The organism is Kluyvera ascorbata ATCC 33433 (genome assembly GCF_000735365.1).
Taxonomy (GTDB): Bacteria; Pseudomonadota; Gammaproteobacteria; order Enterobacterales; family Enterobacteriaceae; genus Kluyvera; species Kluyvera ascorbata.
In genome coordinates this window covers 1-54395 of the sequence record NZ_JMPL01000019.1, presented here as the reverse complement: position 1 = coordinate 54395, position 54395 = coordinate 1, and the positions used below count along the sequence as shown (strand labels likewise).

Genomic DNA, 54395 nt, shown 5'->3' with positions numbered 1-54395 from the left:
GAATCTCGGTCACTTCAACTTCGTCACCGCCGATGTCTGGAACGTGTACGTCTTTTGCCGCTGCAGCAGCAGGTGCTGCCGCTGGAGCCGCTTCTTTCTTCTCTTCTGCCTTAGCAGGTGCAGCTGCTGCTGCACCGTCGGCGGAATCGAAAATCATGATCAGTTTGCCGGTCTCAGTTTTGTCGCCAACAGAGACTTTGATCTCTTTAACGATGCCAGCCTGAGGAGACGGAACTTCCATAGAGGCTTTGTCGCCTTCTACGGTGATCAGCGACTGTTCAGCTTCAACTTTGTCGCCTACTTTGACCAGGATCTCGGTGATTTCAACTTCATCAGCCCCGATGTCCGGTACATTGATTTCGATAGCCATTATTCTTTTACCTCTTACGCCAGACGCGGGTTAACTTTTTCTGCATCGATGTTGAATTTGGTAATTGCTTCCGCAACCACTTTCTTATCGATTTCGCCACGTTTAGCCAGTTCGCCCAGTGCCGCTACTACCACGTAAGAAGCATCAACTTCGAAGTGGTGACGCAGGTTTTCACGGCTGTCTGAGCGGCCAAAGCCGTCGGTACCCAGTACGCGGTAATCATCAGCCGGTACATAAGTACGAACCTGCTCAGCAAACAGTTTCATATAGTCGGTGGAGGCTACCGCTGGCGCGTCGTTCATCACCTGAGCGATGTAAGGCACGCGTGGGGTTTCCATTGGGTGCAGCATGTTCCAACGCTCACAGTCCTGACCATCACGCGCCAGTTCAGTGAAGGAAGTTACGCTGTACACATCGGAGCCAACGCCGTAGTCATTCGCCAGGATCTGCGCTGCTTCACGTACGTGACGCAGGATAGAACCGGAGCCCAGCAGCTGAACTTTACCTTTGCTACCTTCGATGGTTTCGAGTTTGTAGATACCTTTACGGATACCTTCCTCGGCACCTGCTGGCATTGCCGGCATGTGGTAGTTTTCGTTCAGCGTGGTGATGTAGTAGTAAACGTTCTCTTGTTTCTCACCGTACATGCGCTCCAGACCATCGTGCATGATGACCGCCACTTCGTACGCGTAAGATGGATCGTAAGAGATACAGTTCGGGATAGTCAGAGACTGAATATGGCTGTGACCATCTTCGTGCTGCAGACCTTCACCGTTCAGCGTCGTACGACCGGAAGTACCACCTACCAGGAAGCCGCGAGCCTGCTGGTCGCCAGCCTGCCAGCACAGGTCACCGATACGCTGGAACCCGAACATGGAGTAGTAGATGTAGAACGGAATCATCGGCAGGTTGTTGGTGCTGTAAGAGGTCGCAGCCGCCAGCCAGGATGCGCCAGCACCCAGTTCGTTGATACCTTCCTGCAGAATCTGGCCTTTCTCGTCTTCTTTGTAGTATGCAACCTGCTCGCGGTCCTGCGGGGTGTACTGCTGACCGTTCGGGCTGTAGATACCAATCTGACGGAACAGACCTTCCATACCAAAGGTACGCGCTTCATCGGCGATGATCGGCACGAGGCGGTCTTTGATGGATTTGTTCTTCAGCATCACGTTCAGAGCACGTACGAACGCGATAGTGGTAGAGATCTCTTTGTTCTGCTCTTCCAGCAGCGGGCCGAAATCTTCCAGGGTCGGCAGCTCCAGCTTCTCATCGAAGTTAGGCTGACGGCTTGGCAGGTAGCCGTGCAGTTTTTCACGCTGGGCGTGCAGATAGGTGTGTTCTTCAGAACCTTCTGGGAAGGTAATGTAAGACAGTTTTTCAACCTGCTCGTCGGTAACAGGAACGTTGAAACGGTCGCGGATATAGCGCACGCCGTCCATGTTCATTTTCTTAACCTGGTGAGCGATGTTTTTACCTTCAGCGGTGTCACCCATGCCGTAACCTTTAATGGTATGGGCGAGGATTACGGTTGCTTTGCCTTTGGTTTCCTGCGCTTTTTTCAGTGCAGCGTAGACTTTCTTCGGATCGTGACCACCACGGTTCAGGGCCCAGATCTGCTCGTCAGTCCAGTCGGCAACCAGCGCTGCGGTTTCTGGATATTTACCGAAGAAGTGCTCACGTACGTAAGCGCCGTCTTTGGATTTGAAGGTCTGGTAGTCGCCGTCAACGGTTTCGTTCATCAGCTGGATCAGTTTACCGCTGGTGTCTTTACGCAGCAGCTCATCCCAACGACCGCCCCAGATAACCTTGATAACGTTCCAGCCAGCACCCGCGAAGATACCTTCCAGTTCGTTAATGATTTTGCCATTACCGGTAACCGGGCCATCAAGGCGCTGCAGGTTACAGTTGATAACGAAGACCAGGTTGTCCAGTTTTTCACGGGTCGCGATGGTGATAGCACCCTTAGATTCTGGCTCATCCATCTCGCCGTCGCCCAGGAAGGCGTAAACGGTTTGTTTGGAGGTGTCTTTCAGACCACGGTGTTCCAGATATTTCAGGAATTTAGCCTGGTAGATAGCACCGATAGGACCCAGACCCATAGATACGGTCGGGAACTGCCAGAAGGTTGGCATCAGTTTCGGGTGCGGGTAAGAAGACAGACCTTTACCGTGAACTTCCTGACGGAAGTTGTTCATCTGCTCTTCGGTCAGACGGCCTTCCAGGAACGCACGTGCGTAGACGCCCGGAGAGATGTGACCCTGGAAGTAAACCAGATCGCCGCCATCCTGCTCGTTGCGCGCACGGAAGAAGTGGTTGAAGCACACTTCGTAGAAGGTCGCAGAAGACTGGAAGGAAGCCATGTGGCCGCCCAGCTCGAGGTCTTTTTTAGACGCACGCAGCACGGTCATGATGGCGTTCCAGCGGATAGCAGAACGAATACGACGCTCCAGCTCCAGATTACCCGGGTATTCCGGTTCATCTTCAACGGCAATAGTGTTGACGTAACCGCTAGCACCTGCACCCGCAGCTACCTGAACGCCACCTTTGCGGGCTTCAGAAAGCAGTTGGTCGATAAGATACTGAGCACGCTCAACACCTTCTTCACGGATGACCGATTCGATCGCCTGTTGCCAGTCGCGAGTTTCGATCGGATCCACGTCATTGAGTAAACGTTCTGACATGGGTTATTCCTTATCTATCTAGTACGTTGATTTGTCTGGAACCTGTCCCATTGTGTTTTCGTAGGAAAGCACAATAAGACAGGTTCTGCGTTTAGTTGCCGCGCGCTAATGGCGCATTTCCACATTTCCCGGTCGAACGACTGCCGGAAAAAATATTAATCCTTTCGCTGCTGGAGACGACGTAACGAGCGCTCACGGCGGCTCTGTTCACGGCTTCTATCCAGCAAAATCTCTTCGATGAAGGCCAGGTGGCGGTGTGATGCTTCACGCGCCTGCTCGGGCTCGCCTGCCATGATCGCTTCAAAGATGCTTGTACGGTGGTCGCTGACCAGTGGGAGCATCTCCCGACGGGCATATAGCAACTCAAAGTTCTGGCGAACGTTTTGCGCCAGCATAGGCTCCATACACCGTAGCAGATGCAGCAGTACTACGTTGTGGGCGGCTTCGGTGACCGCAATTTGATACTGGACGACGGCGTCAGATTCAGCGTCGAGGTCGCCCGACTGCTGAGCCCGTTCGATGGCCTGATGCAGCTCGCGAATGCGTACGCGATCTTCATCAGTGCTGCGCAGTGCCGCGTAATAAGCCGCGATACCTTCAAGCGCGTGACGGGTCTCAAGCAGATCAAATTGGGATTCAGGGTGATCGGACAGAAGCTCAACCAGCGGGTCGCTGAAGCTCTGCCATAGGCTGCTTTGAACAAAAGTCCCGCCGCCCTGGCGACGAAGCAGGAGCCCTTTGGCTTCGAGGCGCTGGATAGCCTCACGCAGCGAAGGGCGAGAAACGTCGAACTGTTTCGCCAGTTCACGTTCAGGTGGAAGTTTTTCGCCGGGGCGTAATGTCCCCTCAAGGATCAAAAACTCCAACTGCTGCTCAATCACATCGGATAGTTTTGGTTGGCGGATTTTGCTGTAGGCCATTGTTCCCTGTCTCTGCCATTAGCCCGGAGTCAATTGGTCTTACCAATTTCAAGTTCGTAGCGCTAAAGTAACAAAGTATTCACCTTATGTCCATACAGGTTTTGATTGAAATCAGTAAACCCGGCACTTTTTAACAACATTACAGAAATGATGTTTCAGAAATGTAACTTTGCACAAAAAATAACTTTACCCATAAAGAAGTACAGTTAACTAAATAAAAACAAAAATACGCAAACTGAACCGTTTCAATAAACCAATAAATGAATATTAATTCATTAAAATACAATAAATACTCATAAAGTAGTCGATGTAATACTTGCAGGCCATCGTGACAGCTGTCGGCTTTTTATCCAACCCGTCATCATCCCTTCATAAAGCAGGTGCATTCCGCCGCGCTTACCACTATTCTGCTGATGACGAAAGAGCCTTACCTCTTTTTAAGAAATGCTTTTCGTAAACATAACAATACAGAAAACGGAATTTCTTAAGTACATACGCAAACAGCGTCACAATAATAACCACACACGAGGTTTCACAATGGAAGGTCAACAGCAAGGCACACAGCTCAAGCGCGGCCTTAAGAACCGCCATATACAGCTGATCGCTCTGGGCGGCGCTATCGGCACAGGCCTGTTTCTCGGCAGCGCCTCCGTTATCCAATCGGCGGGTCCAGGTATTATTCTGGGTTACGCTATCGCGGGCTTTATTGCTTTTATGATCATGCGCCAGCTTGGCGAAATGGTGGTTGAAGAGCCGGTCGCCGGCTCATTCAGCCACTTTGCCTATAAATACTGGGGCAATTTCGCCGGTTTCGCATCGGGCTGGAACTACTGGGTGCTGTACGTACTGGTTGCCATGGCGGAACTGACCGCCGTGGGGAAATACATCCAGTTCTGGTGGCCTGAGATCCCAACCTGGGTATCGGCGGCGGTCTTCTTTATTGCTATCAACCTCATCAACCTGAGCAATGTAAAAGTGTTCGGTGAGATGGAGTTCTGGTTCGCCATTATTAAAGTGGTTGCCGTTATCGCCATGATCCTGTTCGGCGCGTGGCTGCTGTTTAGCGGCACCGCAGGCCCGCAGGCTACCGTACGCAACCTGTGGGAACAGGGCGGCTTCCTGCCTCACGGCTGGATGGGGCTGGTGATGATGATGGCAATCATCATGTTCTCCTTCGGCGGACTTGAGCTGGTCGGCATTACCGCAGCAGAAGCGGATAACCCAGAGCAGAGCATTCCAAAAGCCACCAACCAGGTTATCTACCGTATTCTGATTTTCTATGTGGGCTCACTGGCGGTGCTGCTCTCTCTGATGCCGTGGACCCGCGTCACCGCCGACGTCAGTCCGTTCGTGCTTATCTTCCATGAACTGGGTGACTCGTTCGTGGCGAATGCCCTGAACATCGTGGTGCTGGCCGCAGCGCTGTCCGTGTACAACAGCTGCGTATACTGCAACAGCCGCATGCTGTTCGGCCTGGCGCAGCAGGGTAACGCCCCGAAAGCGCTGCTGAGCGTGGATAAACGTGGCGTACCGGTGAACACCATTCTGGTTTCCGCCGTTGTCACCGCCCTGTGCGTCTTGATCAACTACCTGGCACCAGAGTCCGCGTTCGGCCTGCTGATGGCGCTGGTCGTCTCCGCGCTGGTCATTAACTGGGCGATGATTAGCCTGGCCCACATGAAGTTCCGTAAAGCCAAACAGCAGCAGGGCGTGACCACTCGTTTCCCGGCGCTGTTCTATCCGTTAGGGAACTGGATTTGCCTGATCTTCATGGCCGCCGTTCTGGTCATCATGGTGATGACTCCGGGTATGGCTATCTCGGTATGGCTGATTCCGGTGTGGATCATCATTCTGGGCATCGGCTTTATGTTTAAACAGAAAAGCGCCAAAACCGCAAAAGCCTGATACTCGCGGTAGCCCGGCCGAACGAAGTGACGCCGGGACGACCCCGCAGTCGCGCTATCGCACCTCGTCCGGGCGACTCAATTATGCACAGGCCTCTCCATACGGAGAGGCCTTCTTCCTTGATGTTACCTGCTTCACACTTTCCTCCGCGCAGCAATATTATCCATATCAACAACGTTATCCTGCTACGCATATATCTCTTCCGCAGCCAATAATCTTCTCCATACACCTCAAGAGAGATCTGGCGATGAACTCAAGTAAACTGTCAGTTAAAGAGAAGATTGGTTATGGCATGGGTGACGCGGGATGTAACATCATCTTCGGCGCTATCATGCTGTTCGTTAACTACTTTTATACCGATATTTTTGGTTTGGCCCCGGCATTGGTCGGCGTGTTGTTACTGTCTATTCGCGTGATCGATGCCGTCACCGACCCAATTATGGGCGCAATGGCCGACCGTACGCGCAGTAAATACGGTCGCTTTCGTCCATGGCTGCTGTGGATAGCCTTCCCCTATGCGCTGTTCAGCGTGCTGATGTTCACCACGCCAGAATGGAGCTATAGCAGCAAAGTTATCTATGCCTTTGTCACCTATTTCCTGCTCTCGATCACCTATACCGCCATCAACATCCCTTACTGCTCGCTCGGTAGCGTTATCACCAACGACCCGAAAGAGCGCGTGGCCTGCCAATCCTACCGCTTCGTGCTGGTCGGCATTGCCACCCTGCTGCTGTCGCTGACTCTGCTGCCAATGGCCGACTGGTTCGGTGGCGCGGATAAAGCCAAAGGCTACCAGATGGCGATGACCGTTCTGGCATTCATCGGCATGTGCATGTTCCTGTTCTGCTTTGCCACCGTGCGTGAACGCGTACGCCCGGCGGTACAGACCAACGATGAACTGAAGCAAGATTTAAAAGACGTCTGGAAAAACGACCAGTGGGTTCGCATTCTGCTGCTGACGCTGTGCAACGTCTGCCCGGGCTTCATTCGCATGGCCGCAACTATGTACTACGTTACCTGGGTCATGGGTGAAAGCACCCACTTCGCCACTATCTTCATTAGCCTTGGCGTCGTGGGCATGATGATCGGCAGCATGCTGGCAAAAGTCCTGACCGACCGCTGGTGCAAACTGCAGGTCTTCTTCTGGACTAACATCGCGCTGGCAATTTTCTCCATCGCGTTCTACTTCTTCGACCCACACGCCACCATGTTGATTGTGGTGCTCTACTTCCTGCTGAACGTGCTGCACCAGATCCCCTCCCCGCTGCACTGGTCGCTGATGGCGGACGTGGACGACTACGGCGAGTGGAAAACGGGTAAACGTATTACCGGTATCAGCTTCTCCGGGAACCTGTTCTTCCTGAAAGTGGGCCTGGCCGTCGCGGGCGCAATGGTCGGCTTCCTGCTCTCCTGGTACGGTTATGATGCCGGTGCAAAAGCGCAGAGTGACACCACAATCAACGGAATTATGCTGCTGTTTACCGTTATTCCAGGCGTAGGTTATCTCATCACTGCGGGCGTTGTACGCCTGCTGAAAGTCGACCGTACGCTGATGAAACAGATTCAGGAAGATCTGGAAAAACGCCGCACTAACTATCGCGAACTGAATGAATACCAGCAAGAATTGAAAACGACCGAACACGTAAGGAAAGCCTGATGAAGAATTGGCCGAATCCCTTTATTGAGCAGCGCGCAGACCCTTTTATCCTGCGCCATCAGGGAGAGTATTACTTTATTGCCTCCGTACCGGAATATGACCGACTGGAGATTCGCCGCGCCGATAGTCTGGATGGGCTGCGAACGGCGACGCCTGTCGTTGTCTGGCGCAAACCAGAGACCGGGCCGATGAGCAACCTCATCTGGGCTCCCGAGCTGCACGCTATCAACGGCAAATGGTACATCTACTTCGCCGCAGCGCACACTCAGGCGCTTGATAAGCTGGGAATGTTCCAGCACCGCATGTTCGCGCTGGAATGTAGCGATGCCGATCCGTTAACCGGCACATGGGTAGAGAAAGGACAGGTCAAGACGCCGTTTGATACCTTCTGTCTGGATGCCACCACTTTTCAGCACCAGGGCAAACAGTGGTATCTCTGGGCGCAAAAATCACCGGACATCACCGGTAACTCCAATCTCTACCTGGCCGAACTAGAAAACCCGTGGACCATTAAAGGCGAGCCGGTACTACTTAGTAAGCCGGAGTTTGACTGGGAGTGTCGGGGTTTTCTGGTCAACGAAGGCCCCGCCGTGCTGGTCCACGATGATCGACTCTTTATCAGCTATTCCGCCAGCGCGACCGACGAAAACTACTGCATGGGCCTGCTGTGGATTGATAAAGATGCCGACATAACGAAGCCTACCAACTGGCATAAATCCCCGCAGCCGGTCTTCACCACCAGCTACGAGAATCGCCAGTATGGGCCGGGGCATAACAGCTTTACGCAAACCCCTCTTGGGGAAGATGTGCTGGTCTATCACGCGAGGAATTATACGGAGATTGAAGGCGACCCGCTGTACGACCCGAATCGCCATACGCGCCTGAAGACGGTGCGCTGGAAAGAAGATGGGATGCCTGACTTCGGTATTCCACCGGCAGATACCCAGTAAGTCTTTCTCGCCCGCAGTGACCTGCGGGCATTTTTTGTAGCCCGGACGAGACGTTTACGTCGACTCCGGGAAGGCACTCAACTACACCAACGTCCCATAAATCGTCAGCAGCGCCATCACTACCACCACCGCATACGACGTCTTCTTCGCCATCGACACCGCCGCCTTTGGCGTTGCTACCTTATCCACATGCGGCTCGCGCGCGAGCGAATACTGCGCCAGATGGGTCAGCACCTGATACTGCGAAGAATGGCGGTCGCCGAGCGAGGCAAACCATGCGGGAAGCGCTTTTTCACCGTGACCAACCAGCGCGTAAACCACACCCACCAGACGAACCGGTATCCAGTCCACCACGTGTAGAATGGCATCAATACCCGACTGCAAACGCTGGTGCGGCGTCTGATAACGCGCCAGCCAGGACTGCCAGGAACGTAAGAATGCGTATCCAATCAGCGCCACCGGCCCCCATGAGCCGCCCACCACAAACCAGAAAAGCGGGGCCAGATAGTAGCGGTAGTTAATCCACAGCAGCGCGTTTTGCAGCTCGCGCAAGAACTCACGTTCATCGCAGCCCGCCGGTACGCCGTGGATCATCGTCAACTCACTGGCCATCGCCTCACGTGCATGGGCGTCATCACGGGATGCCGCTTTGAGATACGCGTGGTAATGCATCCGCACGCGACCCGCGCCAATACACAGCAGACCTAGCGCAATCCAGAACAATAATAATGGAACGTTAAACAGCACGCCTTCCAGCGCACGCTGGATAATTCCCACAATCACCATCGCAACGATGGTCATCACCAGCGTTCCTGCCATGGAATAGTGTTTCACGCGCCGGAACAGCGTCTCCAGACGGTGATCGAGCTGCCAGTGCTCGCCAAGCTTAAACAGCCGCTCCGCAAATAAAACCAGAAGCGTGGTAAACAGCGTCATGTCATCTCCTTATTCGACGGGGTGACCAGTGCGCGAAAACGGGCCCAGTCAAACGCCGGGCCGGGGTCAGTTTTACGCACAGGCGCAATATCACAGTGGCCGGTCATATTATCGGCAATCGCGGGATACTCGCGAATCAGCAGCTGGGTTAACGCCGCCAACTGCTGGTACTGTTCATCGGTATAGGCCAACGTATCGGTGCCTTCAAGCTCAATACCGATAGAAAAATCATTGCAGCGCTCGCGGCCATGATAGGAAGAGACTCCAGCATGCCAGGCGCGCTTATCAAAAGGAACGTACTGCACAATTTCGCCATCACGGCGAATCAGACAGTGGGCAGAAACGCGCAAATGGGCGATTTCAGCAAAGAATGGATCGGCATCTGGGTCAATCGTGCCGGTAAACAGCGCGTCTATCCACGGGCCGCCAAACTGGCCAGGTGGCAGACTAATATTATGCACAACCAGCAATGAAGGTGCTTCATCCTCCGGGCGACCATCATGGTGTGGGGATGGCACGTGCCGAACGCCCACCAGCCAGCCCTTATCTAACTGCATTGAGGATCTCCTTATAAATGGCTTATATGTGGTTATGCTAGACGGTTCAGAGTAGCATGTTTCAAACTTTCGCATCGTTACCAATTTGGAGCTTTATTATGCCGCCTCGCCGTTATAACTCAGACCATCGACGTGACGCGCTACTTGAACGTATCAACCTCGATATTCCCAACGCGGTCGCCCAAGCGCTGCGCGAAGATTTAGGAGGAGAAGTTGATGCCCATAATGATATTACCGCACAACTGCTGCCAGAAAACAGCCATTCTCACGCCGTCGTTATCACCCGTGAAGACGGCGTATTTTGCGGCAAACGCTGGGTGGAAGAGGTCTTCATTCAGCTGGCCGGCGATGACGTGACGCTCACCTGGCACGTCGCCGACGGCGACGCGGTGAAAGCCGACCAACCGCTGTTTGAAATCGACGGTCCTTCCCGTGTTCTGCTGACCGGTGAACGCACCGCGCTGAATTTCGTGCAAACGCTCTCCGGCGTAGCCAGTGAAGTCCGCAAATATGTCGAACTGCTGGAAGGTACCCACACCCAACTGCTGGATACCCGTAAAACGCTTCCGGGCCTGCGTACCGCGCTGAAATATGCGGTGCTGTGCGGCGGCGGTGCAAATCACCGACTGGGACTCTCCGATGCTTTCCTGATTAAGGAAAACCATATTATTGCCTCTGGCTCCGTACGTCAGGCGGTGGAAAAAGCCTTCTGGCTGCACCCGGATGTGCCGGTAGAAGTTGAAGTGGAAAGCATTCAGGAACTCACTGAAGCGCTGAAGGCCGGAGCGGATATCATCATGCTTGATAACTTTGACACCGAGCAGATGCGCGAAGCGGTGAAAATGACGCAGGGTCAGGCGCAGCTGGAGGTCTCCGGCAACGTCACCTTTGATACCATCCGCGAATTTGCCGAAACCGGCGTGGACTATATCTCCGTTGGTGCGCTGACCAAGCACGTCCGCGCCCTCGACCTCTCTATGCGTTTTCGCTAAATCCTTTCAAATGCCCTCCTCCGCGAGGGCATTTTTTCGAGTCTGATTCCAGTTCCACGCCATTTCACTGCAACGCCATCAAAAAGCGTGGAATACGCCTTCCTGTCTCTATTTTCATGCCTCGAACGCCCTTCAGGGTTCTGACACAGTAGCCCCAGGATTCAACAAGGGGCATATCATGGAAAAACAAAAGGGCTTCACGCTTATCGAACTGATGGTGGTTATCGGCATTATCGCCATTCTCAGCGCTATTGGCATACCGGCCTATCAGAACTACCTACGCAAAGCCGCACTCACCGACATGCTGCAAACCTTTGTTCCCTATCGCACGGCAGTCGAACTCTGCGCGCTCGACCACGGCGGCGTAGATAACTGCGATGCAGGTAGCAACGGCATCCCTTCCCCCACGACGACTCGCTATGTGTCGGGGATGAACATTGCCAAAGGAACGGTCTCCCTCACCGGGCAGGAAAGTCTTAACGGGCTAAGCGTCACGCTGGTTCCTGGATGGGATAACGCCAACGGCATTACCGGCTGGCAGCGAACCTGCGATATCCAGAATGACAGCGCACTGCAGCAAGCATGTGAAGATGTCTTCCGTTTTGACGTGCAATAGCCGGAGACGCCACGATGAAGCAAGAACAGTTATCAACGCTGTGCCAACGTCATCATGCTGTGCTGTTAAGTAACGACAAGGGGGAACTGAACATCGCCGTCGTCGGAGCGCCAGCGAGCGAGCTTCTGGAAGCGCTACGCTTTGCGACCCAAAAGCGGGTTGATATTGAGTGCTGGGACCAGGAACGAATGGATAAGTATCTGGAACAAAGCGCGCGAAAAGTGACTTACCCCGTACGCGAAGAGAATCACAGCGCGGTTGAACGGCTCGACCAGTTACTTAAACAAGCCCTCTCGCAGCGGGCGTCCGATATCCATTTTGAGCCAACGGAACACTATCTGCGTATTCGCTTACGCGTGGATGGCGTACTGCATGCGCTTCCAACGATACCGCTATCGCTGATGACACCGCTTATTGCACGACTGAAAGTACTTGGTCAGTTAGATATTGCCGAGCGCCGCCTCCCTCAGGATGGACAATTTACGGTAGACATCGCCGGGAAGTCGCTCTCTTTTCGTATCTCAACGCTACCCTGTCGCTACGGTGAAAAAGTGGTCCTGCGTCTGCTGCATAAGGTTGAACAGGCGCTGGATCTACAGCGCCTCGGATTATCGCCCACGGCTCTGAACCAACTGCAAACCGCCCTGAATCAGCCGCAGGGTTTACTCCTGGTGACCGGGCCAACGGGCAGTGGGAAAACCGTCACCCTCTATAGCGCTTTGCAAACCCGCAACCATCCCGAGGTGAATATCTGCAGCGTGGAAGACCCTATCGAAATTCCATTAGAGGGTCTCAACCAGACTCAGGTCAGCGCCAGGAGTGGGTTGACGCTCCAGAGTATTCTGCGCTCTCTCTTACGCCAGGACCCGGATATTGTCATGGTTGGCGAAATCCGCGACGGCGAAACGGCTGAGATTGCTATCAAAGCGGCGCAAACCGGGCATCTTGTGCTCTCAACATTGCATACCAACTCAACGGTAGAAACCGTTGTCCGGCTCGAGCAAATGGGCGTCGCACGCTGGATGGTCTCTTCAGCGCTAATCATGGTTATCGCACAGCGGCTGGTGCGTAAGCTATGTCCTCACTGCCGTCAGAAAACGATGGGCGAGCCAATGTTCCCCGCCTCATTGTGGCCACGTCCATTACCCCACTGGAAGACACCCGGTTGCCCGCGCTGCTACCACGGTTACCAGGGGCGGCTTGCACTGTTTGAAGTTCTGCCTGTCACGACGCCCATTCGTCAGGCCATCGCAAATGGGAGATCCCCATCAGACATCATGCAGCACGCCAGGCTTGCTGGAATGAACACCCTCTTTGAAAGCGGCTGCCTGGCCGTCGAACAGGGATTAACGACCCAGGAAGAGCTCGTCCGCGTACTTGGAATACCGAAAGATGAGTGAGCAACTCTGGTACTGGAACGGCTTAACGGCTGAAGGAGAAACCCTCAGCGGCACGCTTTGGGCCACGCATCGGCCCGCGGCCTTGATAGTCTTAGAGCGCCAGCACCTCACCATCACTACGCTAAAACACCGCACGGTCAATACTGCATTATGGCAGGCGCAGCACAGCTGCGCGGTTATCAGCCAACTGGCCACGTTACTGCAAGCAGGGCTCCCTCTTGCGGAGGGGCTGGCTTTGCTCGCCGAACAGCACCCGGCTGCGCAATGGCGCGCGCTGTTAGGTACGCTTGCCGAGCGACTCGCACAGGGCATTTCGCTATCAGAAGGTCTACAGCAGTGGCCTCAGGCATTTCCCCCACTCTATCTGGCCATGATTCGCACCGGCGAAATCACCGGTAAACTAGAGCACTGCTGCTTTGAGCTCGCCCGCCAGCAGAAAGCTGAGCTTCTGCTAAGAGCAAAAGTAAAAAAGGCCCTACGCTACCCGCTGGTTATTTTGACGTTGGCGATAGTGGTTGTCATGGCGATGGTCGGCTTCGTCCTGCCCGAATTTACCGCTATCTATCGCACTTTTAACACCCCGCTTCCCACCCTGACTCTCGCCGTCATGGCAACGGCTGGGTTTATTGAACAGTGGTTTTTACTGCTGTTAGCATTCTTACTGGTGCCTGTATGCGTGAGCATAGCGCTGCGTCATTACTCTCCCTGGCAATATACGCGTCAGAAGATACTCTTATCGCTGCCGGTACTGGGCACGCTTGTACACCGACAAAGACTCAGCCAAATCTTTACCGTGCTGACGCTCACACAACGCGCCGGTATTGCTTTCCTGCAAGGGCTGGAAACCGTTGAAGAGACGCTAAGCTGCCCGTGGTGGCGAAAAATGGTGGTGAATATTCATCAGGATATCGCGCAAGGTAGCGCTATCTGGCAGGCCATGGCAAACAGCCGCGCCTTTACACCTTTGTGCATACAGCTGGTGAGAACGGGTGAGGCTTCTGGCGCACTGGACAACATGCTGGAGAATCTGGCCCGCCACCATCATGAGCATACGCAGAATTTAGCCGAGAATTTGACCGCGCTGCTGGAGCCTGTGCTGTTGATTGTGACCGGGGTGATTATTGGAACGCTGGTCGTCGCAATGTACCTGCCCATCTTTCATCTAGGCGATGCCATCAGCGGCGGGATGGGATAACGCTGGCGCAGGGTGCGCCAGCGAGAGCGAATTACAGGCTGTTGAACACGCGGTTCTCTTGTTCCTGTACGCGGATAAAGGTCGTGCGTTTGGTCAGTTCTTTTAAGCGCGATGCCCCAACGTAGGTGCAGGCAGAACGCAGGCCGCCAAGGATATCGCGCGCGGTGTTATCAACCGGTCCGCGCAACGGCAGCTTAACGGTTTTGCCTTCGGCCGCACGGTACTGCGCAACGCCGCCAACGTGACGCTTCATCGCGGACTCAGAGCTCATACCGTAGAACAGCATGAATTTTTCGCCGTTTTCTTCTACCACGGTACCGCCGCTCTCATCGTGACCGGCCAGCATACCGCCAAGCATGACGAAGTCTGCACCGCCGCCGAAAGCTTTCGCCACGTCGCCCGGCATGGTGCAGCCGCCGTCGCTGACGATCTGGCCGCCAAGGCCATGGGCCGCATCGGCACATTCGATAACCGCTGAAAGCTGCGGATAGCCCACACCGGTTTTCACGCGAGTAGTACAAACGGAGCCAGGGCCGATACCCACTTTCACGATATCTGCACCTGACAGAATCAGCTCTTCACACATTTCGCCCGTCACTACGTTGCCTGCGCAGATAGTTTTGGTCGGCCAGGCTTCACGCGCTTTTGCCACGAACTGAACGAAGTGCTCGGAGTAACCATTCGCAACATCAATGCAGACGAAGTTGAGTGATGGGTGCAGTTTCAGGATCTGCTGAGTTTTTTCAAAATCGGCATCGGAAGTCCCGGTCGATACCATCACGTGACGGAGCACCTCTTCAGACTCAGCCTGAACAAACGCACTCCACTGTTCAACGCTGTAGTGCTTGTGCACGGCGGTGAGGATATCGAAAGAGGCCAGTGCTTTTGCCATTCCGAAGGTGCCTACGGAGTCCATATTCGCAGCAATGATCGGCACGCCAGACCAGCGTTGTCCTGAATGTTTAAAGGTGAATTCGCGTTCCAGTTCAACATCGGAACGGCTTTTAAGTGTAGAGCGTTTAGGGCGGATAAGAACGTCTTTGAAACCTAACTTCAGATCTTCTTCGATACGCATGTGCGAATTCCTGGGGTTAATGGCAATTAAATTGAGAGCACAACTCCAGTAATGCAATCATACGCACTAATCAGGTCTTCGCAAGACTGCGAATTTCAGTTTTTTTAAGCTACAATCCCATAAATTTACCTGGCGAATAGTACCTTGCAACATTCATGCATGTGTATATGTCCGCTTGTTTTTTAATCATTTGATTTTCATAGTAAAAACTCAGGGTTAAGCGGTATGACTTACACAGTAGCGTTAACGGGCGGCATCGGTAGCGGCAAGAGCACGGTCGCAGATGCATTTTTTCGCCTGGGTATTAACGTTATTGATGCTGATATTCTCGCCCGCCAGGTAGTCGAACCCGGTACGCCGGCGCTGTCTGCCATTGCCGAACATTTCGGCGTATCTATCCTGAACGAGGACGGCACGCTAAACCGCCGCGTACTGCGCGAACATATTTTCGCCCATCCCGCTGAAAAAGCCTGGCTCAACGCCCTATTACATCCCCTCATCCAGCAAGAAACGCAGCGCCAGCTACAGCAGGCTACCTCGCCTTATGTGCTCTGGGTTGTTCCTCTGCTGGTAGAGAATAGGCTCTATGAGCGAGCCAATCGCGTGCTGGTCGTTGATGTATCACGCGAAACCCAGCTTCTTCGAACCATGCAGCGCGACCAGGTGTCACGCGAGCATGCGGAAAATATCCTTGCTGCCCAGGCCACTCGCGAAGCGCGTCTGGCGGTAGCTGATGACGTTATTAATAACAACGGCGCACCAGATGCCATTGCATCGGATGTCGCCCGCCTTCACGCGCTCTATCTGGAGCTCGCGGCGCAGGCTGTATCACAGGAAAAATCGTAATGCACACCCACATCCTTTTTGAGCATCCCCTGAATGAAAAAATGCGTACCTGGCTGCGTATTGAATTTCTGACGGAGCAATTGAATGTCAATTTACCTATCAGGGATCACGCCAGCGCGCTGCACTTTTTTCGCAATGTAGGGGATTTACTGGATGTGTTTGAGCGCGGTGATATTCGCACCGAACTACTCAAAGAGCTGGAACGCCAGCAGAGAAAACTCAATGCCTGGAGCGACGTTGAAGGCGTAGACCAAACCCGCATTGACGCGTTACGCCAGCAGTTAAAAAACAGCAGCAGCATCCTGATGGCCGCACCGCGCGTTGGGCAATTCCTGCGTGAAGACCGCCTGATTGCGCTGGTTCGTCAGCGTCTGAGCATTCCCGGCGGCTGCTGCAGCTTCGATCTGCCTACGCTGCATATCTGGCTGCACTCAAAGCAACATCAGCGCGATGCGCAGGTTGATGCCTGGCTGGAAAGCCTGGCGCCGCTGATCCAGGCGCTGTCGCTGATCCTCGATCTGGTGCGTAATTCCGCACAGTTCCGCAAACAAACCAGCCTCAACGGTTTCTATCAGGATAACGGCGAAGATGCCGATCTGCTGCGTCTGAAGCTTGAACTTACTTCACAGCTGTATCCGCAGATCTCCGGGCACAAGAGTCGCTTTGCCATCCGCTTTATGCCGCTGGATAGCGAGCACGGCCTCGTGCCAGAGCGCCTGGATTTTGAACTGGCCTGCTGCTAAGGAGAGAAGATGTCTGACGTTACAACTGTAAACTGCCCAACCTGCAACAAACCGGTTATCTGGGGCGAACAGAGCCCGTATCGCCCGTTCTGCTCCAAGCGCTGCCAGCTGATTGATCTCGGCGAATGGGCTGCGGAAGAGAAACGCATTCCCAGCAGCGGCGACCTCTCCGAGAGCGACGACTGGAGCGAAGAGCAGCAATAACCCAAAGGTAGCCCGGCCGAGCGCAGCGACGCCGGGAACTTCCACATAGCCACCGCTAACGCCCCTCGTCCGGGCTACAAATCTTACCCTGCAATCAGCTTTTCAATTACCGGTACGTTCGCCGGCGGAAATTCATCTGCCACTAAATCCCGTTGCGCCACCCAGCGTCCCGGCTGCCCTTCTTTACCCCACGGCTCACCTTCCCAGCCGTCTACCATCCAGAACCACAGCGTGATATGACGGTCAGGGAACTGATATTCCAGCTTATCAAACTGATGCAGGGACGTGGCAGCGATACCGACCTCTTCCTGCAGCTCGCGGATCACCGCCTCCTCGGGCGTTTCACCTGCTTCAATTTTACCGCCGGGGAACTCCCATTTATGGGCCATATGCGAGTCGGCAGCGCGCTGGGTAATGTAGATCTCACCGTCAGCATTGCGAATGATGCCAACGGATATTTGCAGTATTTTCATGTTGTCTTATCCATAAAAAAGGCGCAGTAATCTGCGCCTTTTGTCTTCTTATCGTGCCCTTAGCTCAGACGGCCGTGGCACTGTTTGTATTTTTTACCTGAACCACAAGGGCACGGATCGTTACGACCCACTTTACGGTCGCCGGTTTGTGCGGCCAGATCTTCTGCAACCGCTTCGTCATCGCTCTTATGGCTCAGCTGCTGCATCTGCGCCAGACGCTCAGCTTCCTGACGACGCTGCTGCTCCATCTCTTCGACTTCTTCCGGCATACGTACCTGAACCTTGCTCAGGGTGCTGATCACTTCATACTTCAGTGACTCCAGCATTGCAGCAAACATAGCGAAGGATTCGCGCTTGTATTCCTGTTTTGGATCTTTCTGCGCATAGCCACGCAGGTGGATACCCTGACGCAGGTAGTCCATTGCCGCCAGGTGCTCTTTCCACAGGGAATCGAGCGTCTGCAGCATCACGCCTTTCTCAAAGTGGCGCATCATTTCGGTGCCAACCACTTCTTCTTTACGCTGATAAACTTCTACAGCACTTGCCAGGATGCGCTCACGCAGCGTCTCTTCGTGCAGCTCAGGCTCTTTGTCCAGCCACTCGGAGATAGGCAGGTCGAGGTCGAAGTCGTTTTTCAGACGTTCCTGCAGGCCTGGGATATCCCACATTTCTTCCAGAGACTGTGGCGGAATGTGCGCGTCAATCGTCGCTTTGAAGACGTCTTCACGGATGCTGTTGATGGTTTCGCTAACATCAGACACGTCCAGCAGCTCGTTACGCTGGGTGTAGATAGCGCGGCGCTGGTCGTTGGCAACGTCATCATATTCCAGCAGCTGCTTACGAATATCGAAGTTGCGGCTTTCTACTTTGCGCTGTGCGTTGGCAATCGCTTTAGTCACCCACGGGTGTTCGATAGCTTCGCCCGGCTTCATACCCAGCTTACGCATCATGCCGGACACGCGGTCGGAGGCAAAGATACGCATCAGGGCATCTTCCATAGACAGGTAGAAACGGGAAGAACCCGCGTCACCCTGACGACCGGAACGGCCACGCAGCTGGTTATCGATACGACGAGATTCGTGACGTTCGGTACCAATGATGTGCAGACCGCCAGCCGCCAGAACGGCGTCGTGACGAACCTGCCAATCGGCTTTGATCTGAGCAATTTGTTCTGGGGTTGGATCTTCCAGCTGCGCGACCTCTGCCTGCCAGCTACCGCCCAGCATAATATCGGTACCACGACCTGCCATGTTGGTGGCGATGGTCACGGCAGAAGGGTAACCCGCCTGCGCAACGATATCCGCTTCGCTAGCGTGGAACTTAGCGTTCAGCACGTTATGCTTGATACCCGCTTTGGTCAGCTCATGGGAAACCACTTCAGATTTTTCGATAGAGATAGTACCGACCAGCACCGGTTGGCCTGCAGCAGTACGCTCTTTAATATCTTCGATGATCGCCTGAATTTTTTCCGCTTCGGTCATGTAGACCAGATCCGGCATATCTTTACGGATCATCGGACGGTTAGTTGGCACCACCACGGTATCCAGCTTGTAGATGGAGCTGAATTCGAAGGCTTCGGTGTCCGCCGTACCGGTCATACCGGCCAGTTTTTCGTACAGACGGAAGTAGTTCTGGAAGGTGATAGATGCCAGGGTCTGGTTTTCGTTCTGGATCTCAACGCCTTCTTTCGCTTCAACGGCCTGGTGCAGACCATCGGACCAGCGACGCCCCTGCATGGTACGACCGGTATGTTCATCGACGATGATAACTTCGCCATCTTTAACGATGTAGTCAACGTCGCGGGTGAACAGCACGTGGGCGCGCAGGGCAGCCGTCACGTGGTGCATCAGCATAATGTTGCCCGGAGAGTACAGCGACTCGCCCTCATCCATAATGCCTTCATTCACCAGCAGCTCTTCAATCAGTACCAGACCACGTTCGGTCAGGTTCACCTGGCGGGATTTTTCATCAACGGAGAAGTGACCTTCACCCTGGAAGGTGTCGGAATCTTCCTTTTCCTGGCGCACCAGGTGAGGAATGATTTTGTTCACTTTCTTATACATTTCGGAGCTGTCTTCCGCCGGACCGGAGATGATAAGCGGCGTACGCGCTTCATCGATCAGGATGGAGTCAACTTCATCGACCAGCGCATAGTGCAGCTTACGCTGTACACGTTCTTCCGGGCTGAATGCCATGTTGTCGCGCAGGTAGTCAAAACCGTACTCGTTGTTGGTACCGTAGGTGATATCCGCGTTATAGGCTTCACGCTTAGCAGGAGCCGGCAGGCCAGACATGTTGATACCCACGGTCATGCCGAGGAATTCGAACAGCGGGCGGTTGTTTTCGGCGTCACGCTGGGCCAGATAGTCGTTGACGGTAACCACGTGTACGCCTTTACCGGACAGCGCGTTCAGGTAAGCCGGCAGCGTTGCGGTCAGGGTTTTACCTTCACCGGTACGCATTTCCGCGATGCAGCGGTCGTTCAGTACCATACCGCCGAGCAGCTGTACGTCAAAGTGACGCATGCCGAATACGCGCTTACTCGCTTCACGGACAACGGCGAACGCTTCCGGGATCAGGCTTTCAACGGACTCACCTTTTTCAATGCGCGCGCGGAACTCGTTGGTTTTCGCTTTCAGCTCGTCGTCGGAGAGTTTTTCCATCTCCGGTTCCATCGCATTGATGATGCCTACAGCTTTACGCATACGGCGCAGGGTACGGTCGTTACGACTACCAAAAACTTTGGTCAATAATTTGATTAACATAATAAAATCTCAAACGCCCCGACATTTCGGAGTCAGAAAAATAAAGGATATAAAGCGGTTATTTTTAGACGAGGCGCTGCGGCCCGGCGCGGATGCCCTGCACCTGGCTTATCCAGGCTGGGATGCTAAAAGCGTGAGGGGGTAAAGCAGGTAAAATGACAGCCTGGGCGATCACCGCTGGCGGCTGGCTTTCAACGTTCAGTAACGCATTTAGCGTGTCGAGCAGAGCCAGATGCTGTGCGGCCTGAAGCGGCGACGCAGGCTCGGCAACCGGTGACGCGGTAGGCGCCATGGCAAAAGAGAGGTGGCGAATAACCGTGCGAATGGCATGTTGATGCCAGTAGTCCACGCTGAATGAAGGGCGGCGGTTGTTCTCAAGACGCGCCAGCTGCGTGAAATCAATTTTCTGCGACGGATGATGGTTGCTGCTCGTCTCGCGGGCCGGAGAGGCAGGCTCAGTATTACTTGCAAGCGCAGGCAGGCCAAAACCAGCAGCAACCATCCCCAACAGGAGATGCGGCCAGAAGTAGCGTCTACCAAACTGTCGCCAACGCGTCAGCATTCCACTCACGTAATATTCCACCTTCGGTTTAAGTACCGTTATTCTATTTTCGCGCCAAGATATTACCATTAATGCAGCGTTGCAGCAGCAGGAATGACGAAATCATCACCGAAAAACGGGTTAAGAAAGCAGCGGTTGCACAGGAATGCGATCTTTACAAAGACACTGATGGCGGGAAAGTAGAATCTTGAGCGCTAAAAAGAAAAAACGACTGGTTCCCTGACCGGAGAGAGTGCCAGGTTGCCAGTCGAATTTACGCGATGGTCAGGCTTATGCCAGAACCATTGACGGTGCTTTGAACGCCATCGGCAGTTCTGCGTCGTCCTGGAAGGTCACAAATTCCCAAGCTTCCTGTTTTGCCAGGACCGCCTGCAGAAGTTTGTTGTTCAGCGCATGACCGGATTTATACGCGGTAAATGCACCAATAATGTTGTGACCACACATGAACAGGTCGCCGATTGCATCCAGCATTTTGTGACGAACGAATTCATCTTCAAAACGCAGGCCGTCTTCGTTCAGTACGCGATAATCGTCAACAACGATGGCACAATCGAAGCTGCCGCCCAAGGCCAGGCCACGGGACTGCAGATATTCGATATCACGCATGAAGCCGAAAGTACGAGCACGGCTAATCTGTCGCATGAACGCGTCTGCGGAGAAGTTCATGGCATAACGCTGCGTGCTGGCATCAATAGCCGGATGGTTAAAGTCGATGGTAAAGTCCAACGAGAAACCATTGTACGGTTTGAATTCAGCCCACTTATCGCCATCTTCCACGCGAACGGTGTCTTTAATACGGACGAATTTCTTCGCGCAGTTCAGTTCATCGATGCCGGCATCCAGCAACAGATAAACGAATGGCGCAGCACTACCGTCCATGATCGGGATTTCTGGTGCATCGACTTCAACAATGATGTTGTCGATACCCAGGCCCGCCAGCGCGGCGTTGAGGTGCTCTACGGTAGAAATCCGCACGTCATGCTCGTTGACCAGGCAAGTACAGAGCATAGTATCACGCACAGATTTGGCATCAGCCGGGAAATCTACCGGAGGATTCAAGTCAGTGCGACGATAGATGACCCCGGTATTTGCCGGCGCAGGGCGTAACGTCAGTGTGACCTTTTTGCCGGTGTGTAAACCGACGCCAGTCGCCTGAACGATACGTTTAAGAGTCCTTTGTTTGATCATCGTATAATCTCGCCAAATTAACTATCCAACCGAAGTGTATATCACATTCGGTGGGCCAGTTTAGCACAAAGAGCGCAGATTCCCAACTTCCAGCTAATTCTTAGTCAGCTTGCTTACGCAGGAAGGCTGGGATATCCAGGTAATCCGGTTCTTTGGTGGTCTGCGGCGTATTGTCGTTTACCACTTTAGCAGCCGGTTTCTGTTCTTGCGTCAGCGGCGCCATACCATGCTGCTGATAGCGATCCAGCGCAGGTTGCTGCGTCTGCTTGTTGGTCACCAGGGTGATCTCAGGACGCTTATCCATGCCGATACCGGTCGCAACCACGGTAACACGCAGTTCGTCGTTCATATCCGGGTCAAGGGAAGTACCGATAACCACGGTCGCGTTATCCGAAGCAAACGCACGGATAGTATTACCCACGGTTTCGAACTCATCCAGACGCAGGTCGAAGCCCGCGGTGATGTTGACCAGAACGCCACGTGCGCCGGACAGGTCGATATCTTCCAGCAGCGGAGAAGAGATAGCCATTTCAGCCGCTTCTTCCGCACGGTCTTCACCGCTTGCTACGCCGGAGCCCATCATCGCATAGCCCATTTCGGACATCACGGTACGGACGTCCGCGAAGTCGACGTTCATCAGACCAGGACGGGTGATAAGCTCTGCGATACCCTGTACTGCGCCTTTCAGAACATCGTTCGCCGCGCCAAACGCGTCGAGCAGGGAGATACCGCGACCCAGTACTTTCAGCAGCTTGTCGTTCGGAATGGTGATCAGGGAGTCCACGTGCTTGGACAGTTCGGTGATACCCTGCTCCGCAAATGCCATACGCTTCTTGCCTTCAAAGTTGAAAGGCTTAGTCACGACAGCGACGGTCAGGATACCTAAATCTTTAGCCACTTCAGCAACCACTGGCGCTGCACCGGTACCGGTACCGCCGCCCATGCCTGCTGCGATAAATACCATGTCTGCACCGTCTAACGCAGCACGCAGTGCTTCACGGTCTTCATCAGCCGCGTTGCGACCGACTTCCGGGTTTGCCCCAGCGCCCAGACCTTTGGTGATACCGCTACCGATCTGGATAGTCTGGCCAACCGCCGTTTTACGCAGTGCCTGCGCATCGGTGTTAACAGCAAAAAACTCTACACCTTCAATGCGCTCGCGCACCATGTGTTCAACGGCATTACCGCCGCCGCCACCGACGCCGATGACTTTAATCACCGCGTCGTTGGTCAGTTCCATAGGTTCAAACATAGTTTCTCTCCGTTTTGTGCCTGTCGCCCGAGACCGTGAATTGTGCATTGGTCTCTTTAAAAATTAAAACTCTTTGCGTAACCAGCTATTCAGTCGCTTGATCCACGATCCGACCGATGCGGTAACGCGCTTTTCTACCTCTGCTTCACCACTCAAGTGGGACTCTTTCCCGTAGTGCAGCAGGCCCACCGCCGTTGAATAATACGGCTCCTGGGCATAGTCCGTCAGACCAGTAATATTCAGCGGCGCACCGATACGAACCTGCGTATGGAACACCCGCTGCGCGCAAGCCGCTAACCCTTCAATTTGCGCTGCGCCACCGGTCAATACAATCCCCGCCGCGAGGTGGTGTTTGACACCCTGCTGACGAAGCTGTTCCTGTAACTGTAAAATTTCTTCATTGACGAGGTTCAGCAGCTCGGTATAACGCGGCTCAATGACCTCTGCCAATGTCTGGCGCTGCAGGCTACGCGGCGGACGACCGCCCACGCTTGGCACTTCAACGCTCTCATCTTTGCCCACGATGGAGCCCAGCGCGCAGCCATGGCGCACTTTAATCGCTTCGGCGTCGCTTGGCGGCGTACCGAATGCGTAGGCGATATCGCTGGTCACCACGTTCCCGGCATAAGGGATAACTTTAGTGTGACGCAGCGCGCCGCCGGTGTAGACCGCGATATCCATTGTACCGCCGCCGATGTCCACAACGCAGACACCCAGCTCACGTTCATCTTCCGTTAAGACGGAATAGCTTGAAGCCAGACCGGCGAAAATCAGCTGATCAACCTTCAGGCCGCAACGCTCTACCGCTTTGACAATGTTTTTCGCCATGTCGTTGTGGCAGGTAATCAGATGCACCTTCGCCTGCATACGCACACCGGATAAGCCTACCGGGTTTTTGATCCCTTCCTGGTAATCAATCGCGTATTCTTGCGGAATAACGTGTAAAACACGATGTTCATCACGTACGCGTACGGATTTCGCCGTGTGAACGACGTTCTCCACGTCTTCCAGCGTGACCTCTTCTTCTGAGATAGGCACCATACCTATCTCATTTTGACAGCTAATGTGCTTACCGGAAAGCGCCAGATATACCGAAGAGATCTGGCAATCCGCCATCAGCTCCGCCTGGTCGATAGCGCGCTGTACGCATTTCACTACCGACTCAAGGTCGTTAACCCCGCCTTTATCCATACCACGGGACGGACAACTGCCGACCCCAATGATATTAATCACTCCGTCGGGCAGAACTTCCCCTACTAAAGCGGCCACTTTTGCAGTGCCGATCTCCAGTCCAACTACCAGTTTTCTGTCCGTCGCCTTGATCATTGTTGTTCTGCCTGTGCCTGATTCTGTTGTTGATTAGTGTCCGCCGCAGGAGCAGGTTCCCAGCCTACTGCCGCCCCCGAGTCATAACGCAAGTCAACATAACTAATCCGATTACCGTCTGTTTGCGCCTGCTGTTGTAGAACCGGATACAGTTCTAAAAAACGTTCCAGCCGCTTCATCGTATCGCCCCGCCCCAGATTCAACTTGATACCGTTATCAAGCGTCAGCTGCCACGAACGGCGCGCGGTCATCGCCGCAACCTTCAACGTGAACTTCCCTTTCGCGAGCATCGCTCCCATGTCGTGATAACCCTGCAACACTTCGCTTGCGCTTCCTTCAGGGCCATAGAGCATAGGCAAATTCTGCTTGCTGGTTCGATCGGCAGGTACGCTGAAGGCATTACCCTCGGCATCCACCATGTGCTGATCATTCCAACGCGCAATGGGCACATATTCAACCAGATGAATCTTCAATTCGTCCGGCCACTGCTTTCTGACGCTTGCCTGTTTAATCCACGGCAGGCGCTCAATTTGACTCTGAACGATGTTCACGTCCTGAGTCATAAAGGTTCCCGGCGATCCCAGAGCCAGAATGGACTGTCGAATATCATCGTTACGCGTGTAATGACGATCGCCAGTCACCACCAGTTTTGAGATGGGCAAACGTTGCGCATCTTCCATCCAGCCCAGCACGACCCAGCCGCTAACGAACACGGTACACAACACCGCTAGCAGGAAGACAATTCCCACCAGATGCGTTCCATTATTGCGCCGTGAAGCAGCGTACTCTTCTTCTTCACGGTTCCGCGTATTCAGCGCAGCCTGCGACATATCACCCCGCCAGGTCCAGAATTCGTACTACCAGCTGCGAGAAGCTCATTCCCGCCTGACGTGCCGCCATCGGCACCAGACTATGGCTGGTCATCCCCGGAGAGGTGTTCGCCTCCAGCAGATAATATTGACCATCGCTGTCCTGCATGACGTCAATGCGACCCCATCCACGGCAGCCTAAAACTTTCCAGGCTTTCAGTACTAAAGACTGCATTTCCGATTCCTGGGTTGGTTCCTCACAACCAGGGCAGAAATATTTTGTCTCATCAGAGAGATACTTCGCCTCATAATCATAGAAGGTTCCGGCAGGTTGGATGCGAACTGTCGGCAAAATTTCTTCACCGAGTACCGCAACCGTAAATTCTGGCCCACTGAGCCATTTTTCTACCAGAACTTCGTCATCATGTTGAAACGCCTGCGTTAACGCTTCGGCCAGGTCACCACTCTCGGTGACTTTCGACATCCCAACGCTTGAACCTTCACGACTCGGCTTAACGATAAGCGGCAGGCCGAGTGCGGCAATCTGCGCTTGAACCTCGCTGGAAAGCCCGGCATTAAAGGCTTCGCGCTCAACGGCAACCCAAGGGGCAACCGGTAATCCCGCGCCCTGCCACAGCAATTTGCTGCGCAGTTTATCCATCGAAATCGCTGAAGCCATCACGCCGCTGCCGGTATACGGAAGCTTAAGCAGTTCCAGTAATCCCTGCAGCGTGCCATCTTCACCGCCGCGACCATGCAGTGCAATAAACGCTTTCTGAAAACCCATGTTTTTCAGTTGGGTAACATCTGTCTCTTTCGGGTCGACCGCATGCGCATCAATGCCCGCTTCGCGAAGACCGGCCAGCACCGCCGTGCCGGAGTTTAACGACACTTCGCGTTCAGCAGAGGTTCCGCCCAAAAGAACCGCGATCTTATCAGCCATGACGCGGTTCCTCCTGAGTTTGCGGCTTCAGTTTGATTTCAGCTAAGTTACGCGCAATTTTACCAATATTTCCGGCACCCTGAATTAAGACAAGGTCATTACCCGTCAGCACTGATGCCAACATTTCCGGGACCTGAGACGGGTCAGCTACCAGAATCGGGTCCACTTTTCCACGTCCGCGAATGGTACGACACAGCGAGCGGCTATCAGCCCCAGGAATCGGCGCTTCACCCGCCGGATAGACATCCAGCATCAGCAGGGCATCCACTTGCGTCAGCACGTGGGCAAAATCATCGTACAAGTCACGCGTACGGGTATAACGGTGCGGCTGGAATACCATCACTAATTTTTTGTCCGGCCAGCCCGCGCGTGCAGCCTTAATGGTGGCATCAACTTCTGTTGGGTGGTGACCGTAGTCATCAACCAGCAGTGCGGTGCCTTCTTTACCATTCACCTCTTCCAGCGGGAACTCGCCCAGGAAGTCGAAACGACGGCCAGTGCCCTGGAAACTTTCCAAAGCGCGCAGGATAGCGTCGTCTTCAATGCCCTCTTCCGTCGCTACCGCGACCGCTGCTGCGGCGTTCAGAGCGTTATGACGGCCCGGCGCATTCAGCGTCACGCGCAGGTCTTCTTTATCCTGACGCACCAGCGTGAAGTGCCCCTGTGGGCCAATCTGCTGGTAGTTTTCTACGCGAACGTCCGCGTCATCACTGAAACCGTAGGTGGTGGTCTGACGACCTACGCGCGGCAGCAGCTCACGGATAACCGGGTCATCAACACACATCACCGCACGGCCATAAAACGGCAAGTTGTGCAGGAAATTAATAAACGTCTGCTTTAAATTTTCGAAGTCGCCCTGGTAAGTATCCATGTGGTCGGCTTCGATGTTGGTGACAATCGCCACCATCGGCTGCAGATGCAGGAACGACGCGTCGCTCTCATCGGCTTCCGCAATCAGGTAGCGGCTATGGCCCAGACGCGCATGCACGCCTGCCGCTTTCACCAGGCCACCGTTGACGAAGGTCGGGTCCAGCCCGGCTTCCGCATAAATACTGGCGACCATCGCGGTGGTCGTGGTTTTACCGTGTGTCCCGGCAATAGCAATGCCGTGACGAAAACGCATCAGCTCCGCCAGCATTTCCGCGCGGCGAATAACCGGGATACGCGCCTCGTGTGCGGCGACGATTTCCGGGTTATCGGCAGAGATAGCCGTTGAGACCACCACAACGCTCGCATCGCGAACGTTTTCCGGACGGTGGTTGAAATAAATCGTGGCGCCCAATTTCGTCAACTGCTGCGTCACCGGGTTCGGTGCCAGATCGGAACCGCTGATCTGATATCCTTCGTTGGCCAGTACTTCAGCAATACCGCCCATACCGGCGCCACCGATGCCAACAAAGTGAATGTGCCGAACGCGACGCATCTCGGGCACAATAGAACGCAGTTTCGCCAGTTGTTGTGTATTCATTCTCTAAACGCCATCACTTCTGAAATTCGGGCGACGCAAATGCGCCGCGATGATTAAGCCTTTGCAGCCAGGCTTACTTCTTTTGCTACCCGCTCGGTAGCGTCCGGGATGGCCGTCGCACGTGCACGCTCAGCCATCTCTAATAATGTGTTGCGATCCCAGCTTGCCAGCGTGTCCGCGACCGCCTGCGCCGTAAACTGCGGCTGCTCAAAGATCTTCGCCGCGCCGGCTTTCTCCAGCGGCAGCGCATTCCAGTACTGCTGACGGTCTTTATGCTGGAATGGGACGAAAATCGCCGGCAGACCTGCCGCCGCAATCTCGCTCACCGTCAGCGCGCCGGAGCGACAGACCACCACATCGGCCCACGCGTACGCTTCAGCCATGTCATCAATGAATTCGGTTACTTTATGCTGCGGCTGACCGGCATCGACGTAGGCCTGTTCAACGGTTTGTTGACCGCCTTTTCCGCTCTGGTGCCAGATAGTCACCGCATCACCCAAACGCTGTGCAACCTGCGGCAGGGTCTGGTTGAGAACGCGTGCGCCCTGAGAACCGCCAACAACCAGCACGCGGATGGGGCCATCGCGGCCCACCAGGCGCTGTTCCGGCAGCGGCAGCGCCAGCACATCAACGCGTACCGGGTTGCCAACCACGTCGGCATTCGGGAACGCCCCCGGGAAAGCCTGCATCACTTTGGTAGCAATCTTCGCCAGCCATTTGTTCGTGAGCCCGGCAATACCGTTCTGCTCATGCAGAACAACCGGGATACCCAGCGACCACGCCGCCAGACCGCCAGGCCCGGAGACATAACCGCCCATGCCCAGCACCACGTCCGGCTTAAAGCGTTTCATGATCGCGCGCGCCTGACGCCAGGCGTTGAAAATACGCATGGGTGCCATCAGCAGCGCTTTCAGGCCTTTGCCTCGCAGCCCGGAGATATGGATAAAATCAATCTCGATGCCATGTTTTGGCACCAGGTCGGCTTCCATACGATCTGCGGTTCCCAGCCAGCGCACCTGCCAGCCCTGATCCATTAAATGGTGCGCGACCGCCAGCCCCGGAAACACGTGTCCACCGGTACCGCCTGCCATCACCATTAACCGCTTTGTTTGACCGCTCATCGAGAACCTCGGGTAAACGCCTGGGCTTTTTCCAGACGCGTTTCATAATCAATTCGTAATAAGAACATGATGGCAGTCGACATAATCAGAAGACTGGAGCCACCGTAGCTTATCAACGGCAGGGTCAGGCCTTTTGTCGGTAACATACCGGCTGCTGCCCCTACGTTTACCAACGCCTGGAAACTGAACCATACGCCGATTGCGCAAGCCAGGAAGCCAGAAAAACGTTGGTTGATCTCCAGCGCTTTGCGACCAATGGACATGGCGCGGAAAGCGACGAAGAATACCATTAAAAGTGCCAGTACCACACCGATATAACCCAATTCCTCACCGATGATGGCGAAGATGAAGTCGGTATGCGCTTCCGGCAGATACTCCAGTTTCTGCACCGAGTTGCCTAAACCTTGCCCCCACATCTCGCCACGGCCAAAGGCCATCAGCGATTGGGTCAGCTGGTAGCCGCTACCAAACGGGTCTTCCCACGGGTTCCAGAAGGAGGTCACGCGGCGAATACGATACGGTTCGGCAAGGATCAACAGTACGACTGCGGAGAGCCCCATACCAATGATGGCGATGAACTGCCACAGCTTGGCACCCGCGAGGAACAGCATCGCCAGCGTGGTGACGAACAGCACCACCACGGTACCAAGGTCAGGCTGCGCCAGCAGCAAAATCGCCAGCACGAAAATCACGCCCATCGGTTTTAAGAAGCCGCGCAGGTTGTTGCGCACCTCATCGGCTTTACGCACTAGATAGTTGGCGATATAGCAAAACAGCGATAGCTTGGTCAGCTCGGCAGGCTGGATACGCAGCGGGCCGAAGGCAATCCAGCGCGATGCACCGTTAACCGAGCTACCGACGACCAGAACAATCAGCAACATACCGATAGAAGCAATCAGCATGAACGTACTGTGCTTCTGCCAGAATGACATCGGCAGCCGCAGCGTCACCAGCGCCATCAAAAACGCCAGCAGAATATAAAGACCGTCACGCTTGGCAAACAGGAAAGGATCGTTAGCCAGACGCTGCCCCACCGGCATTGAGGCCGAGGTCACCATAATAAAACCAATCGCCGCCAGGCCAAGGGTCAGCCACAGCAGCGTGCGGTCGTACATAATCAGGCTATCGGTATCTTTCTCCCGAGAGCCCATCACCCAGCCCTTAAGCGCGGCAAACATCCAACCAAACAGCCATGCGAAAACGCGCATGCCCGGCAGACGCGGCAGCCTCAGTTGAGGCAGTCTCAGGCGCGGGAGCGATAAACGCATCAACCTAACTCCTTCGCCAGGCGAGCAAACACGTCGCCGCGCTGCTCAAAGCTTTTAAACTGGTCAAGGCTGGCACATGCCGGAGACAGCAGAACCATATCGCCCGCTTTCACCTGTGGCGCAATCAGGCGCATCGCCTCTTCCATGGTTTCCGTTTGGGTGGCGATTTCCGGGCGCAGCGCGGCCAGTTCACCGCCGTCACGGCCAAAACAGAAGAGACGAATGTTATCGCCGGTCAGATAGCGTCGCAGTGGTTCGAAGTCGGCAGATTTACCATCGCCACCCAGCAGCAGATACAGCGTTCCCGCCACGTGCAGGCCGTTTAACGCTGCTTCGGTGCTGCCGACGTTGGTCGCTTTCGAGTCGTTAATCCAGCGCACGCCGCGATGGTCGAGCACAATCTGGAAACGGTGAGCCAACCCGGTAAAGGTGGTCAACGCTTTCAGGCTAGTCGCGCGCGGCAGGCCAACGGCATCCGCCAGCGCCAGCGCCGCCAGGGCGTTGCTGTAGTTATGCTGCCCGGTGAGCGGCATCTCTTTGACGTTCAATACTTTTTCACCTTTCACGCGCAGCCAGGTTTCCCCCTGCTGGCGGTTCAGGTGATAGTCACCGACGTCCACGCCGAAGCTCACGCAGCGCTCATCCGCACCGCGCACCGGCATGGTCAGGCCGTCGTCAGCGTTCACGACGCAGACTTTGGCGTTTTCATAGATGCGCAGCTTCGCCGCTCGGTACTGTTGCAGCCCCAGCGGGTAGCGATCCATATGGTCTTCGGTCACGTTCAGAATCGTTGCCGCCGCCGCATGCAGGCTGGAGGTGGTTTCCAGCTGGAAGCTGGAAAGCTCAAGCACGTACAGTTCGCGCGCCGGGTCCAGCAGCATCAACGCTGGTAGGCCAATATTACCGCCGACTCCGACGTTCACACCCGCGGCTTTAGCCATCTCGCCAATCAGCGTGGTGACCGTGCTTTTACCGTTGGAGCCGGTAATCGCCACGATAGGCGCCTGCGCTTCACGGCAGAACAGTTCGATGTCGCCAACAATTTCAATACCCGCATCGGCCGCGCGGCTCAACGCCGGGTTTGCCAGCGCCATACCTGGGCTTGCGACAATCAGGTCGGCCGTCATCAGCCAGTCTTCGTTCAACCCACCGACATAACGATCTACCGCTTCCGGCAGTTTATCCAGACCGGGTGGCGTCGCTCGGGTATCCATCACGCGCGGCGTGACGTTCTGCGCGAGGAAAAAATCCACGCAGGAAAGCCCGGTCAGTCCAAGACCAATAATGACGACGTTTTTACCCAGGTAATCTGCCATGATTAACGTACCTTCAGCGTTGCCAGGCCAATCAGCACCAGCATCAGCGAAATAATCCAGAAGCGCACAATAACGCGCGGCTCCGGCCAGCCTTTCAATTCATAGTGGTGGTGAATCGGCGCCATACGGAAGATGCGCTGCCCGCGCAGCTTGAAGGAGCCGACCTGCAGGATAACCGACAGGGTTTCAACCACGAAGACGCCGCCCATGATCACCAGCAGGAACTCCTGGCGCAGCAGCACAGCAATAATGCCCAGCGCGCCGCCCAGTGCCAGCGAACCGACGTCGCCCATAAAGACCTGTGCCGGATAGGTGTTGAACCACAGGAAGCCGAGTCCCGCGCCAACAATCGCCGTACAGACGATTACCAGCTCGCCTGCATGACGCAGGTAAGGAATATGCAGGTAGCTCGCGAAATTCATGTTACCGGTCGCCCACGCCACCAGCGCAAAGCCCGCCGCCACGAAGACGGTCGGCATAATGGCCAGACCGTCGAGGCCATCGGTCAGGTTAACGGCGTTGCCGGTACCGACGATAACGAAGTAGGCCAGCAGGATGTAGAGCAGGCCCAGCTGCGGCATGATGTCTTTGAAGAACGGCACCACCAGCTCGGTAGCTGGCGTATCTTTACCGGCAAGGTACAGCGCAAAAGCCACGCCCAGCGCAATCACCGACATCCAGAAGTATTTCCAGCGCGCGATAAGCCCTTTGGTGTCTTTACGAACCACTTTGCGGTAGTCATCAACAAAACCGATAATGCCGTAGCCGATCAATACCGTCAGCACGCACCAGACGTACGGGTTTGACGGATAGGCCCACAGCAGCACGGAGACGGTGATCGCGGTCAGGATCATGATCCCGCCCATCGTCGGCGTACCGCGTTTACTGAAGTGAGATTCAGGACCGTCGTTACGAACAACCTGACCAAACGACATTTTTTGCAGACGGGCAATCATGCGCGGGCCCATCCACAAAGAGATGAACAGCGCGGTCAGCAGGCTGACGATGGCGCGAAACGTCAGATAGGAAAAGACGTTAAAGCCGGAATAATATTTGACCAGATGTTCGGCCAGCCACACTAACATGTCCCGTTCTCCTGTAATGCGCGTACGACCTCTTCCATGGCAGCACTGCGTGATCCTTTCACCAGAATGGTGATAGTTTTATGTTCGTTAATCAGCGTGTTAAGACGAGCAATAGCCGACGCTTTATCGGTGAAGTACTCCCCTGCCCCGCTGGCAGTGCTAATCGCCTGGCTTAACGTGCCGACGCTCAGAACTCGGTCAATCCCAGCCGCTTTGGCAGCGTTACCCACCTGGATGTGGCACGCTTCGCTTTCGGCGCCAAGCTCTGCCATATCGCCAACGACCAACACACGGTAACCCGGCATTTCAGACAGCACCTGCACCGCAGCCGTCATAGAACCGACGTTCGCGTTGTAGGAGTCATCCAGCACCAGCTGGCTGTCCGTCAAGTGAATCGGGAACAAACGCCCCGGCACCGCTTTCAGCTGTGCCAGCCCGACTTTCACCGCGCTTAAGTCTGCGCCAACGGCGGTTGCCAGCGCGGTCGCGGCAAGCGCGTTCGCGATGTTATGGCGACCCGGCAGCGGCAGCAGCACGTCAATGCTGCCGTTCGGCGTATGCAGCGTAAATTCGGTACCCTGTGAGGTAATACGAACGTCAGAGGCGTGGAAATCACTCCCCGCCGCGTTGGGTGAAAAACGCCAGACGGTACGATCGCCAATCACCTGCTGCCAGTTGGCCCAGTCGTTGTTATCGGCGTTCAGAATCGCAATGCCGCTGTCCGGCAGGCCGGTGAAGATTTCACCTTTCGCCTTCGCCACGCCCGCCAGCGAGCCAAAACCTTCCAGATGCGCAGCCGCCAGGTTGTTCACCAGCGCCGCTTCCGGGCGGGTCAGGCTAACGGTCCAGGCGATTTCGCCCTGATGGTTTGCGCCGAGCTCAATCACCGCAAACTGATGTTCCGGCGTTAAGCGCAGTAATGTCATCGGCACGCCGATATCATTATTGAGATTGCCCGCGGTATAAAGTGTGTTGCCGCACTGCCCAAGAATGGCGGCGGTCATCTCTTTTACCGAGGTTTTACCGGAAGAACCGGTCAGGGCCACCACGCGAGCAGGAACCTGCTGGCGCACCCAGGCAGCCAGTTCACCAAATGCCAGACGGGTATCGCTCACTACGAGCTGTGGCAGGTTGATGTCCAGCTTACGGCTGACCAGCAGCGCACCGGCGCCACCGTCTTTTGCCGTTTGCGCAAAATCATGCGCGTCAAAACGTTCGCCTTTCAGCGCCACAAACAGACAACCCGGCGTTAATTTCCGGGTATCCGTGGTGACGTCTTCAATAAGGGAATCGCTGCCATAAAGCTCGCCGTTCAGAACGTTGGCAAGCTGGCCAAGCGTTACGCCAATCATGCCACCACTCCCAGCAGACGCGCTGCGGTAATACGGTCGGAGTAATCGAGACGACGGTTACCCACAATCTGATAATCTTCGTGGCCTTTGCCCGCCACCAGAACAACGTCATTCTCTTTCGCCTGCATGATGGCGTTGGTTACCGCTTCCGCGCGGCCTTCCATCACCTTCACGTGGCCGGCATCTACCATGCCCGCAAGAATGTCGTTAATGATATCGCGCGGCTCTTCGGTACGCGGGTTATCGTCGGTGACCACCACAATGTCGGAGAACTCTTCGGCAATGGCCCCCATCAGCGGGCGCTTGCCTTTATCACGGTCACCGCCGCAGCCAAATACGCACCACAGCTTGCCGGAGCAGTGCAGACGCGCGGCCTGCAATGCTTTTTCCAGCGCATCTGGCGTATGAGCGTAATCAACCACCACGGTCGGTTTGCCCGGCGCGCTAAACACTTCCATGCGCCCGCACACCGGCTGTAAACGCGAAGCGGTTTTCAGCAATTCATTCAGCGGATAGTCCAGCGCCAGCAGCGTCGCCAATGCCAACAGCAGGTTGCTGACGTTAAACGCCCCCATCAGGCGGCTTTCAATTTCGCCTTCGCCCCAGGTGGACGCAAAGCGGATAGTGGCGCCGCTGTCGTGGTAGTCCACCGCCACGGCTTTCAGCCAGCGGCCATGGCAGTTCGGATTAATGTGATCGTCCATGGAGACCGCAACGGCATCCGGCAGACGGCCTAACCAGCGACGACCCACTTCATCGTCTGCATTGACGATGGCCTGGCCGCAGTGGTGGGTGGAGTACAGCAGCCATTTCGCCGCTTCGTAATGCTCCATATCACCATGATAATCAAGATGATCGCGGCTCAGGTTAGTAAATACCGAGGCCGCAAACTTGAGCGCTGCAACACGGTGTTGCACCAGGCCGTGAGAGGAAACCTCCATCGCGGCAACCGTTGCACCCTGCTCAACCAACCCTGCCAGCACATGCTGTACATCAACAGCAGAACCGGTGGTGTTTTCCGTCGGGATGACGTTATCCAGCAGGCCGTTACCGACCGTACCCATCACCGCGCTGGTTTCGCCAAGCAGCTGGCACCACTGTGCAATCAGCTGCGTGGTGGTGGTTTTACCGTTGGTTCCGGTCACGCCAATCAGGCGCAGGCTGTCGGATGGCTCGTGGTAAAAACGCCCGGCCAGTGCCGATAAGCGCTCGTTTAACTGGCTGAGGTAGATAACCGGCACACCGTGCATCTCGCGGATTTCACCGTCGGTTGCCTCATCTTTTGCCTCGGCTATAACAGCAGCGACACCTTGCGCAATTGCCTGCGGGATATAACGACGCCCGTCCGCCTGATGACCCACTACCGCCACGAACAGATCGCCCGATGCAGCCACACGGCTGTCGAGCGTCATCTCTCGCAGTACTCGCTCCGGCGCATTTGGCACCCACGGAGCGAGAAGGTCGCGCAAATTACGATCTGCCACCTGTACCCTCGCCTTGATTCGTTACTAATTCACTTTTATCGCCGCCCGTTGCCAGCGCATCCGGCTCAATGTTCATCGTGCGCAGAACGCCGCCCATGATGGCACCAAAGACCGGCGCGGAAACGGCGCCACCGTAATATTTACCCGCCTGCGGGTCGTTAATGACCACCACCAGCGCAAAGCGCGGCTGGCTGGCTGGCGCAACGCCCGCGGTGTAAGCAATGTATTTGTTGATATAGCGTCCGTCCGGGCCGACTTTTTTCGCCGTACCGGTTTTAATCGCGATACGGTAGCCTTTAATCGCCGCTTTCACGCCGCCGCCGCCAGGCAGCGCCACGCTTTCCATCATATGAACGACGGTGCGGACGATAGATTCCGGGAAGATGCGCTCACCGGGAACCGGCGGGTCAACTTTGGTTATCGACAGCGGGCGGTAAATCCCGTAGCTGCCAATCGTTGCGTAGACACGCGCTAACTGTAACGGCGTTACCATTAGCCCGTAGCCGAAAGAGAAGGTGGCCCTCTCTATGTCAGACCACCGTTGTTTTTGAGGATATAAGCCACTGCGTTCTCCGACCAACCCCAAATTGGTCGCTTTTCCCAGCCCAAAACGTGAGTAAGTATCTACTAACGCTGAGGACGGCATCGCTAACGCCAGCTTGGAAACACCGACGTTACTCGACTTCTGTAGTACCCCGGTCAGGGTCAATTCGCTGTAGCGCGCCACGTCTTTGATTTCGTGGCCGTTAATACGGTAAGGAATGGTATTCAGTACGGTGTTTTCACGCACCACGCCGCGCTGAAGCGCGGTCATCACTACCATCGGTTTCACCGTGGAACCCGGTTCAAACACGTCGGTAATGGCCCGGTTACGCATGGTGTCTTTCGCGGTACCGGTAAAGTTGTTCGGGTTGTAAGACGGGCTGTTAGCCATCGCCAGCACTTCACCGGTGCTCACGTCGACCAACACGGCGCTGCCGGATTCCGCTTTGTTAAACGCCACGGCGTTGTTCAATTCGCGATAAACCAGCGCCTGCAGGCGTTCATCAATGCTCAACGCCAGATTATGGGCGGCCTGACTGTCGGTTGAGGAGATGTCTTCAATCACGCGACCATAACGGTCTTTACGGACAATACGCTCACCCGGCTGACCGGTAAGCCATTTATCAAAACTCTTCTCGACCCCTTCAATCCCCTGGCTGTCGACGTTGGTGAAGCCAATGAGGTGAGCTGTTACTTCGCCTGAAGGGTAGTAACGACGAGATTCTTCACGCAGATAGATCCCCGGCAGCTTGAGCTTTTTGATGTAGTCAGCCATATCAGGGTTAACCTGACGCGCCAGGTAGATAAAGCGCATGCGTGGGTTGGTATTGATACGGTTTGCGAGCTGGTCCAGCGGGATGTTCAGGGCATCAGCCAACGCTTTCCAGCGGTTGTTCAGCACCACTCCGCCCGCTTCGTGCAGCTCTTTCGGATCGGCCCAGATAGCTTTCACCGGCACGCTCACCGCCAGCGGACGACCTGAACGGTCGGTAATCATGCCGCGGGAGGTAGAAACCTGCTGAACGCGCAGGGAGCGCATATCGCCTTCACGAACCAGCTTATCCGGGGCAATAATTTGTAGCCAGGCAGCGCGTCCCAGCAGAAACGCGAGCGCCAGAAAAATACAGCCGCAAAGCAACGCAAAACGCCAACTGATAAAGTTGGCCTGTTCTTCCTGACGTTTTGGCTTAAGCGTTTTTGCCGCTGGTTTCATGCGTTGCAATAATCCTTATTTCTGAACAACAATGTTTTCTTTCGATGGATCAACATGTTGCATCTGCAACTTTTCGGTAGCGATACGTTCGACTCGGCTATGATCGCCCAGAGCATTCTCTTCGAGGATCAGGTTTCGCCACTCAATGTCTAACGCGTCGCGCTCCAACACCAACTGTTCTCGTTGGGCTGTTAACAGGCGAGTATGGTGAGCCGTCGTCACCACCGTTACCGCCGTGACAATAATGCAAATGAACAGACAGAGTGGCAGCTTCCCAAACTGCAAAAGGTCGTCGCGAATAACGCCAGGCAAGGCATGGCGCTCGCCGTTTCCTAACGACCCGGTTACTTTGCTTAGGGCTTCTGTCACTCTGCCGATCATGCGTTCGTCCTTTCTGCAATACGCAGCACTGAACTACGGGCACGCGGATTCTCTGCCACTTCATCTTCGCCCGGCATCAACTTGCCTAATGCTCGTAAATGACGGCCACCCAGCTTCCTGAGTTGCTCTTCAGTCATCGGGATCCCCGCCGGAACCTGTGGACCGCGGCTTTGTTCACGCATAAAGCGTTTCACAATGCGGTCTTCCAGCGAATGGAAGCTGATGATTGACAGCCGCCCACCCGGGGCCAGCACGCCAAGCGAGCTTTTTAGCGCTTGCTCTATCTCCTCCAGCTCACTATTCACCCAAATGCGCACCGCCTGGAAGGTACGGGTTGCGGGGTGTTTGAATTTGTCTTTCACCGGCATGGCCGCCGCGATAACTTCCGCCAGTTCTTTCGTGCGGGTCATCGGCTCAACGCGATTGCGTTCAACGATGGCGCGGGCAATACGTTTGCCAAAACGTTCCTCGCCGAAGGTTTTAATCACCCAGGCAATGTCCGCTTCTTCTGCCGTTTGCAGCCATTCTGCTGCTGATTGACCGCGGGTTGGGTCCATACGCATGTCCAGCGGGCCATCGCGCATAAACGAGAAACCGCGTTCTGCGTCATCAAGCTGCGGTGAAGAAACACCAAGATCGAGAAGAATACCGTCGATCTTGCCAACAAGGTCGCGCTCGGCAACGTAGTCTGCCAGCGCAGAGAAAGGACCATGCACGATGGAAAAGCGTGGATCATCAATGGTCTTAGCCACCGCAATCGCTGCGGGATCGCGATCGATCGCAATCAAACGCCCCTGCTCGCCAAGCTGCGACAGGATAAGACGCGAATGACCACCGCGACCAAAAGTGCCATCGATATAGATACCGTCAGGACGAATATTCAGGCCGTTAACGGCCTCGTCCAGCAGTACCGTAGTATGTTTAAAATTTTCCATCATATTTATAAGGACAAATCCTGCAATCGCTCCGACAGCGCCCCTGAAGCAGATTGCTCAGCGTCGATATCTTCCTTGACCCGTTGATACCAGGCCGTTTCATCCCACAGTTCAAACTTGTTGAACTGCCCGACCAGCATCACTTCTTTGGTCAATCCGGCATGTTGCCGTAAAACCGGCGCAATCAATAATCGCCCGGCATTATCCATCTGACATTCGCTAGCATGCCCTAACAAAAGTCGCTGTACGCGACGTTCAACGGGGTTCATGCTCGACAAACGCGAGAGCTTTTGCTCGATAATTTCCCATTCGGGCAGAGGATAAAGCAGCAGGCAGGGGTGATGAATGTCAATGGTACAAACCATTTGACCGGTAGCGCTCTCGACAAGCTGGTCCCGATATCGGACAGGGACGGCCAAGCGCCCTTTGCTGTCGAGATTGACTAACGTTGCCCCACGGAACATGCCAGCCTCACCCCCATTTACCACTTTGCCCCACAAATTCCCACTTTAAGGAGTTTACGGAGCAGAGGAAAAGCTTGTCAAGCCAGCATGAATGCCAACAGAGTCCAAAAAACCACTATTTGCGGCCGACAATAGCCCTGATTAATAATTATCCAGCAGACGAGGCAAATTAACGCCATGAATACCCGTAAGAAAAATACAGGCTCATTCACATTGCTTTAACGCAACTAAATATCATCGAAAAAATATATAAAGTGCCAGTTTGCGACGCGAGCGGCATTTTAGGACATTCTGTGGCTCGTTAACAGTCCCTGCGGCGCGCCCTTACAAGGAATTCAAGACAGGCCTGTAGCCTATTCTGGTAGGTCAGCTAAGAAGTGTTTGTTATTTCGGCAATCCGCCATGAGAATGTAACAAAATAATTCAGAAATAATATAATTTTACTTTGCGTTCACATTAAAAACGCTATTTCGCTATCTTATTAGGGGAATTAAATAGAAAGCTAACTAAAATGTAGAATTATCTTAATATTAAAGAAAATAGGGTTTTTATCTAATGAAGGCCACAGCGTGTAGCCTTCATTGAGGTATTGCTTATCGGCGATTCAGACTACCGCGGCGATAGAGGTTACGACGAATACGGCTTAAGCCAGGCTTCGGTTTACGAGGCTCATCAAGGCTTGCCAGCACAATCTCCAGCACTCGTTCAGCAACATCACGGTGACGCTGAGCAACCGCAAGCACCGGGCATTGCAGGAAGTCGAGCAGTTCGTGGTCGCCAAAGGTAGCAATGGCCAGATCGGTTGGTAGTTTCCCTTCACGACGCAGCGTTACGTCCATCACCCCTTGCAGCAACGCAAATGAAGTGGTGAACAGCGCCTGCGGCATCGGGTGCGTTTCCAGCCATTTTTCAAACAGCTGCGCCGCCGCCTCACGCTCATAGCTATTGGCATAAAGATAATGTACGTCGCGCGGATCGTCTTTCCAGGCCGTACGGAAGCCCTGTTCGCGCAGGAAGCTTACCGACAGTTCCGGTAGCGCGCCAAGATAGAGGACGGTTTCTGCCGGGAAGGTACGCAGTTCTGCGGCGAGCATTTCCGCGTCATCCTGGTCGGCGCCCACGACGCTGGTGAAGTGTTCACGATCGAGCGCACGGTCAAGCGCGACAATCGGGAATGAATCGTTCGCCCAACGCTGGTAGAAAGGATGCTCCGGCGGCAACGATGTTGACACGATGATCGCATCTACCTGACGTTGCAGCAGGTGTTCAATGCAGCGCATTTCGTTATCAGGCTGATCTTCCGAGCAGGCGATCAACAGTTGATAGCCACGCTGGCGTGCCTGGCGTTCAAGATAGTTAGCAATGCGCGTGTAGCTGGTGTTCTCCAGATCGGGAATGACCAGCCCAATAGAACGCGTGCGTCCTGCACGCAGCCCGGCGGCTACAGCGTTAGGATGATAGTTATGCTCACGCACAACGGCCATCACTTTTTCAACAGTTTTATCGCTGACGCGATACTGCTTCGCTTTACCGTTAATCACATAGCTGGCGGTGGTTCGGGAAACACCGGCAAGCCGGGCGATTTCATCCAGTTTCACAATTGCCCCTTGCTTTATAAGTATAATCCGTAACATCTAAACGCAGATTGATCTCATCGGCAATAGCTTTTCTTCGCACTTATTGCTGATTTCGCAAAAAAAAGCCCGACGTGTGGCCGGGCTACGATAAAGCGATGAGACGTGATTAGCGCATAATCTTGTCGCCGCGCGACAAACCGACCACGCCAGAGCGTGCCACTTCCACGATTCTCGCCACATCACGCAGCGAAGCGAGGAACGCATCCAGCTTGTCGCTCGTGCCCGCAAGCTGAACAGTATAGAGCGATGGCGTGACGTCGATAATCTGCCCACGGAAGATTTCCGTATTGCGCTTGACCTCGTCGCGACCATAACCGCTGGCCTGCACTTTCACCAGCATGATTTCGCGTTCAACATGCGCGCCCTGTCCCAGCTCATTCACCCGCAGCACATCCACCAGCTTATGCAGCTGCTTTTCGATCTGTTCGATAGTTTTTTCGTCACCGACCGTCTGGATAGTCATACGAGAGAGCGTCGGATCGTCGGTTGGCGCCACGGTCAGACTTTCGATGTTGTACCCACGTTGTGAAAAGAGGCCAATCACGCGCGACAGCGCGCCGGACTCGTTTTCCAGTAATACAGATAATATCCGGCGCATAATCAGGTTCTCTCCGTTTTGCTCAGCCACATCTCGTCCATTGCCCCGCCGCGAATGTGCATCGGGTAGACGTGCTCGCTGCCATCGACGCAAACGTCGACAAATACCAGGCGGTTATTGCGCACCTGCTCCAGCGCCTGCGCAAGTTTGCTCTCAAGCTCGGATGGTTCGGTGATGCGAATGCCTACATGACCATAGGCCTCAGCCAGGCGGACAAAGTCCGGCAGCGATTGCATATAGGACTGGGAGTGACGGCCAGAATAGATCATATCCTGCCACTGCTTCACCATTCCCAGATAACCATTGTTCAGGTTCAGAATCAGCACCGGCAGCTCGTACTGCAGCGCGGTCGACAGCTCCTGAATATTCATCTGAATACTGCCGTCGCCGGTCACGCAGACTACGGTTTCATCTGGCAGCGCCATTTTCACCCCAAGAGCCGCAGGCAAACCGAAGCCCATGGTGCCGAGACCGCCAGAGTTGATCCAGCGACGAGGTTTATCAAACGGATAATAGAGCGCCGCAAACATCTGGTGCTGGCCCACATCAGAGGTGACGTACGCCTCGCCGTTGGTCAGCTTCCAGATGGCTTCCACTACCGCCTGCGGTTTGATCTGCGCGCTTTGGGTATCGTATTTCAGGCACTGGCGCGCCCGCCATTGTTCAATTTGCTGCCACCAGTCGCGGATCTCATCAAGCGGCTGCGCCGCGCTTTCCTGATCCAGTAGTTCCAGCATTTGATCCAGTACTATTCCCGCATCGCCGACGATCGGAATATCTGCCGGAACCGTTTTAGAGATCGACGTCGGATCGATATCAATATGCAGTACGGTGGCATTCGGGCAGTACTTCGCCAGATTGTTGGTCGTGCGATCGTCAAAACGAACCCCAACGGCAAAAATCACGTCAGAGTGATGCATGGTCATGTTAGCTTCATAGGTACCGTGCATCCCCAGCATGCCCAACGCCTGGCGATGGGTCGCCGGGAAAGCGCCTAACCCCATCAGTGAAGAAGCGACAGGCAGGTTCAGCTTTTCAATCAGCGTACGCAGCTGCGTATGGCACTCGGCGTTCACCACCCCGCCGCCGACATACACTACCGGCTTTTTCGCCGCGATGAGCGTTTGCAGCGCGCGTTTAATCTGCCCTTTATGGCCGGTCGTCGTTGGGTTGTAAGAGCGCATGCTGACCGTATCCGGCCAGACGTACGGCAGCTTATTCGCCGGGTTCAGAATATCTTTCGGTAAGTCGACCACCACCGGGCCAGGTCGGCCGCTGGATGCTAACCAGAACGCTTTTTTGAGCACGCCGGGGATATCCTCGGTCTGCTTCACCAGGAAGCTGTGTTTGACGACCGGTCGCGACACTCCGACCATGTCGCACTCCTGGAAGGCGTCATAGCCAATCAACGAGGTGGCAACCTGGCCGGAAAGTACCACCAGTGGAATGGAGTCCATATAGGCCGTGGCAATACCGGTGATGGCGTTGGTGGCGCCAGGGCCGGAAGTCACCAGCACAACGCCGACTTCGCCGGTCGCACGCGCCAGGCCGTCGGCCATATGCACCGCCGCCTGCTCATGGCGCACCAGCACATGGTCAATACCCCCCACCGTGTGTAGCGCGTCATAAATATCGAGGACAGCGCCTCCCGGGTAGCCAAATACCTGCTTCACGCCCTGATCGATTAACGATCGGACGACCATCTCGGCTCCAGACAACATCTCCATGGTTTGCCTCCAGGCTTGTGTTCTTAATGACCCGAGAATTCATTTCTCTGCGCCATACGCCCGACGGAAGAATTTGTCCGCCGACGCTAAATTATCGGTAAAGAACTAACATAACCGCTCACCACAAGGCAGGCAATTCACACGTCTGGAGTAGAAGCCGTACTAAAAAGAGGAAAAATAAAGGGAAAAGGGAGAATGATGGATGATTACTTCAACGCCAGGAAAAAGAGAGCGTAGATGCTCGGGCGAAACGCGGCATTACAGCAAAACCTGCATTTTTCACATTATTGCTCCCACCGCCAGAGAGTGACAACAGCATAATATTTTTCATTATAATAAAAAACAAGACAAACAGAATGCATCAACACTCTGTTTGTCTGACGGGTTATTACTGCGGACGGCACGCGCTAATCAGTAACTCTTCCATCCATTGATGGCCTTTATCGCGGCCTGCCGCTTCATGCCAGGAAAGATAGCAGGTACGGCTATTTAACTTCATTGGCAACGGTAAAATCTGTAGGCCCAACTGCTCGGAAAACTCTTCCGCCAGGCGACGAGGGGCAACGGCAACCAGCTGCGTCTGGGACACAACATTGAGTACGCTGATCAATGCCATTCCCTGATAGGCAATACGGCCCTGTTTATCAATGGTGTCATACCAAGGCTGGCTAAACGATGCATAGCGATCCAGAGAAACAACGGCGTGTTCTTCGCTATAAATATCGGCCTCAGTTACCGGTCCATGTATACGGGGATGCTTGTCGCTCGCCACCAGAACCATTTCATCATTGAATAACGGCACACAGGCAAATTCAGGGCGACGGAACTCTTCATAGCCCAACACAAACTCGATTTCCTGATAGCGCAGCTGATGTTCAGTATTTTGATTTAATGACGACTTGAAAACCATATGAATATGCGGCGCTACTTCACTTACTTTATTAAGAATGATTGAAGTTAAATAGTTATCCAGAGGGCTGCATACGCAAAGATTAAATACTCGCTCACTGCTTAATGGTTCAAAACCAGAACCCGGTAATTCATTTTGCACGAGCTGCAACGCCTGGCGGACAGAACCAAACAGCTGGAAGGCACGTGCTGTCGGCTGAATACCGCGGCCATACCGCACAAATAATTCATCATTAAACATCACTTTCAAACGAGCGACAGCGTTACTGACCGCAGGCTGTGACATTCCAAGAATATGAGCGGCGCGAGTAATGTTTTGTTCTTGCATCACCGCGTCAAATACGGTCAGCAAATTTAAATCCACCATCCGCAGCTGGGGTTTATTTCCTTCATTTATTGATGTGCGCTGCTGCTCCGGCGCATTAATGACGCTATCAGACTCCAATGTCATACAAAACTCCCTTTGCTAAATAGCAAAAATAAACTGAGGCTATATGATTTACCATGCATATAAGATCCAAAAAAGAGAATTCAATAAAAAATAGGAATATATAAAGATAACAAGGCAAGTTTGCTGATGGGCAAAATTCAAACCCATCAATATCACCAAGTGAATGTCATGTAGTTTACCCATAGATTGCGCGAATAGACAACATTCCAAAATCGGACGAATATATTAAGTATTATTAAAGTGTTTTATTTTACTGGCTTTAATAATTAACATTTTATATCAAAAAGAGTTCTCTTAAATTCACAACACAACAGAAAAAGAACAACAACCATATATTTATCATAGAGATAGATCGGAACCTCAAAAATGTCAAACTCATGAGCGTTTGCGATGATTCATGTTTAAATGCGACAAAATATGAAAATCATGAATCAACGTATGAAACGATCATCTATAAAATGCGACCTCCTTCAGCACAATTAGCTAATTCTACCGTTTCGGTTTGATAACAAAATCGGCTTCATTTCACCTGCCAGGGTTGACATCAGAAACCATATCCAGTACCACTAAAAGCATATCGAATTCATCTGGAGAATGATGACATGTTCCGTACCACTCGCTTCAACGGCCTACTACTACTAAACGCCTCTTCTGTGCGCGGTAGGCTGGTGTGCGACGTTCAACGTTAAGTCATCATCAGTAAACGAAAAACCCGCGCCGCTGCGCGGGTTTTTTTATGCTCGTAGCAAGGCGCCCCAAGTTAACCAAGGACCTAAACCATGAGCCAGCAAGTCATTATTTTTGATACGACCTTACGTGATGGTGAACAGGCATTACAGGCAAGCCTGAGTGTGAAAGAGAAGTTGCAGATTGCTTTTGCCCTCGAACGTATGGGCGTTGACGTGATGGAAGTCGGGTTTCCGGTCTCTTCTCCGGGCGATTTTGAATCAGTACAAACCATCGCGCGCAACATTAAAAACAGCCGTGTTTGTGCGCTGGCTCGCTGCGTAGAGGCGGATATTGACGTTGCCGCCGAGTCATTGAAAGTCGCGGAAGCATTCCGTATCCATACGTTTATTGCCACCTCTCCGATGCACATCGCCACCAAGCTGCGCAGCACGCTGGATGAAGTGATTGAACGCGCGGTGTATATGGTGAAACGCGCACGTAACTACACCGACGACGTTGAGTTCTCCTGTGAAGATGCCGGTCGTACCCCAATTGATCAGCTGGCACGCGTGGTAGAAGCAGCGATTAACGCCGGTGCCACCACCATCAACATTCCAGATACCGTCGGCTACACCCTGCCGTTTGAGTTCTCCAACATTATTACCGGCCTGTACGAACGCGTTCCAAACATCGATAAAGCGATTATCTCCGTTCACACCCACGATGACCTGGGCATGGCGGTCGGTAACTCTCTGGCAGCAGTCCACGCGGGCGCTCGTCAGGTTGAAGGCGCGATGAACGGCATCGGCGAGCGCGCAGGCAACTGCTCGCTGGAAGAAGTGATCATGGCGATTAAAGTGCGCAAAGACATCATGAACGTGCACACCGCCATCAACCATAACGAAATCTGGCGTACCAGCCAGACCGTCAGCCAGATCTGCAACATGCCGATCCCGGCCAACAAAGCTATCGTCGGTACCGGCGCGTTCGCCCACTCCTCCGGTATCCACCAGGACGGCGTGCTGAAGAACCGCGAAAACTACGAAATCATGACCCCTGAGTCCATCGGTTTGAACCAGGTCCAGTTGAACCTGACCTCCCGCTCTGGCCGTGCTGCGGTGAAGCACCGCATGGAAGAGATGGGCTACAAAGATACCGACTACAACATGGACCACCTGTACGACGCGTTCCTGAAGCTGGCGGACAAAAAAGGTCAGGTCTTCGATTACGACCTGGAAGCACTGGCGTTCATCAATAAGCAGCAGGAAGAGCCAGAGCATTTCCGCCTGGATTACTTCAGCGTGCAGTCAGGCTCCAGTGATATTGCCACCGCCTCCGTGAAGCTGGCCTGCGGTGAAGAAACCAAAGCCGAAGCCGCGAACGGTAACGGCCCGGTTGATGCGATTTACCAGGCGATTAACCGTATCACCGGCTACGACGTTGAGCTGGTGAAATATGACCTGAACGCCAAAGGCCAGGGCAAAGACGCGCTGGGTCAGGTCGATATCGTCGTTAACTATAACGATCGCCGCTTCCACGGCGTCGGTCTGGCGACGGACATCGTTGAATCCTCCGCAAAAGCAATGGTTCACGTGCTGAACAACATCTGGCGCGCCGCTGAAGTTGAAAAAGAATTGCAACGCAAAGTTAAGAATAACGAGAACAACAAGGAAACCGTGTAATGTCGAAGAATTACCATATTGCTGTGTTACCAGGTGACGGTATTGGCCCTGAAGTCATGACACAGGCATTGAAAGTACTGGAAGCCGTGCGCCAACGTTTTGATATGCGCATTACCACCAGCCATTACGATGTTGGCGGCATCGCCATCGACCGTCACGGCGAACCGCTGCCACAGGCGACTGTTGAAGGCTGCGACCAGGCTGACGCCATTCTGTTTGGTTCCGTGGGCGGCCCTAAATGGGAAAATCTGCCGCCAAACCAGCAGCCAGAACGCGGTGCACTGCTGCCGCTGCGTAAACACTTCAAGCTGTTCAGCAACCTGCGTCCAGCGAAACTGTACCAGGGGCTGGAAGAGTTCTGCCCGCTGCGTGCCGATATCGCCGCTAACGGCTTCGACATTCTGTGCGTCCGCGAATTAACCGGCGGCATCTACTTCGGCCAGCCGAAAGGCCGCGAAGGTAGCGGTCAGCACGAGAAAGCGTTTGATACCGAGGTGTATCACCGTTTTGAGATCGAACGTATTGCGCGTATCGCGTTTGAATCTGCGCGCAAGCGCCGTCACAAAGTGACCTCTATCGATAAATCCAACGTGCTGCAGTCCTCCATTCTGTGGCGCGAAATCGTCAGCGAAATCGGCAAAGAGTATGCCGACGTTGAGCTGGCACATATGTATATCGACAACGCCACCATGCAACTGATTAAAGACCCGTCTCAGTTCGACGTGGTGCTGTGCTCTAACCTGTTCGGCGACATTCTCTCCGACGAGTGCGCGATGATCACCGGCTCTATGGGTATGTTGCCGTCTGCCAGCCTGAATGAAGAAGGCTTTGGCCTGTACGAACCGGCCGGCGGCTCGGCTCCGGATATCGCTGGCAAAAACATCGCTAACCCGATTGCGCAGATCCTCTCTCTGGCGCTGCTGCTGCGCTACAGCCTGGACGCCAACGACGCGGCCACCGCCATTGAAAATGCCATTAACCGCGCGCTGGAAGAAGGCGTACGAACCAGTGATTTAGCGCGCGGCGCCGCGGCAGTCAGTACCGATGAAATGGGCGACATCATCGCCCGCTATGTTGCCGAAGGGGTGTAATCATGGCGAAGACCTTGTACGAAAAGTTGTTTGATGCTCACGTGGTTTACGAAGCGCCAAACGAAACGCCGCTGCTGTATATCGACCGCCACCTGGTGCATGAAGTGACTTCACCGCAGGCGTTTGATGGCCTGCGCGCGCACAACCGCCCGGTGCGTCAGCCGGGTAAAACCTTCGCCACCATGGATCACAACGTCTCTACGCAGACCAAAGACATCAACGCCTCCGGCGAGATGGCGCGTATCCAGATGCAGGAGCTGATTAAGAACTGCAACGAGTTCGGCGTCGAACTGTATGACCTGAATCACCCATATCAGGGCATCGTCCACGTCATGGGGCCAGAACAGGGCGTTACCCTGCCGGGCATGACCATCGTCTGCGGCGACTCCCATACCGCCACCCACGGCGCATTCGGCGCGCTGGCGTTTGGTATCGGCACCTCCGAAGTAGAACACGTGCTGGCAACCCAGACCCTGAAGCAGGGTCGCGCCAAAACCATGAAGATTGAAGTGAACGGCAAAGCCGCACCGGGTATCACCGCCAAAGACATCGTGCTGGCAATTATCGGTAAAACCGGTAGCGCAGGCGGCACCGGCCACGTGGTGGAATTCTGCGGTCAGGCGATTCGCGACCTGAGCATGGAAGGCCGTATGACCCTGTGCAACATGGCTATTGAGATGGGGGCGAAAGCGGGCCTGGTTGCACCAGACCAGACCACCTTCAACTATGTGGAAGGCCGTCTGCACGCGCCGAAAGGCAAAGATTTTGACGAAGCCGTCGCCTACTGGAAAACCCTGCAAACCGACGACGGCGCGGCCTTCGATACGGTGGTTACCCTGCAGGCGGAAGAGATTGCGCCGCAGGTGACCTGGGGCACTAACCCAGGCCAGGTGATTTCCGTGAATGACAACATTCCGGACCCGTCATCGTTCAGCGACCCGGTTGAACGTGCCTCCGCGGAAAAAGCGCTGGCGTATATGGGTCTGAAATCCGGTATCCCGTTGACCGACGTGGCTATCGACAAAGTGTTTATTGGCTCCTGCACCAACTCGCGTATTGAAGATTTACGCGCGGCGGCGGAAATCGCCAAAGGCCGTAAAGTCGCCCCAGGCGTTCAGGCCCTGGTCGTGCCTGGCTCCGGCCCGGTGAAAGCGCAGGCGGAAGCAGAAGGTCTGGATAAGATCTTTATCGAAGCCGGTTTTGAATGGCGTCTGCCGGGCTGTTCTATGTGTCTGGCAATGAACAACGACCGTCTGAACCCAGGCGAGCGCTGTGCTTCTACCAGCAACCGTAACTTTGAAGGCCGTCAGGGCCGCGGTGGTCGTACCCATCTGGTTAGCCCGGCCATGGCCGCAGCGGCCGCGGTAACCGGCCATTTCGCCGACATTCGTAGCTTGAAATAAGGAAACACCATCATGGCTGAGAAATTTACCCAACATACGGGACTGGTGGTGCCGCTGGATGCCGCGAACGTCGATACCGATGCCATCATTCCAAAACAGTTTTTGCAGAAAGTGACCCGCACCGGTTTTGGCGCGCACCTGTTCAACGACTGGCGCTTCCTCGACGACAAAGGCGAGCAGCCGAACCCTGAGTTCGTGCTGAACTTCCCTGAGTTCAAAGGTGCTTCCATTTTGCTGGCGCGCGAAAACTTCGGCTGTGGTTCATCACGCGAGCACGCACCGTGGGCGCTGACCGATTACGGTTTTAAAGTGGTCATTGCCCCAAGCTTTGCCGATATCTTCTACGGCAACAGCTTTAATAACCAGTTGCTGCCGGTGACATTGAGCGATGCACAGGTGGACGAGATGTTTGCGCTGGTGAAAGCCAACCCGGGCATTACGTTTGAAGTGGATCTGGAAGCGCAGGTGGTTAAAGCGGGGGAGAAATCCTACAGCTTTAAGATTGACGACTTCCGTCGTCACTGCATGTTGAACGGGCTGGATAGCATTGGCCTGACGCTGCAACACGAAGACGCTATTTCGGCTTACGAAAACAAGCAGCCGGCGTTTATGCAGTAATCCGTAACGCCGCTGCCTCCCCGGAGGCAGCGCGTTCACGCCTTATCCGGGCTACTAGCCCAGATAAGGCGGGACGGCTCCAGACTAAACGTCCTTCACCCGCCCGGTCATCACCAGCGTCACCAGCGAAATCCCGGCAATCACCCAGTACACCGAGAAATGGCCAAAGCTCTGCGCCAGCGCCCCCTGAATAATCCCCGCCAGAATAACCCCGGTTGAAATGCTGTTGGTAAACAGCGTGGTCGCTGCCCCCGCACGCCCCGGCATCAGGTCCTGGAACCACAGCATGCCAATCCCGGCAACAATACCGATAAACACCGCGTTAAACAGCTGGAGCACCAGCAGCGACGTGTGGCTGTGGAAGAAGATCAGCCCGACGTAGAACAGCACCCCGGCGGCTACCGCCGTCACCATCATCCGCCGCTTACCAAAGCGCTTCACGTAGTAACCCGCGAGGATCATCGCCGGAATTTCCAACCCCGCCGCCGTCCCCATCAGGATCCCCGCCAGGCTATCCGACAGACCGAGATCGCTACTGATCCACAGCGGCATATCAATGATATACATGGTGTTGCAGGTCCACATCAGCGTGGAGGCAATAAACAGCATCCGCACGTTGCTGTCCTTCCAGCCGCTAATCTGATTCTGCACCACGTCGGCGTGCTGTTCGACTCGCGCCACCGATGGTAGCGTCAGAGCAATCAGCGTCAGGCTAATCACGAAAATCACGGCGGCAATAGAGAACATGGCGGTAAAGCCATAGTTGAGCGCCAGCATAAAGGCCAGCGGCGGGCCAATCACCCACGCCAGCGACAGCTGCGCACGCATCACCGAGCTGAACATCACCACTTCACGCGCCGAGCTATCGGCATATTCACGCGCCAGCGCAAACAGCTGCGGCATCGCCGCATTAGCGATGGAAGCCAACAGCACGCCGCAGGTAATCAGCGTCAGGTAGTGGCGGTTGAAGGCGAAAAGCAGCGCGTTGCCCACCGCCATCAGGCAGCAGAACATAATCAGCTTACGTCGGTCACCCCGGTTATCGGATCGTTTTGCCAGCCCCAGGCTGACGACGATCCCGGCGATAGCATTGACGGTATAGAACAGCCCTACCCAGAACGGCTGCACCCCAACTTCTCGACTGAGATACAGGCTCAGCGTTGGCGCCTGCAACGCCCCCGCCACGCCCATCATAAACGCCACCAGCATAAAGGCGGCATACACACCGTTGAGACGTCGTCCCATCGTCATTAACCAGAGCATCAGAAATCCTTTCGCGAAAGAATAAAAAAAAGCCAGCAGATGATACCTGCTGGCAAATACTCAGTCACACATGATTAGGCGAATTAATACTCAGAGGTCGGGTTCGTAACTTCCCATTGCATCAGATAGTTCAGCACTTCAAGCCGCTGTGCAGTCGCCTGACGGGCCAGCCAGGAAACATTTTTGGTGGCAGAGAAATAACGCCGGTAGAACTGATACATGGTGACCTCCTCATTTCCCCTTCGCTTCATCGAAATCAATTATTGGCTTAATATAGGGATTAATAAATTGCTGAGTTTTTATCAGGAGTTCCCCTTTTATGCCTTCAGGTCGATTACAGCAGCAGTTCATCCGTTTGTGGCAGTGCTGTGAGGGAAAATCACAGGAAACCACGCTCAACTCACTGGCCGAGCTGCTGAACTGCTCTCGCCGTCATATGCGTACGCTTTTAAACACCATGGAGGCGCGCGGATGGTTGACCTGGGAGGCGGAAGCCGGGCGCGGTAAGCGCTCTAAGCTGACTTTCCTTTATACCGGCCTGGCGCTTCAGCAACAGCGCGCGGAAGATTTGCTCGAGCAGGATAGGATAGATCAGCTGGTACAGTTAGTCGGCGATAAGGCGGCGGTGCGCCAGATGCTGGTGTCGCATCTTGGCCGCAGCTTCCGTCAGGGGCGGCACATTCTGCGGGTGCTTTACTATCGCCCGATGCACAATTTACTGCCAGGAACGGCGCTTAGACGCTCGGAAACCCATATCGCGCGGCAGATATTCAGCGCACTGACCCGAGTAAACGAGGTAAATGGGGAACTGGAAGCGGATATTGCGCACCATTGGCAGGCCATTTCCCCATTACACTGGCGTTTTTACTTGCGCCCCGGCATTCATTTTCATCACGGTCGCGAACTGGAGATGGAAGACGTCATCAGTTCGCTGCATCGCAGCATGACGCTATCGCTCTTTTCCAACATCACGCGCATTCATTCTCCTACCGCCTGGACGCTCGACGTGCATCTGAGCGAGCCCGATCGCTGGCTACCGTGGTTGTTCGGCCAGGTGTCGGCGATGATTCTGCCCCGCGAATGGCAATCGCTCAGCGACTTCTCGCGCATGCCGGTGGGGACCGGGCCGTATGCGGTCGCCCGCAACAACCAGAACCAGCTGAAGATCCACGCCTTTGACGACTACTTCGGTTTCCGGGCGCTGATTGACGAGGTAAACGTCTGGGTACTGCCAGAAATCAGCGAAGAGCCGAACGGCGGCCTGACGCTTCAGGGCACCACCCAGAGCGAAAAGGCGGTGGAAAGCCGTCTCGAAGAGGGCTGCTACTATCTGCTGTTTGACGCACGCAGTTCGCGCGGCAACAACCCGGCAGTACGACAGTGGCTGAGCCACATTTTCCACCCGAACAACCTGCTGTATCACGCAGGCGAGCAGCACCAGAGCCACTGGTTCCCGGCCTACGGCCTGCTCCCCCGCTGGCACCATGCCCGTAGCCACACCTGTGAAAAACCGGCAGGTCTTGAGTCGGTCACCCTCACCTACTACCGCGATCACGTTGAACACCGGACTATCGGCCAGATAATGGAAGCGCTGCTGGCGGCGCATCAGGTCAAGCTGGTTATTCAGGAAGTGGACTATGATGAGTGGCACCGCGGCGAGGTGGTCAGCGATATCTGGCTTAACAGCGCCAACTTTACGCTGCCGCTCGATTTCTCACTCTTTGCCTATCTTTATGAAGTCCCGCTGATTCGCCACTGTATTCCCATCGACTGGGAACAGGACGCGCAGCGCTGGCGCGCGGGGGAGCTGTCGCTGCCCGACTGGTGCCAAAGTCTGCTGGCAAATCAGTCTATTGTGCCGCTGATCCACCACTGGCTGATGCTACAAGGCCAGCGCAGTATGCGCGGCGTTCGCATGAACACCCTCGGCTGGTTCGACTTTAAATCCGCCTGGTTTGCACCGCCGGATCCTTAAGGCTTTTGATTTATTCACGTAATCATTACAATGTGCCGTTCTCAACGGGGTGCTGCGCCGAGTGCGCGAGCTGAGAAAATACCCGTCGAACCTGATCCGGATAATCCCGGCGAAGGGATTTGAGGCTAACTCAAAATCCTTTGCCACCATTTTATAAAGGTGCAAAGTGCTCAAAAAATTACTCCCCCTGCTGGTGCTGGTTGCCGCTCCGGCCCTCGCCAAGCCTGTACTGACCGTCTATACCTACGACTCTTTTTCGGCTGATTGGGGCCCGGGCCCGGCGGTGAAAAAAGCGTTTGAAGCCAACTGCAACTGCGAGCTGAAGTACGTGGCGCTGGAAGATGGCGTTTCGCTGCTCAACCGCCTGCGCATGGAAGGCAAAAACAGCAAAGCCGACGTGGTGCTGGGGCTCGATAACAACCTGCTACAGGCCGCAACCGACACCAAGCTGTTCGCCAAAAGCAACGTCCCAACGGATGCCGTGACCGTACCAGGCGGCTGGAACAACGACACCTTCGTGCCGTTCGACTACGGCTACTTCGCCTTCGTCTACGACAAAAACAAGCTGAAGAACCCACCGAAAAGCCTGAAAGAGCTGGTCGAAAGCGACCAGAAATGGCGCGTGATTTATGAAGATCCGCGCACCAGCACGCCGGGTCTCGGCCTGCTGCTGTGGATGCAAAAAGTCTACGGTGACAAAGCACCGGAAGCCTGGCAGAAGCTGGCGGCGAAAACGGTCACCGTGACCAAAGGCTGGAGCGAAGCCTATGGCCTGTTCCTGAAAGGGGAAAGTGACCTGGTGCTGAGCTACACCACCTCTCCGGCGTACCACATCATCGATGAGAAGAAAGATAACTACGCAGCGGCGAACTTTAGCGAAGGCCACTATCTGCAGGTGGAAGTCGCGGCCAAAACCGCGGCCAGCAAACAGCAGAAGCTGGCCGATGAGTTCCTGAAGTTTATGGTTTCTCCGGCCTTCCAGAACACCATTCCAACCGGCAACTGGATGTATCCGGTGACCAACGTCACGCTGCCTGAAGGCTTTAATAGTCTGGTGAAACCGCAAACCTCTTTGGAATTTACCCCACAGCAGGTGGCCACCGAACGTCAAAACTGGATTAACGCATGGCTTCGCGCAGCCAGCCGCTAATTCCCCGCTGGCTGTATCCAGGGCTAACGGCAACCACGCTGATGGTTGCCGTCGCGCTGGCGGCGTTTCTGGCGCTGTGGTTGAACGCGCCGGAAACATCGTGGTCAACGCTGCTCGGCGATAGCTACCTGTGGCACGTGGTGCGCTTTTCCTTCTGGCAGGCGTTCCTGTCGGCACTGCTGTCGGTCGTACCCGCTATTTTCCTGGCCCGAGCGCTTTACCGACGGCGT

At 54.7% G+C, this 54395-nt stretch carries 48 protein-coding genes, 1 pseudogene and 1 riboswitch; of the genes and pseudogenes, 18 read left to right on the top strand and 31 right to left on the bottom strand.

Annotated features, from left to right (window positions below; genetic code table 11):
• From GKAS_RS07495 to pdhR, 3 genes are all read right to left on the bottom strand, one after another.
• The coding region (locus GKAS_RS07495) for a biotin/lipoyl-containing protein (protein WP_035893077.1) at positions 1-370 on the bottom strand (370 nt) is incomplete at its 3' end.
• Between the two features lie 14 nt (positions 371-384).
• Positions 385-3048, bottom strand: a complete 2664-nt coding sequence (gene aceE / locus GKAS_RS07490) for a pyruvate dehydrogenase (acetyl-transferring), homodimeric type (RefSeq protein ID WP_035893076.1) — start codon at positions 3046-3048, stop codon at positions 385-387.
• A 155-nt stretch (positions 3049-3203) separates the two neighbouring features.
• The gene (gene pdhR / locus GKAS_RS07485) at positions 3204-3968 is read right to left on the bottom strand and encodes a pyruvate dehydrogenase complex transcriptional repressor PdhR (RefSeq protein WP_035893074.1); all 765 of its coding nucleotides are present in this window, start codon (positions 3966-3968) and stop codon (positions 3204-3206) included.
• A gap of 537 nt (positions 3969-4505) precedes the next feature.
• On the opposite strand from pdhR, the gene aroP reads away from it, so the two are divergent.
• The 3 genes from aroP (at position 4506) to GKAS_RS07470 (ending at position 8480) form a co-directional block, all read left to right on the top strand.
• Positions 4506-5873, top strand: a complete 1368-nt coding sequence (gene aroP, locus GKAS_RS07480) for an aromatic amino acid transporter AroP (protein WP_035893073.1) — start codon at positions 4506-4508, stop codon at positions 5871-5873.
• A gap of 247 nt (positions 5874-6120) precedes the next feature.
• Positions 6121-7530: a glycoside-pentoside-hexuronide (GPH):cation symporter gene (locus GKAS_RS07475; protein WP_035893072.1), complete on the top strand. Its 1410-nt coding sequence runs from the start codon at positions 6121-6123 to the stop codon at positions 7528-7530.
• Positions 7530-8480: a glycoside hydrolase family 43 protein gene (locus GKAS_RS07470; RefSeq protein WP_035893071.1), complete on the top strand. Its 951-nt coding sequence runs from the start codon at positions 7530-7532 to the stop codon at positions 8478-8480. Before GKAS_RS07475 ends, GKAS_RS07470 begins: the two co-directional genes overlap by 1 nt.
• Before the next feature lie 81 nt (positions 8481-8561).
• Here GKAS_RS07470 and ampE read toward each other — a convergent pair whose 3' ends face one another.
• Both ampE and ampD read right to left on the bottom strand, forming a co-directional pair.
• The gene (gene ampE / locus GKAS_RS07465; protein ID WP_035893070.1) at positions 8562-9416 is read right to left on the bottom strand and encodes a beta-lactamase regulator AmpE; all 855 of its coding nucleotides are present in this window, start codon (positions 9414-9416) and stop codon (positions 8562-8564) included.
• Positions 9413-9973, bottom strand: a complete 561-nt coding sequence (gene ampD / locus GKAS_RS07460) for a 1,6-anhydro-N-acetylmuramyl-L-alanine amidase AmpD (protein WP_035893068.1) — start codon at positions 9971-9973, stop codon at positions 9413-9415. Before ampD ends, ampE begins: the two co-directional genes overlap by 4 nt.
• A 98-nt stretch (positions 9974-10071) precedes the next feature.
• Here ampD and nadC point away from each other — a divergent pair, with 98 nt between their 5' ends.
• The 4 genes from nadC (at position 10072) to hofC (ending at position 14176) form a co-directional block, all read left to right on the top strand.
• Positions 10072-10965: a carboxylating nicotinate-nucleotide diphosphorylase gene (gene nadC, locus GKAS_RS07455; RefSeq protein ID WP_035893066.1), complete on the top strand. Its 894-nt coding sequence runs from the start codon at positions 10072-10074 to the stop codon at positions 10963-10965.
• A 178-nt stretch (positions 10966-11143) separates the two neighbouring features.
• Positions 11144-11581: a prepilin peptidase-dependent pilin gene (gene ppdD, locus GKAS_RS07450; protein WP_035893064.1), complete on the top strand. Its 438-nt coding sequence runs from the start codon at positions 11144-11146 to the stop codon at positions 11579-11581.
• A gap of 14 nt (positions 11582-11595) precedes the next feature.
• Positions 11596-12981: a type II secretion system protein GspE gene (gspE, locus tag GKAS_RS07445; protein ID WP_035893062.1), complete on the top strand. Its 1386-nt coding sequence runs from the start codon at positions 11596-11598 to the stop codon at positions 12979-12981.
• Positions 12974-14176, top strand: coding sequence for a protein transport protein HofC (hofC, locus tag GKAS_RS07440; protein WP_035893060.1), 1203 nt, complete (start codon positions 12974-12976; stop codon positions 14174-14176). Before gspE ends, hofC begins: the two co-directional genes overlap by 8 nt.
• A gap of 31 nt (positions 14177-14207) precedes the next feature.
• Here hofC and GKAS_RS07435 read toward each other — a convergent pair whose 3' ends face one another.
• Positions 14208-15251, bottom strand: a complete 1044-nt coding sequence (locus tag GKAS_RS07435; RefSeq protein ID WP_035893058.1) for a GMP reductase — start codon at positions 15249-15251, stop codon at positions 14208-14210.
• A 225-nt stretch (positions 15252-15476) separates the two neighbouring features.
• On the opposite strand from GKAS_RS07435, the gene coaE reads away from it, so the two are divergent.
• The 3 genes from coaE to yacG are packed head-to-tail and all read left to right on the top strand — an operon-like array spanning position 15477 to position 17044.
• Complete coding sequence (coaE, locus tag GKAS_RS07430) at positions 15477-16097, top strand: dephospho-CoA kinase (RefSeq protein ID WP_035893056.1); 621 nt, start codon at positions 15477-15479, stop codon at positions 16095-16097.
• Positions 16097-16840, top strand: coding sequence for a cell division protein ZapD (gene zapD / locus GKAS_RS07425; RefSeq protein WP_035893054.1), 744 nt, complete (start codon positions 16097-16099; stop codon positions 16838-16840). The genes coaE and zapD overlap by 1 nt, the downstream gene beginning before the upstream one ends.
• A gap of 9 nt (positions 16841-16849) precedes the next feature.
• Positions 16850-17044 carry a DNA gyrase inhibitor YacG gene (yacG, locus tag GKAS_RS07420; protein WP_035893052.1) on the top strand — a complete coding sequence of 65 codons (195 nt, stop codon included), beginning with the start codon at positions 16850-16852 and terminating at the stop codon, positions 17042-17044.
• Positions 17045-17127: 83 nt separating this feature from the next.
• Here the strand turns inward: yacG and mutT are convergent, their stop codons facing one another.
• The 23 genes from mutT to leuO form a co-directional block, all read right to left on the bottom strand.
• Positions 17128-17517 carry an 8-oxo-dGTP diphosphatase MutT gene (mutT, locus tag GKAS_RS07415; protein WP_035893051.1) on the bottom strand — a complete coding sequence of 130 codons (390 nt, stop codon included), beginning with the start codon at positions 17515-17517 and terminating at the stop codon, positions 17128-17130.
• 59 nt (positions 17518-17576) lie between these two features.
• On the bottom strand, positions 17577-20282 hold the full coding sequence (gene secA / locus GKAS_RS07410) for a preprotein translocase subunit SecA (protein WP_035893049.1): 2706 nt from the start codon (positions 20280-20282) through the stop codon (positions 17577-17579).
• A 64-nt stretch (positions 20283-20346) separates the two neighbouring features.
• Positions 20347-20853, bottom strand: coding sequence for a secA translation cis-regulator SecM (gene secM / locus GKAS_RS07405; protein ID WP_072011365.1), 507 nt, complete (start codon positions 20851-20853; stop codon positions 20347-20349).
• Between the two features lie 261 nt (positions 20854-21114).
• Positions 21115-22032, bottom strand: coding sequence for a UDP-3-O-acyl-N-acetylglucosamine deacetylase (gene lpxC, locus GKAS_RS07400; protein WP_035893045.1), 918 nt, complete (start codon positions 22030-22032; stop codon positions 21115-21117).
• 100 nt (positions 22033-22132) lie between these two features.
• Positions 22133-23284, bottom strand: a complete 1152-nt coding sequence (ftsZ, locus tag GKAS_RS07395; RefSeq protein WP_035893043.1) for a cell division protein FtsZ — start codon at positions 23282-23284, stop codon at positions 22133-22135.
• Positions 23285-23347: 63 nt separating this feature from the next.
• Positions 23348-24610: a cell division protein FtsA gene (gene ftsA / locus GKAS_RS07390; protein WP_035893041.1), complete on the bottom strand. Its 1263-nt coding sequence runs from the start codon at positions 24608-24610 to the stop codon at positions 23348-23350.
• Entirely contained in the window at positions 24607-25440 is an 834-nt protein-coding gene (gene ftsQ / locus GKAS_RS07385; RefSeq protein ID WP_035893039.1) for a cell division protein FtsQ, read from the bottom strand. The genes ftsA and ftsQ overlap by 4 nt, the downstream gene beginning before the upstream one ends.
• A gap of 1 nt (position 25441) precedes the next feature.
• Positions 25442-26362, bottom strand: coding sequence for a D-alanine--D-alanine ligase (locus GKAS_RS07380; RefSeq protein WP_035893037.1), 921 nt, complete (start codon positions 26360-26362; stop codon positions 25442-25444).
• Positions 26355-27830, bottom strand: coding sequence for a UDP-N-acetylmuramate--L-alanine ligase (murC, locus tag GKAS_RS07375; RefSeq protein ID WP_035893035.1), 1476 nt, complete (start codon positions 27828-27830; stop codon positions 26355-26357). Before murC ends, GKAS_RS07380 begins: the two co-directional genes overlap by 8 nt.
• Positions 27831-27883: 53 nt before the next feature.
• Positions 27884-28951, bottom strand: coding sequence for an undecaprenyldiphospho-muramoylpentapeptide beta-N-acetylglucosaminyltransferase (gene murG / locus GKAS_RS07370; RefSeq protein ID WP_035893033.1), 1068 nt, complete (start codon positions 28949-28951; stop codon positions 27884-27886).
• Positions 28948-30219 carry a cell division protein FtsW gene (gene ftsW / locus GKAS_RS07365; protein WP_035893031.1) on the bottom strand — a complete coding sequence of 424 codons (1272 nt, stop codon included), beginning with the start codon at positions 30217-30219 and terminating at the stop codon, positions 28948-28950. The genes murG and ftsW overlap by 4 nt, the downstream gene beginning before the upstream one ends.
• The gene (murD, locus tag GKAS_RS07360; RefSeq protein WP_035893030.1) at positions 30219-31535 is read right to left on the bottom strand and encodes a UDP-N-acetylmuramoyl-L-alanine--D-glutamate ligase; all 1317 of its coding nucleotides are present in this window, start codon (positions 31533-31535) and stop codon (positions 30219-30221) included. Before murD ends, ftsW begins: the two co-directional genes overlap by 1 nt.
• Positions 31536-31537: 2 nt before the next feature.
• On the bottom strand, positions 31538-32620 hold the full coding sequence (mraY, locus tag GKAS_RS07355) for a phospho-N-acetylmuramoyl-pentapeptide-transferase (RefSeq protein ID WP_035893027.1): 1083 nt from the start codon (positions 32618-32620) through the stop codon (positions 31538-31540).
• Positions 32614-33972 carry a UDP-N-acetylmuramoyl-tripeptide--D-alanyl-D-alanine ligase gene (gene murF, locus GKAS_RS07350; protein WP_035893025.1) on the bottom strand — a complete coding sequence of 453 codons (1359 nt, stop codon included), beginning with the start codon at positions 33970-33972 and terminating at the stop codon, positions 32614-32616. The genes mraY and murF overlap by 7 nt, the downstream gene beginning before the upstream one ends.
• Positions 33969-35456, bottom strand: a complete 1488-nt coding sequence (gene murE / locus GKAS_RS07345; protein ID WP_035893023.1) for a UDP-N-acetylmuramoyl-L-alanyl-D-glutamate--2,6-diaminopimelate ligase — start codon at positions 35454-35456, stop codon at positions 33969-33971. The genes murF and murE overlap by 4 nt, the downstream gene beginning before the upstream one ends.
• Positions 35443-37212, bottom strand: a complete 1770-nt coding sequence (locus GKAS_RS07340; RefSeq protein ID WP_035893021.1) for a peptidoglycan glycosyltransferase FtsI — start codon at positions 37210-37212, stop codon at positions 35443-35445. Before GKAS_RS07340 ends, murE begins: the two co-directional genes overlap by 14 nt.
• 15 nt (positions 37213-37227) lie before the next feature.
• The gene (gene ftsL, locus GKAS_RS07335) at positions 37228-37593 is read right to left on the bottom strand and encodes a cell division protein FtsL (RefSeq protein WP_035893020.1); all 366 of its coding nucleotides are present in this window, start codon (positions 37591-37593) and stop codon (positions 37228-37230) included.
• Positions 37590-38531 carry a 16S rRNA (cytosine(1402)-N(4))-methyltransferase RsmH gene (gene rsmH / locus GKAS_RS07330; protein ID WP_035893019.1) on the bottom strand — a complete coding sequence of 314 codons (942 nt, stop codon included), beginning with the start codon at positions 38529-38531 and terminating at the stop codon, positions 37590-37592. The genes ftsL and rsmH overlap by 4 nt, the downstream gene beginning before the upstream one ends.
• A gap of 2 nt (positions 38532-38533) precedes the next feature.
• Positions 38534-38992, bottom strand: a complete 459-nt coding sequence (gene mraZ / locus GKAS_RS07325; RefSeq protein WP_035893018.1) for a division/cell wall cluster transcriptional repressor MraZ — start codon at positions 38990-38992, stop codon at positions 38534-38536.
• 593 nt (positions 38993-39585) lie between these two features.
• Complete coding sequence (gene cra / locus GKAS_RS07320) at positions 39586-40590, bottom strand: catabolite repressor/activator (RefSeq protein ID WP_035893017.1); 1005 nt, start codon at positions 40588-40590, stop codon at positions 39586-39588.
• Positions 40591-40735: 145 nt separating this feature from the next.
• On the bottom strand, positions 40736-41227 hold the full coding sequence (gene ilvN, locus GKAS_RS07315) for an acetolactate synthase small subunit (RefSeq protein WP_035893016.1): 492 nt from the start codon (positions 41225-41227) through the stop codon (positions 40736-40738).
• A 2-nt stretch (positions 41228-41229) separates the two neighbouring features.
• Positions 41230-42954: an acetolactate synthase 3 large subunit gene (ilvI, locus tag GKAS_RS07310; protein WP_035893014.1), complete on the bottom strand. Its 1725-nt coding sequence runs from the start codon at positions 42952-42954 to the stop codon at positions 41230-41232.
• 388 nt (positions 42955-43342) lie between these two features.
• Positions 43343-44314 (bottom strand): transcriptional regulator LeuO, encoded by a 972-nt coding sequence (gene leuO / locus GKAS_RS07305; RefSeq protein WP_035893013.1) that lies wholly within the window; start codon positions 44312-44314, stop codon positions 43343-43345.
• A gap of 602 nt (positions 44315-44916) precedes the next feature.
• Here leuO and leuL point away from each other — a divergent pair.
• The 5 genes from leuL to leuD all read left to right on the top strand — a co-directional run bounded on the left by leuL (position 44917) and on the right by leuD (position 49777).
• Positions 44917-45003, top strand: coding sequence for a leu operon leader peptide (gene leuL / locus GKAS_RS25530; RefSeq protein ID WP_100249930.1), 87 nt, complete (start codon positions 44917-44919; stop codon positions 45001-45003).
• A gap of 90 nt (positions 45004-45093) precedes the next feature.
• Positions 45094-46665, top strand: a complete 1572-nt coding sequence (gene leuA / locus GKAS_RS07300) for a 2-isopropylmalate synthase (RefSeq protein WP_035893012.1) — start codon at positions 45094-45096, stop codon at positions 46663-46665.
• Positions 46665-47756: a 3-isopropylmalate dehydrogenase gene (leuB, locus tag GKAS_RS07295; protein ID WP_035893011.1), complete on the top strand. Its 1092-nt coding sequence runs from the start codon at positions 46665-46667 to the stop codon at positions 47754-47756. Before leuA ends, leuB begins: the two co-directional genes overlap by 1 nt.
• Before the next feature lie 2 nt (positions 47757-47758).
• Positions 47759-49159 carry a 3-isopropylmalate dehydratase large subunit gene (gene leuC / locus GKAS_RS07290; protein ID WP_035893010.1) on the top strand — a complete coding sequence of 467 codons (1401 nt, stop codon included), beginning with the start codon at positions 47759-47761 and terminating at the stop codon, positions 49157-49159.
• Between the two features lie 12 nt (positions 49160-49171).
• Entirely contained in the window at positions 49172-49777 is a 606-nt protein-coding gene (gene leuD, locus GKAS_RS07285; RefSeq protein WP_035893008.1) for a 3-isopropylmalate dehydratase small subunit, read from the top strand.
• A gap of 84 nt (positions 49778-49861) precedes the next feature.
• Here leuD and GKAS_RS07280 read toward each other — a convergent pair whose 3' ends face one another.
• Both GKAS_RS07280 and sgrT read right to left on the bottom strand, forming a co-directional pair.
• Complete coding sequence (locus GKAS_RS07280; protein WP_035893006.1) at positions 49862-51040, bottom strand: sugar efflux transporter; 1179 nt, start codon at positions 51038-51040, stop codon at positions 49862-49864.
• Positions 51041-51123: 83 nt separating this feature from the next.
• Entirely contained in the window at positions 51124-51261 is a 138-nt protein-coding gene (gene sgrT / locus GKAS_RS23785) for a glucose uptake inhibitor SgrT (RefSeq protein ID WP_115074862.1), read from the bottom strand.
• 98 nt (positions 51262-51359) lie between these two features.
• On the opposite strand from sgrT, the gene sgrR reads away from it, so the two are divergent.
• The 3 genes and pseudogenes from sgrR to thiP form a co-directional block, all read left to right on the top strand.
• Positions 51360-53015 (top strand): HTH-type transcriptional regulator SgrR, encoded by a 1656-nt coding sequence (sgrR, locus tag GKAS_RS07275; RefSeq protein ID WP_035893004.1) that lies wholly within the window; start codon positions 51360-51362, stop codon positions 53013-53015.
• 35 nt (positions 53016-53050) lie between these two features.
• Positions 53051-53151, top strand: a riboswitch (TPP riboswitch).
• Positions 53152-53181: 30 nt separating this feature from the next.
• Positions 53182-54165 carry a thiamine ABC transporter substrate binding subunit gene (gene thiB / locus GKAS_RS07270; protein ID WP_035893002.1) on the top strand — a complete coding sequence of 328 codons (984 nt, stop codon included), beginning with the start codon at positions 53182-53184 and terminating at the stop codon, positions 54163-54165.
• Positions 54141-54395 (top strand): annotated as a pseudogene (gene thiP / locus GKAS_RS07265) (thiamine/thiamine pyrophosphate ABC transporter permease ThiP); the annotation flags it as partial. The gene thiB and the pseudogene thiP, both read left to right, overlap by 25 nt.

Excerpts from the sequence above, each read along its gene's own strand:
- GKAS_RS07280 (WP_035893006.1), bottom strand. The coding sequence starts at position 51,040 with ATGCTCTGGTTAATGACGATGGGACGACGTCTCAACGGTGTGTATGCC.
- ftsW (WP_035893031.1), bottom strand. The coding sequence starts at position 30,219 with ATGCGTTTATCGCTCCCGCGCCTGAGACTGCCTCAACTGAGGCTGCCG.
- secA (WP_035893049.1), bottom strand. The coding sequence starts at position 20,282 with ATGTTAATCAAATTATTGACCAAAGTTTTTGGTAGTCGTAACGACCGT.
- leuA (WP_035893012.1), top strand. The coding sequence starts at position 45,094 with ATGAGCCAGCAAGTCATTATTTTTGATACGACCTTACGTGATGGTGAA.
- GKAS_RS07340 (WP_035893021.1), bottom strand. The coding sequence starts at position 37,212 with ATGAAACCAGCGGCAAAAACGCTTAAGCCAAAACGTCAGGAAGAACAG.
- gspE (WP_035893062.1), top strand. The coding sequence starts at position 11,596 with ATGAAGCAAGAACAGTTATCAACGCTGTGCCAACGTCATCATGCTGTG.
- ftsQ (WP_035893039.1), bottom strand. The coding sequence starts at position 25,440 with ATGTCGCAGGCTGCGCTGAATACGCGGAACCGTGAAGAAGAAGAGTAC.
- mutT (WP_035893051.1), bottom strand. The coding sequence starts at position 17,517 with ATGAAAATACTGCAAATATCCGTTGGCATCATTCGCAATGCTGACGGT.
- murD (WP_035893030.1), bottom strand. The coding sequence starts at position 31,535 with ATGGCAGATTACCTGGGTAAAAACGTCGTCATTATTGGTCTTGGACTG.
- ftsL (WP_035893020.1), bottom strand. The coding sequence starts at position 37,593 with ATGATCGGCAGAGTGACAGAAGCCCTAAGCAAAGTAACCGGGTCGTTA.
- GKAS_RS07475 (WP_035893072.1), top strand. The coding sequence starts at position 6,121 with ATGAACTCAAGTAAACTGTCAGTTAAAGAGAAGATTGGTTATGGCATG.
- murG (WP_035893033.1), bottom strand. The coding sequence starts at position 28,951 with ATGAGCGGTCAAACAAAGCGGTTAATGGTGATGGCAGGCGGTACCGGT.
- murF (WP_035893025.1), bottom strand. The coding sequence starts at position 33,972 with ATGATTGGCGTAACGCTTGGCCAGCTTGCCAACGTTCTGAACGGCGAG.
- mraZ (WP_035893018.1), bottom strand. The coding sequence starts at position 38,992 with ATGTTCCGTGGGGCAACGTTAGTCAATCTCGACAGCAAAGGGCGCTTG.
- rsmH (WP_035893019.1), bottom strand. The coding sequence starts at position 38,531 with ATGATGGAAAATTTTAAACATACTACGGTACTGCTGGACGAGGCCGTT.
- leuC (WP_035893010.1), top strand. The coding sequence starts at position 47,759 with ATGGCGAAGACCTTGTACGAAAAGTTGTTTGATGCTCACGTGGTTTAC.
- coaE (WP_035893056.1), top strand. The coding sequence starts at position 15,477 with ATGACTTACACAGTAGCGTTAACGGGCGGCATCGGTAGCGGCAAGAGC.
- ampD (WP_035893068.1), bottom strand. The coding sequence starts at position 9,973 with ATGCAGTTAGATAAGGGCTGGCTGGTGGGCGTTCGGCACGTGCCATCC.
- nadC (WP_035893066.1), top strand. The coding sequence starts at position 10,072 with ATGCCGCCTCGCCGTTATAACTCAGACCATCGACGTGACGCGCTACTT.
- leuB (WP_035893011.1), top strand. The coding sequence starts at position 46,665 with ATGTCGAAGAATTACCATATTGCTGTGTTACCAGGTGACGGTATTGGC.
- ampE (WP_035893070.1), bottom strand. The coding sequence starts at position 9,416 with ATGACGCTGTTTACCACGCTTCTGGTTTTATTTGCGGAGCGGCTGTTT.
- GKAS_RS07435 (WP_035893058.1), bottom strand. The coding sequence starts at position 15,251 with ATGCGTATCGAAGAAGATCTGAAGTTAGGTTTCAAAGACGTTCTTATC.
- sgrT (WP_115074862.1), bottom strand. The coding sequence starts at position 51,261 with ATGTATCAGTTCTACCGGCGTTATTTCTCTGCCACCAAAAATGTTTCC.
- ilvI (WP_035893014.1), bottom strand. The coding sequence starts at position 42,954 with ATGGAGATGTTGTCTGGAGCCGAGATGGTCGTCCGATCGTTAATCGAT.
- mraY (WP_035893027.1), bottom strand. The coding sequence starts at position 32,620 with ATGTTAGTGTGGCTGGCCGAACATCTGGTCAAATATTATTCCGGCTTT.
- leuO (WP_035893013.1), bottom strand. The coding sequence starts at position 44,314 with ATGACATTGGAGTCTGATAGCGTCATTAATGCGCCGGAGCAGCAGCGC.
- ppdD (WP_035893064.1), top strand. The coding sequence starts at position 11,144 with ATGGAAAAACAAAAGGGCTTCACGCTTATCGAACTGATGGTGGTTATC.
- yacG (WP_035893052.1), top strand. The coding sequence starts at position 16,850 with ATGTCTGACGTTACAACTGTAAACTGCCCAACCTGCAACAAACCGGTT.
- lpxC (WP_035893045.1), bottom strand. The coding sequence starts at position 22,032 with ATGATCAAACAAAGGACTCTTAAACGTATCGTTCAGGCGACTGGCGTC.
- ilvN (WP_035893016.1), bottom strand. The coding sequence starts at position 41,227 with ATGCGCCGGATATTATCTGTATTACTGGAAAACGAGTCCGGCGCGCTG.
- zapD (WP_035893054.1), top strand. The coding sequence starts at position 16,097 with ATGCACACCCACATCCTTTTTGAGCATCCCCTGAATGAAAAAATGCGT.
- murC (WP_035893035.1), bottom strand. The coding sequence starts at position 27,830 with ATGAATACACAACAACTGGCGAAACTGCGTTCTATTGTGCCCGAGATG.
- hofC (WP_035893060.1), top strand. The coding sequence starts at position 12,974 with ATGAGTGAGCAACTCTGGTACTGGAACGGCTTAACGGCTGAAGGAGAA.
- leuD (WP_035893008.1), top strand. The coding sequence starts at position 49,172 with ATGGCTGAGAAATTTACCCAACATACGGGACTGGTGGTGCCGCTGGAT.
- ftsA (WP_035893041.1), bottom strand. The coding sequence starts at position 24,610 with ATGATCAAGGCGACGGACAGAAAACTGGTAGTTGGACTGGAGATCGGC.
- pdhR (WP_035893074.1), bottom strand. The coding sequence starts at position 3,968 with ATGGCCTACAGCAAAATCCGCCAACCAAAACTATCCGATGTGATTGAG.
- sgrR (WP_035893004.1), top strand. The coding sequence starts at position 51,360 with ATGCCTTCAGGTCGATTACAGCAGCAGTTCATCCGTTTGTGGCAGTGC.
- leuL (WP_100249930.1), top strand. The coding sequence starts at position 44,917 with ATGTTCCGTACCACTCGCTTCAACGGCCTACTACTACTAAACGCCTCT.
- aroP (WP_035893073.1), top strand. The coding sequence starts at position 4,506 with ATGGAAGGTCAACAGCAAGGCACACAGCTCAAGCGCGGCCTTAAGAAC.
- GKAS_RS07470 (WP_035893071.1), top strand. The coding sequence starts at position 7,530 with ATGAAGAATTGGCCGAATCCCTTTATTGAGCAGCGCGCAGACCCTTTT.
- aceE (WP_035893076.1), bottom strand. The coding sequence starts at position 3,048 with ATGTCAGAACGTTTACTCAATGACGTGGATCCGATCGAAACTCGCGAC.
- ftsZ (WP_035893043.1), bottom strand. The coding sequence starts at position 23,284 with ATGTTTGAACCTATGGAACTGACCAACGACGCGGTGATTAAAGTCATC.
- GKAS_RS07380 (WP_035893037.1), bottom strand. The coding sequence starts at position 26,362 with ATGGCTGATAAGATCGCGGTTCTTTTGGGCGGAACCTCTGCTGAACGC.